The organism is Moraxella sp. VT-16-12 (assembly GCF_002224245.2).
GTDB lineage: Bacteria > Pseudomonadota > Gammaproteobacteria > Pseudomonadales > Moraxellaceae > Moraxella.
This window is the reverse complement of sequence record NZ_NKHK02000004.1, coordinates 173,015-230,685: the sequence shown is the minus strand read 5'-3', so window position 1 is coordinate 230,685 and position 57,671 is coordinate 173,015. Positions and strand designations below refer to the sequence as shown.

The window sequence follows — 57,671 nt, the reverse complement described above, 5'->3', positions numbered from 1 at the left end:
CACACCCCTTATTTGATAAGCGATGGCGGTTTATTGAGATTAACACAATTATCCTATTGATAAATTGTATAATTTTAGTTAATTTTTATCCGTATTTTGTATTAATATAAATGACTAATTGGTCATTTTATATAATAAATGCCATATATGAATTAAAATGTTTGTTATTTAATCAATTTGTAAAATTTTAATTAAATATGGATTATTTTTTAATCAAATAATCAATGATTACAGGTGCATGGTCGCTAAACCACTCATCTTTATACACCCACGCTCCAACAGTACGCTCTTTCCAATCGGGTGAGCAGGCTTGATAGTCAATCCGCCAACCGACATTTTTGGCACGAGCTTGACCACGATTTGACCACCACGAATAAATCTCGCTGTCATGACGCACCACCCGAAAACTGTCCACATAGCCAAGCTCATCATAAATATGGTCAAGCCATGCTCGTTCGTGGGGCAAACAGCCTGACGCTTTTTGGTTGCCTGACCAGTTTTTGATGTCTATGCGTTTATGGACAATATTATAATCACCACAAACGATGATGGATTTTTGTTCATCTCGCCAACGCTTTAAAATGGCTTTATACTCATTCAAAAACAAATCCTTACGAGCTTGGGCGTCATCGCCTGATGAACCTGATGGCAAATACAAAGATGCAATATGCACAGGCGTATCTACGCCCCAATCGCTCAAATCAAACCGTCCCATCGTAAAACGCCCTTGGCTATCCGCCAGCTCAAAGCCCAGCCCATCGCTAGGCACAAAGGGCAGACGACTATAAACGGCTGTGCCTGCATAGCCCGCTTTTTGAGCAGGGAACAGATGAGCCTGCCAGCCTGCTGGTTTAAACTGGTCTGTCCACTGCTCATGAGTCAGCCGTGTCTCTTGCATACAAATCACGTCCGCTTCGCTTTTGGCGATCCACTCAAACAGCCCCTTTTTGGCGGACGCTCGCAGCCCATTGACATTGATGGAAACAACACGCAAAACGTGGGCGGCTTGGTGGGTGGATTTTGATGGGATAAGGTCGTTGGGCTTGATGGTGTGGCTGGTCATGACGGTTTTTCCAAAATGAAGTTTAAAAGACAACTGTAACGCAACTAAATGGGGATTTGCCAATCATTTTAAATGACAACAAACCAGCAAACAGATAAATCGCTTAACAAAATCCATTTTGTGTATTATCATAAAGATTTTATCATGCCTTTTTCACACCTATTTAACCACCCTGTTCGCCTACTCGCTCCGATGGAAGGCTTAACCGACCCCTTGATGAGACGGATTTTAACGCAAATCGCTCATGATTTAGGCTCACCTTATGATTGGTCAGTCAGTGAATTTATCCGTGTTACCCATTATCCTTTGCCTGCTCATGTGTTTTATAAATATGTGCCAGAGCTACACACTGATGGCAAGACAGACAGTGGCACGCCCATTCATGTTCAGCTACTGGGTAATAACCCTGAGACGATGGCTCAAAGTGCCACTGTGGCGTGCCATCTTGGAGCAAAAGCCATTGATTTAAATTTTGGTTGCCCTGCCAAAACGGTCAATAACCACAAAGGCGGCTCGGTACTACTGGATGAACCTGACACGCTGTATCAGATTATCAGTGCGGTGCGACACGCTGTACCCGCCCACATTCCTGTCTCTGCCAAAATCCGCTTAGGCTATAACGACACCAATAAAATGCACGACATCGGACAAGCGGTCAAAGCTGGCGGAGCAAGCTGGCTGACCATTCACGCGCGTACCAAAGCCCAAGGCTACAAACCGCCTGCGTATTGGGATAAAATCGCCCCCTTTACCACGCTTGGTCTGCCTATCATTGCCAATGGCGAAATCTGGAACGCCACGCACGCCCACGACTGCACCAGACAAGCAAACACGCCCCACCTAATGCTCGGACGTGGTGCGGTTACTCGTCCTGATTTGATTGCCACTTTGGACAACCCTACCAACACCCTATCTTGGCAAGCACTCATTTGCCATCAGATTGCCTTTTTAAACGACGCCACCGACAACCAACATGGGCTGATTGGTCGCTACAAACAGTGGCTAGGCATGCTCACCAAGGGCTATACAGAAGCTGATAAGCTGTGGAATATAGTCAAAAAACAGAAAGACAAAACGCACATCATCAGCTTGTTACAAGACGCTTTGACGCACTGAAAGGTTGTGTTTTTAACAATATTAATGTTCAATTTACAAAAAAACAGTTGCTTTTATTGCTGAAAATCGCTTGTTCAAACTCTGTCAATGCTCCTAAACGTAAAGCGGCGGCAGTAGCTAAATAGCTTTTTTGCCGTTGCTTTTGGGCTTGAATATAATTAGTGATTTGGGTTTGAGTTTCTAAGCTTAAAACAGGTAGGGTCAATGTTTCCAAAAATGTTTTTGGCACTCGTTGTTGACCTGAAGAACCTGTAAAGTACTGAGTTGCAATTTTTCTTAGGTGTTTAGTACGCAAAAGTAAGTGTAATAAATAAATAGAAAAATCATTGTTTCTTGCTCGTAAAACATGAAATTCAGTTGAACCAAATCCAAAACCATTTTCCAAATTAGTTGCCACCGCAGATTTTCCATTTTCCATACACGGTGTAATTTTTGCCCAAATCAAATCATTCTCTTTAAATTTGGTATAGTTAGGTTTTAATGTTTTTTTGTCGTGAACAGAAATTTCTCCATAAATATCAGAAATATTTGCCATCGGAATAAAGCTAATGATTTGATTTTTTGGAATTTGCGTAGTAGGGTTAATTTCAAAAAAGGTTGTTATCGGTTCATTTTTGAATTGATTAGATTTGAAAATAGTTTCAGCAGTAATTGCATTTTGACTGGTAACTCCCCACAAATTCAAGTCCCTAAAATTCACAAACCGTAATTTTCCTATTTGGGCTTTTGGAGTTTGTTGAATTTCAATTCCAAGCTGTTCAAACAGATAGTGCTCAATGTCATTATCTATTTGATTGGCTTGTTTCCCCAATTCATCAGCTTTTGTTATTTTGTCTTGATAAGCTTGGACTAATGCTTCTTGAGTATTGATATCAGGCAGGGGGATTTGCATTTTGACTAAATTATCAAAACTCAAATTTTGTCGAACTGAACCTGTTGTATTATCCCTAATAATTCGGTTATAAAAATTAGTTTTAAAAACTAAAAACAAATATTCAGGCAGTAATGTAGCCTGACAACTAAACACGACATAGGCAGGGCTAATGTATTGATGTTGATGTTTTGCGGTTTTTAATCCGATTGAGCCTACATTAATACGATAGGGGTTGTAGGCAATAAACCCTGTTTCCATTTTTTTATATGGCTGCTTGATTTCTTTTCCTTTTGATACATAGGCATCAAAAATTCCTACTTTATTATCCACGCCCAAAATTGCAAAATCTTCGTCAGGAAAGTCAAATGGTTTGATTTTGTTATTTTGTTCAATTAAATGCTCTGACAAAAATTCAATTTTGAATTGTGATTTCAATAAATTAGTATTAAGGTATTGCTTTACATTCCAATTGTTTAATTGAGAAAAATCCACAAAACGCAAAAATTTCATTTCCATTATTCCACCCCTTGCTGAACTTCATATAAAGTGCGGTCTAATCTGCCATTATTTTCTGTATATTTATAGTGGCAAGCGGTGTGATTTTCCCAAATATTTGCAGATTTGCGATATTGTGTGAACTCATCTTTTAATGCAGGCAAATCGTTTTCAATGGCAACGCCTTTGCTGTCAATTCCTGCCTTTTCTACTTCAGCAAGCGGAATTGGATAATCAAATTTTTCTTTGATTAACTGGCGGATTTCATCTTGAATTTGGATTTCTAGCTGTTTGAGTTGCTCTTTCGCTTGTTTTTTTTCTTCTTTTAATTGGACCTGTTGTTCTTTCTGTTCTGCTTTTTGTTCAAGTGTGGCTTTAGGTGGTAATTTGTCTAATTTTTTATCCACAATCGCTTGCAATTTAGCTTTTTGATTTGCGTATTTTTGCGTTATTTCAGCAGTAGCGTTGTCTTTGGCTTGGTTATATGCTTGCTCTTCGCTTTCGGTAAAGCGTTTTAAAAAAACAAGGCTGGGTTTCACGGTTGCACCTGATGCAATAAAGACATCTTGTGGAATAGAGGTTATCAAAATAATTTTTGCTTTGCTTTCAAAATATTGACGAACTTTTTGTAACTCACCATTATTTAGCACACCTTCTGGCAAAACAATGCCCATACGCCCGCCTTTGCGTAATAGTTTTAGACAACGCTCAATAAACATCACTTCGGTTAAAGTACTGTATTTGCTTATATCGTATTTATCTACAATTGCTTTTTTTTCTTTAATTTCTTGTTCTCTCTTTATAGCTAAATAACTATAAATAGGAAAACCTTTGGAAAAATCAATACTCTCCCCCTGTTTTATTTGTTTTTTAAAATATTCATCATTTTCTTTAACTAAGATCAATTTTTCTTCATCAATCGTATTAAGTTTAACAAGGTATTTTTCTCTCCAATTTTTATAATATGGTTTATTTTTTAAACTATCTTCAATAGTTAATTTCAAGTCTTTAGCAACTCGTGAACCAAATGGCGGATTAGTTAAAATGACATCAAAACGCTCTTCAAAAATACCATTAATATCTAATAAGCCATCATTGTGGTGTACACCACCATGTCCATCGCCGTGCATAATCATATTCATTTTGGATACACGAGCCATTCTCGGATTTGCATCTGTTCCATAGATACAGTTATGCGAAAGTTGAAAAATTCGGCTGTCTGTATTATCCAAGTTCAATTCATTATTAAGCTGGGTAAATAAATCATCTACTTGCTTTTCAATGCGTTCTTTTTCACTATCGCTGGCATTTTCGTATTGTTCGTTGAAATGTTGGATTTTGATATTTTCTTTTTCGTTTTCAATGGATTGCTTGATACTTTCCCGTATATATTCAAAGGCGTTAATCAAAAATCCGCCTGAACCACAACATGGGTCACATACTCGTTCGCCCTCTTGTGGGTCTAAAATTTCAGTCATAAATTCCACAATGGTGCGTGGTGTGAAAAATTGCCCTAACTCACCCCTAAATGTTGTGCCTAAAAATTTCTCAAAAGCGATGCCTTTTACGTCGTCAGACGTTTTGGATAAGTTGTAAACTTGTAATTTTTCAACAATGGCAAGAAAACTTTCACGGCGGATTTTAATCACATCATCTTCTGCGAAAAGAGCATCTTTCGAATATTTTTCTTTGGTTTGGCGGAAAATAATTTGAACATAATCGGTCTTTTTGTCATCACCTTGTAAATAAGGACGGACGTTGTCATCGTAAGTTTTTTCTTGGTTTTCAAATTCTGTTTTTGAGAAAATTTTGGTTTTGTTGTTGCGGTTATCGCGTTCAAAAACAATTTTGGTAAATAAAATTTTACTGATTTCATCAAATGCCGCTTCTGGCGATAGCTTATCATTGTTGCGGATAATATTGTGGCATTGATGCAACAGTTTGGCAAATTCATCACGCTCAAAAACCTTTTCTTCATTTAGGATTTTTTCAATAGACTGTTGGTTACCTAGTTGTTTGGCTTTGGGCAAATCAGACAATTCTTTACCAAGGTGTTTGGGTAATTTGTCTTTAAAAACTTGGAAATAGCGTGTTTCTTTGTTGTTGTGGGTTACGAAAAAATCTGCCCCAGCCCAAGTTGCGTAATTTAACCCTTGATAGTAGTCTTCAGGTTGAATGGTTACATTGTCAGATTTGCATTCAACGACAATAGCAGCATGTTCGTTGTCATTTTTGGCTTGCTCACTTTTCCAAATAACAATATCCGCTCTTGCACGTCCTGTGCCACGAGATGAATTAGTTAAACTTAATTCTTGTGCCATTTGCCCCAGTGAATAACCATAATCATTTACCAAAGTGCAAACAAATTGTTGGCGAATTTGTTCTTCAGGAGTATAAGCCAACCATTTACTCTTTAATGGGGAAAAAATTTGATTTGATTTTTCATCAAATTGATATTCAAGTTTAGACATCCCAAGCCTCCAAAAATAAGTTAATTTACACAAGCAAAGCAAGGTATTGGTATTGAGCTACATCTACCGAGCAAGCTAAGCGTAGGATTATATGGACAAGTTCAGCAAAATAGCTTTTATTTTCTCCAACACACCTTTAGAGAAATTGATGAAATTGCAATAAATCCAATAATTGTTCAAATATTTGATTATCATACCTTTATTCTGATAAATAATCATATCTTTTCCTTCACTGTGGTAGCTATTAATATTTAGATATCGAATACTCTAACCCCACACTTACCATGCAGAATAGGGTATGACTTAACTCATATCTAGCAATAATTTCTTGATATAGCCTTAAAGAAAAAGGGTTAATAATAAAAAACATAATATTTTTCAGTTTTATTATTTGATACCTTCTGCAAACCTTTAAAAAAACAGATTTACTAGACTGCTGATTTTGCAATGGTTCTACAGCCCTTAAAAAGACAATCAAAAGATTGTCTTTAAATAACACCATCGCATCCGCTAGGTCAGTATTTGACTTAACACTTCAATCAATCTGGCGTTTTGTTCGTCTGTACCCACCGTAATCCGCAAATACTCCTTAATGCGTGGTTTATCCCAATGACGAACAATCACGCCTTGTTCACGCAGTTTTTCAAAAATCTCTTGGGTGGATAGCGTGGCGTGATTAGGTTTGGCAAACACAAAATTGGCACTTGATGGCAACACCTCAAAGCCCAACGCCACAAGGCTTGACACCAGCTCTTTACGCAGATTGATGACCGCCAAACGCTTTTCTTGAAAATAGGCTTCATCCAAAATACTGGCGGTTGCCCCTTTTTGTGCCAAACGGTCAAGCGGATAGCTGTTAAAGCTGTTTTTGTAAGTGGATAATGCCGCAATCAAATGGGCACTGCCAAACGCCATGCCCACTCGCAAACCCGCCAGAGCACGAGACTTTGAAAAGGTTTGAGTAACCAGCACGTTATCAAACTCATGGATTAAAGCAATGGCAGACGCTGTTTTGTCATCGGCATAATCAATATACGCTTCATCAACCACAATCACCGAATTGGGATGTTCTTTGGCTAATTTGGCGATTTTGTCCACACCTAACAACACCCCTGTTGGTGCGTTGGGATTGGGTAAAATAATGCCCCCTGACGGCATGCGATAATCATCGGTATCAATGCTAAAATCGTCTTTTAGGGCAATCAGCTGTGTTTGAATCTCAAAGGTCTGAGCATAAACTGGATAAAAACTATAACTGATGTCTGGCATAAGTAGCGGACGCTCTTTGGCAAAAAAGCACGCAAAAATAAACGCCAGCACTTCATCAGAGCCATTTCCCACAAACACCTGCGAGCGGTCAAGCCCATGATACTGAGCCAAAGTCTGACACAGCTCATCAGATTCAGGGTCAGGGTATAGTCTTAGCGTTTGACCATCTGCCAACACTGACTGCATGGCTTGGACAGCTTTTGGGCTTGGGGGAAAGGGGTTTTCGTTGGTGTTTAGCTTGCATAGATTGTCCGCTTTGGGCTGTTCACCTGCCACATAAGGGGTCAGTTTGCGGATTTTGGCACTCCATAGGCGAGTGTCTGGCTTGGTAGTCATCATCTCTCCAAAATATTATTGTTATTTTAAGACCACTTTATCGTATCGGTATCTGGCGGACAAAGCATGAGCATCCAAGTTTTCTTGTACTGCCAAAATGTCTGCCGTTTTTGCCAAAGGTCTTGCCCCATCAGACGTACAATAGATGAGCGATGTTTTTTTGGTAAAATCATACACTCCAAGTGGCGAGCTAAACCTTGCTGTGCCTGATGTTGGCAACACATGGTTACTACCTGCACAATAGTCGCCGATGGCTTCTGGGGTGTATCTTCCCAAAAAGATTGCCCCTGCATGGCGTACATATTGCTCCACTTGTTCAGGGTTATCCAATGACAGCTCCAAATGCTCAGGGGCGACTTGATTGATAACAGCAATGCCTTCGGCTCGGTCTTTGACCAAAATCAACGCCCCACGACTGGCAAGAGCCTGTTTTGCGATGTCTGCTTTTGGTAAAACCGCCAAGGCATTATCAATGGCATCTTTGACCGCTTGCAACTGCTTGGGGCAAGTAGTAACAAAAATCGCCTGAGCGATGGTGTCATGCTCCGCTTGCGACAATAAATCCATCGCGAGCCAATCAGCATTATCATCAGGCTCACCTTCGGCATAGACCAGCACTTCTGATGGCCCTGCTATCATGTCAATGCCCACTTGCCCAAACACCGCTCGTTTGGTGGCAGCGACGTATTTGTTGCCGGGCCCTGTGATTTTATCCACCGCAGGTATGCTTTCGGTGCCATAAGCCAATGCCGCCACTGCCTGAGCCCCACCGATGGTAATCACGCTGTCCACACCTGCCAGATGTGCCGCTGCCAGCACTAAAGGATTGAGCTCACCACTTGGGGCAGGGACAACCATGGTAATGTGTCCGACACCTGCGACTTTGGCAGGTATGGCGTTCATCAAAACGCTGGATGGATAGCTTGCCAATCCCCCCGGCACATAAATACCCACACGGTCAAGGGGTGTTACTTTTTGCCCCAAAATATTACCCAAATGGTCGGTAAAACGAAAGCCATCTTCTTTTTGGTATTCATGAAAAGCAAAAATACGTTTGGCAGCGTATTCTAAGGCATGTTTGACATCATCAGTCAAACCATCAAATGCCGCTTTTAGTTTATCAGCACTGACAAACAGCTCATCCATGCTGACAGCTGGGTGCTTATCAAACTGTTGGGTGTAGGATAGCACCGCCTTGTCGCCATCAGCTCGCACTGTGGCAATGATGTCATTGACTGTGGCAATCAGCGTGCTGTCAGTTACCGTTTCAAAGGCAAGCAAGGCGTTTAGTTGCTCGTTAAAATTATCGTCTTGGCTGTTTAAAATTTTGATGGTTGGCATAGAGCTACTCTTAAAATGAACATAATTGTATGATGTCATCAATGACCATGACCACTTGATGGTTGCTGATGGGCGTTAGGGCAAGTTCTGTGTGGTATTGGCCATAAATCTTATGGGCGACTTGTACAAAGGGCGGATTGTCAAAATGGGGCAATACATAAAAATCCACCACACCCAAGCCTGCCGTATCTGTCAAAAGTGGGGCTTTTTGTTTGTCGTCCATCTGTGCCACATACTCAATGTCAAAGGCGGTAATGATACTGCCTGCCGATGTGCCGACATAAGGCTTGCCGTCATTGATGGCTTGTATGAGAAGTTTATCAAGTCCTGTGTGTTTGAGCATGGATAATAAATAAAAGGTGTTACCACCACCAACAAACACACAATCGCTGCTGGTGATTTTTTGGCAAAGCGTGTTAAAATCCATCGCTGATAAATCCAGCTCATCAACCACCATGCCCAAATCCATAAACGCCTGTCTGTCGTCGTCCATGAACTTGGTGTATTCTTCAACATCGCAAGCGGTGGGAATAAAGGCAACGGTTTTACCTTGGCAATCAGGCAAAAATTTATCAAGCCCAACCGCCACATCAGCAAAAGATGCGGTCAAAAACAGGCGTTTGTGTGGTTTGCTTGTCATTGATTACCCCAATTTTCTTTAAATGATACATCTAACAAGGAATACAGCTTGCGATGCAAAGCATACACATAGGCACTGACACACTCGCCTGTCTGGGTGGTTGCCGTGATACGTTCACGCTGATACGCCACCCCTTCAAAAGCATCCAATCTCTCCCAATGCAAAGGTAAGTCATCAGAACCAAACAGCCACCCTTGCACCGTTTGTGTTGTCTGATTTATAAACACCAAAGCAGGATAACCCCCTGTCAAACCAAAGCCATCAACGTCCATCACACCCTTGACAAAAGCTCGTCGCCAAGTGCCTGTGATGGGGGTCATGATGTGATGGTTACATTCATCAGGGGCAAGTGTGCCATAAACAAACAAATACTGCATGGGCTTAGTGTTGCACTGCCTTTTCTAAAATCTCCAAAATGGGACTAAGCTGGGCAAGTTTACGTTTATAGCTGACAGGATTGGCAATCAGCCGTGATGACACTTGACAAATCTCGTCCAAAGGTTCAAGTCCATTGGCTCGCAAGGTGTTGCCTGTATCCACCACATCCACAATCAAATCGCCCAGCCCCACCAAAGGAGCAAGCTCCATAGAGCCATACAGTTTAATCACATCTACCTGCTCACCACGAGACGCAAAATAATTGCGTGCCACATTGGCGTATTTGGTGGCGATACGCAGACGGCGATTGGGCAAGGTTTTACCCACCACACCTGCGGTCATCAGTCGGCATTTGGCAATGTTTAAATCAATCAGCTCATACACATGAGCGTCATACTCCATCAATACGTCTTTGCCCGCCACGCCAATGTCCGCCGCCCCATGCTCCACATAGGTTGGCACATCAGACGCTCGCAAAATCAGCAGTCGCACATCATCATGCGTGGTAGGAAAAATGAGCTTACGAGAGCGGTTGATGTCTTCAAGCGGAGCAATGTCTGCTTTGGCAAACAAAGGCAGTGTCTCATCTAAAATCCGCCCCTTAGATAGAGCGATGGTTAAGCCGTTAAAGGTGGTGTTCATGGCGTTTGTCATTTTATTCAAGTTATTTTAATGGTTCAAATAATGGCGATTTACCAGCTTTTTTATCAAAAGTGATGGTGCTTAAACAACCATTAGCACGAGCAACATAACCTATCAACAAATCAGAAACATCAAAAGTATTTTGAGTGGCATTTGCTAGACAATCAAAGACTGCTTGATCATGCTCAACACACAAAACATCCAGTTTAAGTATCTCAAGCATTGCTTGAAGCATAACATCTCGTGGCAATTGATACGAATAAGACAACACCCATTCTAACTCCATAACCACCACAACTGGCACAAACAGTTTTTCTTGATTTTGTCTGGCATGACAAAATAGCTCAAAAACTTTTTGAGCTTGGCTTGGTGTGTCATTCATGATAAATCGTACCAAAATATTGGTATCAATTACTCTCATGAGTTGCCCACTTTTCTTTTAATGCACATCCGACCATGTGGTTAATTTCATCATCGGTTTTTGGCAATGGATTTTTGGCATATTTGGCGTATTTACCCATCAAAGATTCAATATCAGAAACATCCATCTTGGCATTTGCTCTGTCTGACTTTTTAAATAGTTCTTTTAAATAATCAGACATGACATCGTGAATGCTAATACCGTGTGTTTTTTCAAAATCCCGAATGTCTTGCTCGCTGATATTTGGTAAATCCAAAGTTAATACGGTCATGACTGCTCTACTTTAATCCTTAATCCGCTCAATATTTACGCCTAAGGCTTTGAGTTTATTTTCCACATCATCATACCCACGATCAATATGATAAATGCGGTCAATGACACTCTCACCTTCGGCACACGCTGCCGCCATCACCAGCGACATGGACGCTCGCAAATCGGTCGCCATCACAGGGGCGGGGGTAAAGCTGTCCACACCCACCACCACGGCGGTATGTCCATCCACTTTGATATTGGCTCCAAGGCGTTGTAGCTCTGGCACGTGCATAAAGCGATTTTCAAAAATATTTTCAATGATGGTGCTGGTGCCGTCCGCCAGACAACACACTGCCATCAGTTGAGCTTGCATGTCAGTAGGAAAACCGGGGTGTACTTGGGTGCGAATGTCCACCGCTTTGGGGCGACCTTTCATCACCGCTCTAATCCAGTCATCGCCTGTGGTGATGGTTGCTCCCATCGCTTCAAATTTTTTTAAAACAGGGTGCAAAAACTCCGCTGAGGTGTTTTTGGTCAGCACATCGCCTTCGCTCATCAAAGCCCCTGCCAAATATGAGCCTGTCTCAATACGGTCAGCAATCACGCTGTATTCGCAGCCATGCAGCTGCTCTACTCCTTCTATGGTCATGGTTGGCGTGCCAATGCCGTCAATTTTTGCACCCATTTTCACGAGCATATTTGCCAAGTCCACCACTTCTGGCTCAGTGGCACAGTTTTCTAAACGAGTTGTGCCACGAGCAAGTGTTGCCGCCATGATGACGTTTTCGGTACCACCAACCGTTACCATATCAAAACTAAAATCACAGCCAATCAAACGTCCGCCTGCTGGGGCTTGGGCTTTGACATAGCCATTTTCAACAGTGATGGTCGCTCCCATCGCTTCAAAGGCTTTTAAGTGCTGATCCACAGGGCGTGAACCGATAGAGCAGCCCCCCGGCAAAGACACTTCGGCTTCTCCAAAGCGACCAAGCAACGCCCCCAGTACAAGGATAGACGCTCGCATGGTGCGTACCAGCTCATAAGGAGCATAATAATTGGCAACATGGCGAGCGTCAGCAATCACCGTATTGCCTTCTTTTTTGATGTCCACGCCCATGCCCTTGATGAGCTTGATGAGCGTGTCGGTGTCTTTTAGGGTGGGAACGTTATGCAGCACCGTCTCATCGCTAGGCAACAGCATGGCAGCAAGTAGTGGCAAAGCGGCGTTTTTGGAGCCAGAGATACTTACTTCTCCTGCAATGCGACTTTTGCCAATGATTTTAAATTTATCCATAAAAATTTATCCTTCAATTAGCCTTGTTTTTTGCTTCATATTCATCAGAAGTGAGTGCATGAATGGTCAAAGCGTGCATTTGTCCGCTTTGGATAAAGGGATTGACAATGGCATAGACTGACTGCTGACGCTGCACAAGACGCTTACCTGCAAAGCTGTCATCAACAATGAGCACTTCAAATTTATTGCCTTGATTGACAGCTTGTATGTGGGCGTTGGTAAAATGGGGGCGTAATAAAGCAATTAGGTCATCTGCGTTCATGATTTTCTCACAAATTTTATTCAAAACAGACCCATTATACCAAAACCATCTAATGATAAGTAGGGTATATTAAAAAATCATCACGCAATTTTATTGGATTTATATTTAAGATTTTGATTTATAATAATTTTTAAAAAAATAGCCCATCACCGATGAGCCATTGAAAGTCAATTATGGATTGGTGGTGTTGTTGTACAAACGCACATAGTCCGACACAGGTGTCTCATCTAAGCGAACAATGGGGGCTTTATCGCCGATTGGGGCTTTATTTTCTGTTACCATCTGCCCATATGCCGTATTTGTTGCACGCTCATAAGAAACATCATCACTGCCTTGCACAGCACCATCATCTAACAAAGTTGCCAACAAAACAAGTTTTTGAATGCCCATTGTAGCATTGATGGCATCTACAATGCTGTTTTGCTGAGTGGGGCTGACATGACCCATCAAATAAACCACATCACTACGCAACGCAAGTTTATATTGCGGACTGGTTGCCGTACGATTGGCGATAATCTTGGCACGGATTTTGGACTTTAAAAAGTTCTCGTGTGTGGTATGGCTTGGGCTTTTTGGGCTGGGGAGAATTTGCAAATAATTATGAACTTGACTAACTTCTCGCATTGATTTTGCCATGTTTTCAATGTTATTTTTAATCGCTTCGCTTGGCACTTCACCCGTTAATAACACTTCTCCACGAAAACTGTCCACAATCACACGCAAAGTGCGGTCGTCCATATTTTCAAGCCCTGCCACATTTGGCAAATTTTTGATGATATTATGCTCAATGCCTTCATCTATCATGCGTTCAGGTAAAGTACGATTTAAAGCAGATACACCATAATTAACCGCATTGGTCGTAGGTGCTGTGGTACAGGCGGTTACCATACCAAGGACAGCCGCACTTGCTGTCATCACCGAAAGTGTCTTCATGTTTAATCTACCAAATTAAAAAATTAAGTATTTTTAATTTGGCAAAAATCATGCCACCCAAAACGCCCCTTGCACCCAATCAACACCTATTGTCTGCCGTTCATCTATTTCAAATGCCACAACATCAAAACGGCACGCCAAACTTTCATAAATTTCATGGTTTTGCAAAAAATGCCATGCTGTATTGATGATGCGTTTTTGTTTTTTTGGGGTAATGGTTTCTATGGCTTTGGCAAATTGGCTGTGTTTTCGGGCTTTGACTTCCACAAAAACGAGCGTTTGTTGATAACTGCCGTCTTTTTGAGCAACTTGTTGCAAAGCAATGATGTCAATTTCACCAATATGGTGGGCGGTGTAGTTAGTAGCAATGATGGTCAAGTTTTGTGCTGTCAAAAATTGGCAGGCGTGCTGCTCAAAATCAGCACCCCGTTTACGGGCGGTCGTCATGATTTTTCCTTTTAAAATGGGAGATTTTTGGCTAAAATATGATGTTATTTTGGAGCGGTCATGAAACTTAAAATCCTAGCCATTGGACAAAAAATGCCAACATGGGTAGAAACAGGCTTTAAAGAATACCACAAACGCATACAGCCCATGATGAATACTGACATCATAGAGCTGCCCCCTGCCAAACGCAGTAAAAACCCATCATCCGCCCAGATTGATCACTATAAAAACCAAGAAGGCACCGCAATACTGACCACACGCCAAAAAGAACGTCTTTGGGTGTTAGATGTCAAAGGTAAAATGCTCTCCACCGAAGCATTGGCAGATAAATTACAAAATGCCATGACAGATGGCACAGACATCGCTTTGGTCATCGGTGGGGCTGATGGTGTCTCAGCAGAAGTTTTGGCACAAGCAGACTTTAAATGGTCGCTGTCAGATTTGACCTTGCCCCACCCACTTGTGCGTGTGGTACTCATGGAGCAGTTGTATCGGGCGATGAGCATCATTCATCATCACCCTTATCATCGTGGCGAATGAGTGCTTATTTCATCTTGGATAAATCTAGTTTTGGGTCAAGCTGACACACCAAATAAGTCCCTATCGCCACCAGCGTGGTGGTTGTAATGCCCAGCTTGACCACAGGACTGACATCAAACAAACTAAGTAGCAGTCCCCCAAAAATCCCCACACTAAACTGAAACGCCCCTTGCATGGCAGATGCCATTCCTGCCCGATGTTTTTGAAAAGCTAGGGCGATTGCACCTGCATTTGGCTGAGTTAGACCAAGACCTGCAATACACAAAAACAACGCCCCATAAACCCACCAAAAACCCCCACCAAACAAGCCCAGCAACAGTAAGCTGATGGCAAAAGTCAGCTGCATAAATGCCCCAAAGCGAAGCAGTTGCACCAGACGAAACCGCTTGGTCAAAAACTGATTTACTTGCGTTAAAGCAACAAAACCAAAGGCGTTTGCTCCAAAAGCGGTGGCAAAATTTTCTTTGGACAAACCAAAATGCACCATAAACAGCTCACTAGATATGGACAAATAAATAAAAAATGCCCCTTGCAACAGCCCGCCTGCCAATGCTGGTATGATGAAAGTTTTATCCTTTAATAACTCACCATAGCTGGCAAAGGTGGTGCTGATGGGCTTGGTATTGCGATTGTTGGGGCTGAGTGTTTCTTTTAAAAACAGTTTGGTTAAAATGATGTTTAGCACCCCGTAGCTTGCCAAAAACCAAAATAAAACACGCCAATCAGCAAATGCCAACATGAACGTGCCTAGCGTGGGGGCTAATATGGGAGCAACACCCATCACCAATATCATCAAACTAAACGCCCGAGCTGACTGCACAGGGGTCAGCACATCACGAATGCACGCTCTGGTTACCACGGCGGTTACACACGCCCCAAGTGCCTGCACCACCCTTGCCACAAACAGCACATACTCATGAGTGGTGGTCGCACAAACCACAGAAGCGACAATAAAAATCGTCATGCCCAGATACATCGGTAGCACTCGCCCCACTCTGTCGCTAAATGGCCCATAAAAAAGCTGACCAAATACCAAACCGATAAAATAAAACGGCACAGATTTTGAGATTTGGCTGACTGATATGCCAAAATCTTCTGCCATCTCAGGCAAAGCAGGCAAATACATATCAATCGCCAAAGGACCAATGGCAATCATCACCCCCATCATCATAATCCACAAAACAGGTAAGGGGGCTTGGCGGTCTGTGTGAGTCTGTGTCATGGTGCTGGCTATCTTGGCAAAAGCGTTATTGTAGCACAGTTTGGATAACTGCGATATTTTGGTGGTGATTTTGGTGCACCAAAGTCAGCCATCTGGATAACACGCCCATCATACCAATAAAAATAACGGCACAACCAATCCAGCCACACAAACCATCAGCCACAACACAAGATTATCACCCACTCACCGCAACACAACAAAATACCCCCACGCATAAACCGTTAATATCATCCCAGACACCATCACTGCCATCAGCTGACCGCCAAACATCGCCGTCATCAGCATACTTAGCACACCATACGCCACCGCCCACGCATAAGCAGGATATGTGCCATAGTTATCTTGGGCGTAAGCAAATACCAATAATATCAATAACTGTAACATTGCTCACCCCTGATGGTTCAAGCTATCCAATCCATTCATCAAGCACGACACTCTCCAAATTATCCAACGCATCAATCAAATCACGATAAAATGGTCTGATACTGATAAATTGACCATCAGAAACGTCATCCATGCCATCTCTGCACGCCCTTTCAAAGTTTTCAGAAGCTTGGCGTAAACGTGGCACACCAGTATAACGAGACGCTCCCACCAAACGATGAGCAATATCAGCAAGCTGTTTTCGGTCTCTGTCTGCCCATGCTTTTTCTAAGGCGTGTTTTTCGCCATTAGCGGTTTCTATTACCATCAGCAGCAGTGTCTTTGCCAGCTCAGGTTTACCGCCTGCTCTTTGTTGAGCGTCCGCCCAATCTATGTCTTTTAAAACAGGCAACACATCAACTGATTTGTCATCTGATGGCACAGCAGGCGTGGCATTTTGGGATAATGCGTCATTGTCTAACCACGTCTGTAAAATTTGCACCAATTGAGCCAATGAAACAGGTTTGCTGACATAATCATTCATACCCAAAGACACCAGTCGCTCTTTTTCATCCGCCAAACCATGTGCTGTCAAAGCAATGATTGGCACTGGTGGGATTTGGTGGTCAGCTTGGATTTTACGAATTTGTAACGTGGCATCTAGTCCTGACATATGGGGCATTTGAATGTCCATAAACACCAAGTCTATGGGCAAAATCTCCCCCATCGTGGCTTTGGTCATGACATCAATGGCATCAAACCCACTGCTTGCTTGCACCACGTCCACCCCAAGCTCAGACAGCAATGCATCTAACACCAATAAATTTGATGGATAATCATCTACCGCCAGTACTCGCTTGCCATCAAAGCGTTTTTTGTCGTTGATGGTTTCTTGGTCATGTTCATTGCACAATAAAGCAAACAACTGGCGTTTGTTCATTGGCTCGTATAATGCCTGAGCTTGGCATTCGCTTAGCAAGGCGTTATCCATGCCAACTTGGTAACCATAAGTCGCCAAATGCCCCTGATAACGCAGACGGATTTGCCGAAGCACCGCCCCCACATCGTCCAAAGACGCATCTTGCCCAAAATAATCCACAATCACCCAATCAAAACCATGATTGTCCTTGTCCAACTGCTCCAACAAATCAGCAAATCCAATGGCAAAATACAAACTTGCCTGCGTGCCTGCCAAAGCAGATTTAAGCATTTTACGAGTGGGGGCATGGTTTATCCACACCAAAATATTTAAAGGCACATCTAAACACTCAGGCATTGCAGGCTCTGCCATCTCATCGTTGGTGCCTGTGGGTATCTCAAACCAAAATGTCGCTCCATTTTTGGCTTTGTTGTGGGTGGCATTATCCCAACAACCAATATTTCCGCCCATCTTTTTGACCAGCTCACGACTGATGACCAGCCCAAGACCTGTCCCCCCATATCGGCGTGTTACTGACAAATCCCCTTGGCTAAAACTTTCAAACAAATGACGGCTATCAATATCACTGATGCCCTTGCCCGTATCTTCTATGCTGATATGCACAAAACCATCTTTATCTGCCAAACCGATTTTGACCACCACGCCACCTGTATCGGTAAACTTGATGGCATTACCCACCAGATTGGTCAAAATTTGCTTTACTCTTAGGCTGTCGCCCATCATGCGATTTGGCACATCATTATAAATCAGCACACATAAACGAAGCTGCTTTTCAAAGGCAGATGGCGACAGCATATCCACCACGTCATAAATGACAGCATATAAGTCAAATTCATGATTTTCTAGGATAAGTTTGCCAGCGTCTATCTTTGAAAAATCCAACACGTCATTCACCAAAGCCAAAAGATGAGCCGATGATTTTTTGATGGTTTGTATATAAAGTATTTGCTGACTGCTTAGCCCTTCTTGACGAGATAATAAGTTGATAAAACCATCAATGCTGTTGAGTGGTGTGCGTAGCTCGTGGCTAATATTTGCCAAAAAGTCAGATTTGGCTCGGCTGATGCCCATTGCACTTTTATGGGCCTGCTCCATGATGGCGTTTCGCTCTTCCATTTCATCTAAGGAATGTTGCAAGTCTCGCTCGGTTTCTTCGGTGTGCATTTTTAGCTCATCAAAACTGCCTTGCAATCGCCGTGTCGCTTGCACCAAATCCCGATACAGCAAAGTAAATTCGCCATTGGTCGTGGCTTTAATGGGTGATGACAGATTGGTTACATCTAGGTTTTGCAAATAGATACGCATCTCATAAAGTGGCGTTATCCAGCGTTTAGAATACGCACTTAAAATCAGTAGTAACAGTAGTAGCGTGGTCAATCCTGTCATGCCCAATGCCAATAACACCTGATAATAATTCACCGTCAAAGGGCTGTTGTCCATCTCCACAATTAACCAAAATGACCGCCCTTCTACCATCATTGGTATGCCATACGCCCTACCAAGTTTGGTGTCTTGTTGCCACAAATCTTTACCTGTGGGTCGTGGTTTTTCTTCTTGTTTTAAGGCGGTGTCTATCAACAGCTTATCGCCATCATCTAGCACCACCACACGACGTATCCAGCTTTCATCAGATTCTGCATACCCAAATATGCTAAAAATAGAAGCCTTTTGTAGGCTCATGCTAGGCAGTTTGGGCAACTGTAAGTCATCAGCACTTTTTTGCCCTGTGCTAATATCAGTCAATAAAGGTCGCAACAGTGCTTCATAATGCACCAAATATGCCCGAGCGATGGCATTTCGCTCCGACAAAATAGCATGACGCACTTCACTAAATACCAACACGCCCCCCACGCCTGCCAAAATCAAAATCGGCAAAAACACCAATGCCACAAGCTGTCCATAAGCACTTTTAAAATTCAATAAAAACTTGGTCATCTTCATCACAAAACTCACCTGTTGCATTGTGTTATAATAATAGCATTTTTTTATAAGATTAGGATTTTTATGAATGATTTTTCTGTCAGCACCTTGGCTGATACTGTGGGCAATACCCCCCTTGTCAAACTGACTCGCCTAGCTGATGATGTCAATGCAGATATTTTTGCCAAATTAGAAGGCAACAACCCAGCAGGCTCAGTCAAAGACCGCCCTGCCTTTAACATGATAAAGCAGGCTCAAAAAAGAGGGCTGATTAAACAAGGTGATACGCTGATAGAAGCCACCAGTGGCAATACAGGCATCGCTCTTGCGATGGTGTCCGCGATGATGGGCTATCAGATGACACTCATCATGCCTGCCAACTCCACCCAAGAGCGTAAAGACGCCATGCGTGCTTATGGGGCAACATTGATAGAAGTGGAAAATATGGAAACCGCTCGTGATTTGGCTTTGCAAATGCAAGCAAATGGCGATGGTGTGGTGCTTGACCAATTTAATAACGATGACAACTGGCAAGCCCACTACAAAACCACTGCCCCTGAAATTTGGCAACAAACCAATGGGAAAATCACCCATTTTGTCAGCAGTATGGGGACGACAGGGACGATTATGGGCGTGTCAAGATTTTTAAAAGAACAAAACCCCAACATTCAAATCATCGGTCTGCAACCATCAAACGGCTCAGCCATCGCAGGCATTCGCAGATGGACACCTGACTACCTGCCCAAGATTTTTGATAAAACATGGGTAGATGTCATTATGGACATAGACCAACGTGATGCTGAAAACTACATGCGTCAGCTTGCCAAACATGAAGGGATTTTTTGTGGGGTGTCTAGTGGTGGGGCAGGTTTTGCTTCTTATCAAATCGCCAAAACCATCAAACAAAGCGACCCTAAGGCACAGATTGTCTTTATTGTGTGTGATAGGGGTGATAGATATTTATCCACAGGATTGTTTGGCGTATAAAAAGGCGTGTCAAAACACGCCAAAGCCTAATTGTCTTCCCCATCATCAAATGACGAGTCATCAAAGTGGGTGAAAGTTTGGTTTAAATATTTATCCTTAATGACACCTTTAAGCTTAGATTTTGGTATGTCAATCACCACATAACCCATCACATAAGGACCAATCTGATAAGGCGAATACCAAAAGGTCATGCCATCAGGAGTAAATACAAAGTTATCATTTAGATAAAACTCCCAAGACTGCAAATGCTCACGCACTTCTTCGTCCGTCATGGCAGGTGCTTTATCAACATCTGATTTAAGATACTCAATAAAATGGCGTTTGGCAATTTGGGTCAGCGTTGATTTTTTGGCAGGCGTGGTGATGACATCATCTAAGCTAAGCTGTTTTTTATCTTGCAAATCAAACACATATAGGCTTTTGCCATAATGCCCATGAGCACCAAAACTGTATCCATAAAAATCACGAGCAAACTGAGCGGTAACTGCTGATGTGCTGATGTGGCTTAATTCATCTATGTTTTCGTACGCACCAAAGTGAGCATCTTTTGGGTTAGCAAATCTTTCTTCTAAATCACTGATGATGTCAGAAAGGTCTTCTTGAAAACTTGGCAGGGAGCTTTGTTCGTTTAATCTCTCATCTATCCATGACACGCCTGTTTTTGACAGCTCAATACTCACATCAATACAAGCGGTTTTTGGGTCAGTATCTAGCTCATCTAAATCCCAGCCTTCTTGGGTATAATAGGCAATACGTTCTTTGATGACCGCTTGACACAGCTTTTCAATATGTTTGGGTGTCTGATAACGATATTCGCTTTTGTTGAATTGTATGTCAGCATGAACAATACTGGTCATTGTAGCAAGCGATAATACTGCCAAAGATTTAAAAACCGCATTCATAAAAACTCCTAAAACCGCTTAATATTATTTTATTGTAGCACATTTAAAGGCACATCTCATGCCACATGTTTGGTTTTATTGTTTTTAAATAAATCAAGTACGTCTTTTAATAGAGCATTTTCTTTTTGCAACTGTTTGATGATTTCATCTTTGAAGGCAAGGCTTAATTTCAACTTTTCATTTTCTTGGGCAAGCTTATTGATATAGCTTTCCCTTGGTAACCAAAACATACCATTACCATCATCAGATATCAGTTCCACTATATCAATATCTAAAATCTGAGCAATCTGCTTGGCACGATCTACATTTAATTTGGTTTTGCCCAACTCTATTTTTGAATAAGCCTGTAATGATATACCAAGGGATTCTGCCATACTGTCTTGGGAAAGTTTTTTTTGAGTGCGAATGACTCGGATTTTGTCTTGGATTTTCATATATCAACTTTTAGTAGAGTTTTTCAACAAATGGTTGCTGGTTATTTGGATAAAATTTAACTATAATTGTAAATATATCAACACAAATATGCAACCTTTTTTATTTTATAAGGAAAAACCATGAGTTTTGACAAAGAATTTCAAACCGTTATTGATACCATCCAAAATGACCCAACCATCAGTGATACTGATAAAACCAAATTTTTCCAAAACATCAATCGCTTAAAAAACACCAAAATCAACCTAATGATTGCAGGTGGCACAGGTGTGGGCAAATCCTCCACCATAAATGCGCTTTTTGGCATGGAAAAAGCCAAAGTCGGCACAGGCTCTGACCCTGAAACGATGGATATTAAAAATTATGAGCTTGGCAATGTAATTTTATGGGATTCGCCCGGACTTGGTGATGGCAAAGAAGCAGATGAACGTCATGCCAAAGCCATCATCAAAAAATTAGCTGAAAAAGACAGCAATGGTGATTTGCTGATTGATATGGTACTGGTGATTTTGGACGGTGGCAGTCGTGATTTGGGCACGTCGTATGAGCTGATTAATAACGTGATCATCCCCAATCTTGGCAAGGATAAAAGTCGACTTTTGGTAGCAATCAACAAAGCAGATAATGCCATGAGTGGGCGACATTGGGATTATGAAAAAAGTGAGCCAATGCCCAAACTCATAGAATTTTTAGATGGTAAAGTTAATTCCACCAAAGCACGTATCAAAGAAGCCACAGGTGTTAATGTGGATGTGATTTATTATTCAGCAGGCTTTACTGATGACGAGACTCATAAACAAGAACAGCCTTATAATTTATCTAAACTACTTGCCTTCATCCTGCGTCATACCAAAAAAGAAAAACGCATTGTTGTGGCAAGTCAAATCAACGAAGATGCCAAAATGTGGGAGAAAAGCGATAATTTAGAAAATTATCAACAAGAAATCAACAAATCATTCTTTCAATCTTTTGTGGATAACGTCAGCGATGGTATCAGCAGTGGAGCAGATATTGGTGGCAAAATCGGTAGTGTGTTTGGTAGCGTTGGTAAAGCGGTTGGCTCCGTGATTGGTGGTGTAATAGGTGCAGCAGGTGGTTTCTTTAAATCTTTCTTTGGATGATAATCATGTTTGATGAAGTCTATGATATCTTACAACAAGCACGTGCATTGCGTTTGGAAAATGCAATAAATAAGAATGGACTGCTTAGACCCTTAGATGTTGCTCTTGTGGGGGCGACTGGGGTAGGGAAAAGCTCCACTTTAAACGCCTTATTTGGCTCAAATGTGGCAAAAGTAGGTACAGGATACGAACCTGAAACGCAGTTTGTCAGTGAATACCGTGTCAATAATGTGTTTCGTCTGCATGATAGTGCAGGTTTTGGCGATGGCAAAGAAGCAGATGAACGCCATGCCAAAAATCTGATAAATTTACTTAAAAAAACGTGTCATGTCGCAGATGAAGAGTATTTTTTTGTGGATTTAGCAATCGTGATTTTAGATGGTGGCAGTCGTGATTTGGGGACAACATATCAGCTTTTAACCAATATTGTCTTGCCAAACATTGAGGCAGACCGTGTGCTTGTTGCCATTAATCAAGCAGACATGGCAATGAGTGGTCGGCATTGGGATTATGAAAAAGGTGAGCCAACGCCAAGACTGTTGGAATTTTTAAAAGAAAAAGCACGCTCCACCAAAGCACGCATCAAAGAAGCCACAGACATGACCATTCCAAAACCTGTTTATTATAGTGCTGAGCATGGCTATAATATAGATAAATTGTTTAAATTCATTATCAAGAATCTACCAGAAAATCGGCGGTACATCAAACGCTAACAAACCATTAAAAACCGCTTGACAATCCAAGCGGTTTTGACAATCTTATGCTTTTTTATTACTTTCAAGCTCTCTTAAATCCTTACGCAAAATCTTGCCCACGTTAGACTTAGGTAGCTCACCGATAAACTCTATGTACTTAGGACGTTTATAGCCTGTCAGGTTTTCTTTTGCCCACGCCTTAATCTCTTGTTCGGTCAGGCTGTCATCTTTTTTAACAATAAACGCCTTGACCAGCTCGCCACTGTGCTCATCAGGCACACCAATCACGCCACATTCTAGCACCTTGGGGTGGGCGGTAATGACTTCTTCTACTTCATTGGGGTAAACGTTAAAGCCTGACACCAAGACCATGTCTTTTTTTCTGTCCACGATTTTGACAAAACCTTTTTCATCCATCACACCAATATCGCCCGTCTTAAAATAACCGTCAGCCGTCATGGTCTTGGCGGTTTCATCATCTCTTTTCCAGTAGCCTTTCATGACCTGCGGACCTTTGATGGCAATCTCGCCTGCTTCGCCTAATGCCACTGGTTTGCCATCATCGTCTATCAAAATCACGTCTGTATCAGGAAACGGTATGCCAATTTTACCAGTATAGCTTCCGGGGGGATTTAAGGTTGCCACAGGTGATGTCTCGGATAGACCATAACCTTCTATAATGTAGTTGCCCGTCAGCTCTTCCCAAGCCTTTGCCGTGCTAGGCAATACCGACATACCCCCACCTAATGACAGTCGCAAGTTGGTGTGGTCAAGTGCCTTAAAGCCTTCATGATTGGTCAAGACATTAAACAGAGTATTGACTGCAGGGAAAAAGACAGGACGATATTTATTAAAATCTTTGGTCAAGGCATTAAAGTCTTTGGCATTGACAATGAGCAATAAACTAAATCCCATTTTTAAGCCAAGCATGGACACCGTAAAAGAAAAAATATGATACAACGGCAAGGCGGTAGCAATGTATTTGCCCGTCAAATCTTCTTGGGGTGGGAACACCTGATGCACAAAGGTCATGCACTGCTCCACATTCACAATCAGATTTTTATGGGTGAGCATTGCGCCTTTTGCCACGCCTGTCGTACCGCCTGTGTATTGCAGCACTGCCACATCATCAAGACTCACATTAGGGCGAACATAACTGCTCACAGGCACAGCATTTAAAGCGTCCTTAAAGGTGATGTGATTGGGAATATTCCACGTTGGTACCATTTTTTTGACATGACGCACCACAAAATTGACTAACCACCCTTTAAGCCCCATCATCTCACCGATACTGGCGACGATGATGTGTTTGACTTGACCTTTGTTTTGTACCTTTTCAAAAGTATTGGCAAAATTTTCTATAATAAACAATGCCTTAGCTTCACTGTCGTTAAGCTGATGTTCTAGCTCATGAGCGGTATAAAGCGGATTGACATTCACCAACACCATGCCTGCCCGCACGATACCCATCATGGCAATGGGGTATTGCAACACATTTGGCATCATCACCGCCACTTTGTCGCCCTTGACCAGTCCGATGGATTGCAAATAAGCAGCAATCTGACGGCTGTACATATCAAGCTCACGATAAGTGATGGATTTATCCATGCTGGTAAAGGCGATTTTGTCGCCATGTTTTTTAAAATTTTCTTCAAAACTGTCTAATAATGATGTTACTCCATCAGGGATAGTAACGTGTGGGTCAAGCCTATATTCTTGGTAGGTTTTTAGCCAAGGTCTATCTTGTGGAACAATGAAGCCAGTCATTTTTTCTCCTTTTGAGAACAGATGTATTAACAAATGTATTATAAAATACACTATTTTTGATAATTTGCCAAATAAAAACTTCCTAACACAACGTTTCACTCAAACAATCTGGTTGGCACAATACACGCCTTATAATGATGGGTTTTATGGCAAATTGCGGACAACAAAACACCTTTGATATTTTATTTATCATCAAAAACAACAAATCATAAAGACGACTGTTATTGAACTGATGACAGATGATTAGATGATGATTTAACACCTGATGATGGCGTGGTGATTGTGGGCAGACATGATAATCAGCAAAAATTTGATGGCTGTGGGTGCTTTTGACTGCCACACCCACAAAACCCAAGCTCAGTTTAGATGCTACTCAACCAAATTTAAGCCAAGTGCTTTATGATTGTAACAACTTTGCCATATGACCAACAAGCTCAATGGCGATGGTGTCTTTACTGGCTTTGGCAAGCACTTGTTTATCCTTGGCGTATTTGTCAGCAAAAAATACCGTCATGGCATTGTCATCACTGCCAAAACCAATGGTTTTATCTGACACATCATTCACCGCTATCATGTCTAAGTTTTTGGCGATGAGCTTGCCTTTGGCGTAGTTGTCAGTATCGGTGGTCTCAGCAGCAAAGCCCACCATCAATGCACTGGGAAAAGTTTGACTCATGGTTGCTAAAATATCAGGGTTTTTAACCAACTCCAAAGTCAAACCATCTTGATTGCTTGTTTTTTTGATTTTGTGGGGGGCGACATGAGCCACCTTATAATCCGCCACCGCCGCAGTTGCGATAAATATCGTGTCAGCATCATCCATCATCACACTTGTGCATACAGCAAGCATCTCATCGGCTGTCCCTACTGTGATGCGTGTTGCCCCTGTTGGTGTGGGCAGATTGACGCCCTTGCCTGCCACAATGGTTACGTCCGCTCCTGCATTTAGGCAAGCACGAGCCAAGGCAAAACCCATTTTACCTGTAGAATGATTGGACAAAAATCGCACAGGGTCTATCGGTTCGGCAGTTGCTCCGGCGGTGATGATGACTTTTTTGTGATGTAAAATTTGGGGGGAGTTTGTGCGACTTAAAAAAGCCAAAATCCGCTCGCATAAATTTTCAGGTTCAGGCAAACGCCCAGCTCCCACATCGCCACACGCCTGCTCGCCACTGTCAGGAGCTAATATTGTGTAGCCAAAACGTTGCAGTTTGCTCAAATTATCCTGTACAATGCCATGAGCAAACATTGCTTGATTCATGGCAGGTGCGATGAGAATGGGTGCGGTTGTCGCAAGGGCGACAGTGGTTACCAAGTTATCCGCCAAGCCATTTGCCAGTTTAGCAATCGTATTGGCAGAACAAGGAGCCATCACTACCACGTCCGCCCATTTGGCAAGCTCAATGTGCCCCATGCCTTTTTCGGCGTGTTCATCAAGCAAGGCGGTATGCACTTCATGACCTGTTAGAGCTTGCAGGGTTAAAGGCGTGATAAACTGACACGCACCATCAGTCATCATGACACGCACCACACAGCCTTGTTTCATCAAAAGGCGAGCCAGTACGGCAGATTTATAAGCAGAGATACCACCTGTGATGGCAAGTAGGATTTTTGGGCTGTTCATAGTGTTGTTAAAAAATAAAAGGCATTATAACCGATAATGTCTTTATTTATGAAAAATTTTATCCCCACACCAATTTTATCACCATCGCAAAACACACAAATACAATCACAGGTCGGATAAATTTTGTGCCACCTTTAACCACCATATGACTGCCCAAATATGCTCCGATGATTTGCCCTGCCATCATCACAAAACCAACCACCCACACCACCTGACCACCCAAAATAAAGAAAATCAGTGAAGCGATGTTGGTTGCAAAGTTAAGCAGTTTTGCTCGTGCTGTCGCTTGTACAAACTCACGCCCACGAAACATCACTTGTGATAAACTAAAAAACGTCCCCGTTGCAGGACCAAAATAGCCATCATACATACCAATCAGCGGAGCAATGCTGTACTGGTACATCTTTTGGCTCATGCGTGGCGTACTTTCTAATTTGCCTAAGTTGGGACTAAATAACGTATAAACCCCCACCAAACCAATCACAAAGGGCAATGCCTTTTGTAAAAGCTCTGGGGGCGAGATTTGTACCGATACCGTGCCAACTGCTGAACCGACAAACGCCATGATTAGGGCAATTTTCATCATTTTGGGGTGGATTAGCCCTTTTTTTATCATCATCAGACTGGCTGAAAATGACCCCAAACAGGCTTGCAGTTTATTGGTGGCAAGTGCTGACACAGGATTCATGCCCGTTAAAAGCAATGCAGGTATGGTCAAAAGTCCACCGCCACCTGCCATCGCATCAATAAATCCAGCACACAATGCCACAAAAAACAACAAGGCAATCAGCTCAATACCAAGCGTCATGATGATTTCCCAATCCATTTAATCGCCCAAATTCTACCACAAATCCCATTTACACAAAAATCAACAAAAACCCTTTAACCCCATTAGTTTTTGTGATATATTTTTAAAGTTCGTTAAAAGAAACTTATCATAAGAGCCATTTATTACAGAGAAAATAACCATGCCAATGAGCCGTGTCAAAGCCTTTTTTGAGTTGGAAGCTGCTGGTGGGATTGTTCTTGCCTTTGCTGCTTTGCTTGCGATGATTGTCGCAAACTCCCCTTTATATGACCTATATAACGCCTTTATCCACGCCCCTGTGGTGTTACAAATTGGTAATTTTGAGATTGCCAAAGACGCTCACCATTGGATAAATGATGGTTTGATGGCGATATTTTTCTTTTTGGTGGGCTTAGAGCTAAAACGTGAAGCACTCATTGGTGAGTTATCTGATGTCAAACAAATCATTTTACCCGCCTTGTGTGCTGTTGGTGGCATGATGGCACCTGCTTTGGTGTATTTTGGACTTAATCACGGTGATGCCGAAGCCATGAAAGGCTGGGCAATCCCCACTGCCACCGACATCGCTTTTGCCATTGGTGTGCTAAGCCTGCTTGGCAACAAAGTCCCCAACGCCCTAAAAGTATTTTTGGTGTCCATCGCCATTTTTGATGACTTGGGGGCGATTATCATCATTGCTTTGTTTTACACATCCGAGCTGTCGCTTGTGTCGCTTGGTGTGGCGGCGATTTGTTTGCCATTTTTGTTTTTATTAAACCGCCTAAATGTCGTGCGTTTAACGCCCTACATTCTCATTGGTGCAATTTTATGGGCAGCAATGCTAAAATCAGGGGTTCATGCTACATTGGCAGGCGTGCTGTTGGCGTTTTTTATCCCACTTCGCAACAACAAAGACCCTGAACATTCTCCCCTAGAAGAACTTGAACACGATTTGCACAATACCGTGGCTTTTGGGATTTTGCCCTTGTTTGCCTTTGCTAATGCGGGGATTTCTTTGGCTGGCACAAGCACAAACGAGCTGATGCATGGCGTGCCTTTGGGGATTATGCTTGGTCTATTTATTGGCAAGCAAATCGGTGTCATGCTCCCTGTCATCATCGCAACAAAAACACGCCTAGCCGCTCTGCCTAATGGCACTAACCTAAAACAAATCTATGGCGTATCCATGCTGTGTGGCATTGGTTTTACCATGAGTTTATTTATCTCAGGGCTTGCCTTTGGTGGCATTCCTGATGATTATGACCCACGTTTGGGGATTATTTTAGGGTCGCTTGTCTCTGGGATTGCAGGTTATCTGCTCTTACGAACAGCCATCAAAGACGCAAATCACCCCACTTTTGCCAAAAACGATGAAATGTATCTTGGCACAGGTAACACAGATTAGCATCATCATACATTCCAACCAAAAATCCGCCCTTTTGTCTTAAAAGTGGCGGATTTTATTGAATGGTCAATCAAGTTGGGGTACACTTTAAAGACAACACCAAAAAAAGGACACCCCATGAATTTTAATACCGTTAAAGACATGGCAAGTCAGCTTGACCATCAAGACAAACTCAAACTTGCTTCCTTGCTCATCCAAATGGCACTATCAGACCACCAAACCCAAGCCAAACCAAGCCAAACTGCTGTCTCTGGGGACTATCAATACTGCCTTGAACGAGTGCTAAAAAGTCGCCCCAACCGCCTGCCCGCCCTAGAAAACTACCTAGAAGCCATATTAAGTTTTAAAGGTGCTAATACTGCTGATATTAATGGCATTATCAAAGAATTACAGCTTTATAAAGCCATTCGCCTAGATGGCGAAACGGTGGTTTATTTGATGGACTGACCCACCAGCCATAACATTTGCTCAGATTTACAAAATACGAAAGGACGTGTTTTTCTCATATCTTTGCCAGTACAAAATAAGTGACATATTATTTCCAAAACATTGCTCAATCATAAAAATATGTTATCAAGCACAAATACGTCCTGCATTCTAAGGTAAAATAACTCATCACCAGTAAATTTGGGGATTGTCATGAGATATTTGCTCTTGTTGTCTGTTTTGTTGATGTCGGCTTGTGCCACCACACGCACCCTAAATGTCAAAGACTGCACAACGGCTGATTGGCAAGCGGTTGGTTATCAAGACGGCATTCGTGGGGCAAGCAGTCAGGTCATCTTACACCACACCCAAACTTGCCAAGGTCAAGCTACACCAAATCGCCAACTTTGGGAAACAGGTCGCCAGCAAGGTCTGGCTGAATACTGCACTCCTGCCAATGCTTATGATTTGGGACGCATGGGTCGCACCTTGACAGGCGTGTGTGAGCATAACTTAGATGAGCTACACCGTGCCAACATGATGGGGTTACAACAATACGAAATGAGCGAACGCATTAATCGTTTGCACTATGGCTATGGTGGCTGGGGCTATCTTGACCCTTGGTTTATGCCTTGGTGGTGGTGATACCAAGTTTTTTTGTGTTGATAATCAGCCGACATTGATACGCCTGACAGCCAGCTTCTATCAAGCCTGTCAGTTTTGGGGCAGGTTTTTCTAATAACACCGCCTGCATGAGCGTTTTGCCATCCGTGCCATAAATGGCGGTGGCTAGGGCATGGACTTTTTGGGCGTGGTTTTGGCTTTGCTCTTTAAATGCCACATCATCTTTGGGGCTGGCATGATACCACACCACTTCCATCACATCCTGCCCCATCACAACATACAAAGGGGCTTCATGATGGGCAGTATAGCGATAACAAGTGGCAGGGTTGCCATAAAAATCCATCGCATCATCAGCAGTTGCCACGCCCAAATGTGCCATGAGTGTCTTTGTTTCACGGCTTTTGGGGGAGATTGCCCAGCTTGACACATCATACACCACAGGCTCGGCAACAAAAGGCTCATTTTTGGCAGGCTTGGCATGAGATGGCACATCATTAGACATCATACGCCACACGCCCCAGAGTGCCACAGCCACCACAAACAGCCCCAAAAGTTTGATGATTTTTTTCATTATTATGCTCATTTTGCTATCAAAATGTCATTTTACCACTAAAATTCACCACTTAGAACACAAAAAATTATGCATCATTTTATCGTCATCGGCAATCCGATTAGCCATTCAAAAAGTCCTGCCATTCACACCGCTTTTGCTCAAAGTGTGGGACTAAATATCAGTTATCAGCGTCAGTTTTGCCCCAATGATTTTGACAGTTTTAAGGCAGTGATAGAAGCGTTTTTTTGTGGCGGCGGTGTTGGTGCAAACATCACCCTGCCTTTTAAAGAGATGGCATTTGACATCTGCCAAACCCACGGCTTGCTTAGCCACCACGCACGCTCGGCAGGTGCGGTAAACACACTCATGCTCAAAGATGGCAAACTGTTTGGTGATAATACAGACGGTCGTGGACTGGTGGCGGATTTAAACGCACATGATATTGATTTACAAGGCAAAAAAGTTGCCATACTGGGAGCAGGTGGGGCCACTCGTGGGGCAATTTTACCGCTACTAGAAAGTGGGGCTGATATTTTTGTCTATAATCGCACACCAGATAAAGCCAAACAGCTTGCCACAGATTTTCATCATCAAATCAGCCCTTATCCCCTAAGCGACCTATCAGGACATTTTGATGTCATCATCAATGCCACCTCTGCCACCACCACAGGACAAACCCTTGATTTGGGCAGTGTCTCGTCCGATGTCGCCTATGACATGATGTATGGCAAACCGTCCGCCTTTTTAAATCATTTTAAAAACGCCCAGCAAATTGATGGCTTTGGCATGCTCATCAATCAAGCCAAACTCAGCTTTGAGCTGTGGACAGCAAAGCAGATTGATTTGACACAAGAAAATTTGATAAAATCTTTAATCAAAATCAGACAATGATAAGCAATGTTGTGTTTTTAAACTTAGTGTTTTGAATTGGAGATGATGATGTTAAAACCCATCTTAATGGCAGGGCTACTTGGTGTGAATTTGTCAGCATGGGCAGTGGACTGGACGCCCTACTTAAAAAGCATGCAAAACGAATGCGATTTTTCCATCATTAACGTACCCACAAAAACACTTGGCGATGGCAACAAGACCAACATTCCAAAAAGTTTACAACCAAGCATTGTCAGCTATGCACACACCGATGAAAAAACGGACGTACGTTTAAAAAATGCCACCGCATTTGGACAACCCATCACTCGTGTTGTTACCGGATATCTAAACGGCGACACTTTTTTCTTGACAGTGCATTTTGCCAATGCCAATTTTACCCAAATCAAACCGCAATTTAGCATAGACGTTGATGGCAAAAGCTATGTTGTTGGCACAAAACAAGCATGGGGCGTTACTTATACAGAAACAGACCAAATAGATGAAGATGGCGAGCCTGTCATAGATACTTCTTATACACCCATCTCCCAACAGCAAAAACAGCAAGTTCAACGTCATCTTAGCAACGATGGTCAAGCCGCTTTTGATGCCTTGCTTGAAATCCATGAAAATGGTTGGCGATATGACACCGGAAAAGTATTTACATCTCTCAGCTTTGATGGCAAAAACAACAGCCTAAGTTGCCATCAGTCAATCTAACATCACGACATAGTGATAAAAAAACGGCTCTTGTGGTCGTTTTTTGTGTTTATTTATAATTATTTGTTTGCTATTGATATATAATTTATGAAAAATAGTTTTTAATCTTATCAAATGAGTCAAAATTAAGGTATAGTAGGAACATCACTCACCTCCAACAAAAGGAAATTTGTATGCTAAGCTATAAAGCTCCCATCAGAGATTTGCGTTTTTTATTTAATGAAGTCCTAAACTACCCCAAACACTACGGCGAACTAGACAGTGGCAAAAATGCCGACCCTGAAACGGTCAATATGATACTAGAAGGCTTTGGCGACTTTGCCGAAAACGTGCTGTCCCCCCTATACCAAACAGGCGACCAACAAGGCTGTACTTATAAAGATGGTAAAGTAACCACGCCTGATGGTTTTAAAGAAGCCTATGAGCAGTTTGTGGCAGGTGGTTGGCAGGGTATCAGCTATCCTGATGAATATGGCGGCATGGGTCTGCCAATGTCCTTAAACCTTGCCAAATCAGAGATGATGGGTTCGGCAAACTGGGCGTGGGCGATGTACCCCGGTCTGACCATTGGTTCGGTAAACACCATTTTACAATATGGCACAGCCGAACAAAAAACAACCTATCTGCCCAAACTTGTGAGCGGTGAGTGGAGTGGCACCATGTGTCTGACCGAAGCAGGTTGTGGTACTGACCTCAATCAAATGAAAACCTCCGCCACGCCCAAAGGTGATGGCAGTTACCTCATCAATGGCACAAAGATTTTTATCAGTGCCGGCGAACACGACTTGACGGATAACATCGTTCATATTGTGCTTGCTCGCCTGCCTGATGCCCCTGCTGGCACAAAGGGCATATCACTATTTATCGTACCAAAATTTTTGGTCAATGATGATGGCAGCTTGGGCGAACGCAACGGCGTAAACTGTGGCTCTATTGAGCATAAAATGGGCATTAACGCGTCTGCCACTTGTGTGCTAAACTTTGATGATGCGGTGGGATTTTTGATTGGTGAGCCAAACAAAGGTCTAAAAGCGATGTTTACCTACATGAACACCGCTCGCATTGGCACAGGTATGCAAGGCTTATCACACATGGATTTAGCATACCAAAATTCTCTGCCTTATGCCAAAGAACGCCGTTCTATGAGAGCGTTATCCGGCACAAAAGAGCCTAATCACCCTGCTGATGCCATCATTCATCATGCCGATGTTCGCCGTCTGCTTTTGACCCAAAAAGCCTTTTTGGAAGGGGCAAGAAGCATGGTTTATCACACCGCTCGCTATGCTGATAAACTCAGTGAAGCCGTCATCAAAGGCGACCAACAAGCGATAGAGCATTGGGATGATAAAATGGGCTTTTTTACCCCAGTATTAAAAGGTTTTTTAACTGAGCTTAGCATTGAGTCGGTCAAAAACGCCCAACAAATCTTTGGCGGTCATGGCTACATTAAAGAATGGGGCATGGAACAAATCGCCAGAGACGCTCGCATCAGCACGCTGTATGAAGGCACAACAGGCGTACAAGCCTTAGATTTATTAGGTCGCAAAGTCCTACTGCAAAGTCGTGGTAAGGTGGTGCGTGATTATACCGCAGGGATTATGAAATGGTGTGGTGATTATGCTCTTGATAAAAATATGCGTAAATACGTCTGGGCTTTAACCAAACTATGTGCCGAATGGAACGCCCTAACTTTACGTTTGGGCATCACTGCTCGCCGTAAAAACAAAGACATCATTTCATCAGCGTGTGATGATTACCTGATGTATTCAGGCTACATCATGATGGCATATCATTGGGCAAGAATGGCAGCCGTTGCCTTTGATAAGATGAAAAATGGTGGCAATGAACCACATGAGTTTTATCTTGCCAAAACCCAAACAGCAGAGTTTTATTTTGCCAAAATCCTGCCACGTACCCAAGGACTTGCTGAGAGCATGACCGCTCCTAGTGAAGTAATGACCGATATGGCAATTGAAAATTTTATCATTGATTAACGTTCTAAAACCACCCATCTTTGGGTGGTTTTTTTATATCTTGTAATAAAAACCATGACAACCCTTAGCACACTTGAACTGATGATGGTGCTACTACCCATCATTTTTATGCTACATGACTTTGAAGAAATCATCATGTTTCGCTTATGGCTAAGGCACAATCATAACGAATTACAAAGACGTTTTCCCTACTTTGAAGCATTTTTAACAAGACATCATATTTTTGATTACACCACCGCCACTTTTAGTATCGCCATCGCTCATGAATTTTTGTTGATTTCGCTAGTGTGTTATCTTGCCATCTATCTACAAATGCCCCACTGGTGGCTGATGACTTTTGCAGGTTTTTTTGTGCATTTGCTCATTCATGTGGCACAGTGGCTGATTTATGGCAAATACATTCCCGCCATCATCACCACACTACTGGCACTGCCTTACTGTGTCTATACTCTTTATGAATTTATCAATGCCAATTTGCTCACACCCAGTCAGCTATTTTTATGGGCAGTCATTGGCATTGTCTTAATGACATTTAGTATACCTTTGGCGTTTTTTTGGGCAAATATTTTTCATCACCGCACTCACTCATAAGTACAAAACATCCGCCCATGTCAGTCCATATTTTGCCAAATATTTAACAAACGGTCGCTGTCGTTGGGGCTGTTTTTATCTTGGTGCGACACATCAAAAAAAGCACTTGCCCCACACAAAAACCGTCATAATGGCGGTTTTTGTCATATTAGACGGTCAGGGACACACCAATCATCGCCATTTGCTTTTAAGTCAGTGTCTTTTAAGCTAAAATAGCACATAAATACAAGCCCCAAGCGAGACACCATGACCCAAGTGATAGCCCAACTTGAAGCCATCTACAAAAAACCCTTAGACGACATGGACGAAGAAGAGCTTTTGACTGCCGTAGAAGCATGGGACGATGAAGATAATTTTTTACCCATCATCAATTTGATGGACGAGCTACCCATTTACTATCGCAGTCCGCTACTGCTGATGGAACAAGCTCGGGCGTGTATTAATTTATATTGGCAAAACAAAACTGCCGATAACATTCCCTATCTGCACAAGGCTTTACAGATTTATAAAGACGTAGAGCCATTTATCGCACCTGATGAAAAACAGTGGCATTATCACGTTGGCTATGTGTATTTTTATCTTAATGACCCCATCAATGCCCAAAAACATCTAAGCTACTCCCAAGATTATAAAGATGAGCATGAACTGCTTGCCAAAATTAATCATGCCCTAACCAAAAACATCAGCACCCACGAAGCTGACTTAGGTGGACAAGGTGGCATAGAGTATGTGCTAGAAGATTTTTTTAACACCCTTGGTCATCATGCTCCCAAAGTGCAACTTAGTTTTAATCCGCCTGCCAGCGAAGATGAGATTAACGCTTTTGAAGCACGTCTTGGGCTAAATTTGCCTGATAATTTTCGCACTTTGTATCGCATTTTTAATGGTCAAAAGTTTGGCGTACGTTTTTCCAATAAAAACACCTTGCACCGCTTTTTAAACCTAGAAGAGATAGAAATGGTCAAACAGCAATACATCAAAAAGCTGTGCCAAGAATATGGTGATGACTGGCAAAACATTCGTCTGCCACGCACCAATGTGGTGTTTGGCGACCACATCAAAAATCGCTTATATCATCACGCTTGGCTACCGATTGCCATGAGCGAAGAAGACCCAGACAACCTAGATGAGATGAGTCTTTTATGCTTAGATTTAGACCCAAACACCGAAGGTCAAATCGGACAACCAATTGCCGTGCATTTTGATGAACTCCCTGAATTTTATCATGTATTGTCTTGTTATCCTAGTTTGCAGTCTTTGTTTTATCAGCTTGTTCATGATATGGACAGCGACCGCCTTATCTATGATGAAGAAGCTTTGTGCTTAATAGAAAAAGACCCCACGCCCACCAAACAAAAAAGCGACACCTATTTTTATACCCACGCAGAAAAACAAGCCTTGGAGCGGTATATCACCGACACTTTTGGAGCAATAGATGACGTGTTTCACGAAATCATCTCGGTGGACATAGAATGTAGTATTTATGTCATCAAACCCACCGATGCCCAACCTTATTACACACTCATCACAGGGGGCATGGGTGCTTACCAGATGAACACACCAGACATCAACACCCCAAGTCGTGCCGAACTCATCATCAGAGTGCCTGTGGACTGGGATTTGACCAGCAATAAAGAAAAAGACTACTGGCCGATACGTTGGTTAAAAAACCTTGCTCGTCAGCCTTTGCACCAAGACAGTCATCTTGCTAGCGGTCATACCCTAACCACCTACACGCTGGCAGATACCAACTTTGAAGGATTGTTGCTTTTGGAAGCGGATAATCAATACGACAACATCGCCTGCACCATGCTCTCTGATGATAAATTTATCCTGTTTTATCAGCTTATCCCACTTTATCGCCAAGAACTGCAATACAAACTAGACCACGGATTGATGTCGCTCATGCAAAAACTAGAACAAGCAGGCATACCCTATCCGCCTGTTGTGGACAGCCATCGCCCAAATGTTTGTGCTGATTACCAACCAAAAGATGAGACCCTATCGGTATTTGATGGATTATTTTGGACATTTGACCACGTGGTTTATGATGAACTAAGCGACTTTTATGAAGCGGTGTACAATCGCAACAACGAGCTTGACAATCCACTTTTGCAGTTTGACCCTTTGCAGATATTATTTGACAACAGTTGCGTGTATGTCATGTATGAGGCGTATCTTGAATTTGGTGAGGATTTACATGAGCATGAATTTTTGGAAAATCCCCACATTTTAACCAACAAATACGATGACCACCCACAAGCCGTCTCCATCATCAGCAAAATATGTAGCGACACAAACGGTCAGATGGGTGCGTTAGAACTGCTACATAAAGTACATAACAGTCTTGCAAATAAACGCATTGGCGAGCGGGTGTTTTTTGAAGGGTTTTATAAAATCGGTGTCATCAATGATGATGACGAAGACGTGCCTGTCTTGACGATTTTATTGGGCAGTTAAGCCAAATGAAGTGGTGCGTGGCAGGCTTTCACGCCCCAAAATTCTCACCACACGACCATTTTCAAAAAAGATACTCATGTATTGACTGGCGTTTTTTACGTTGGGTTTTTTGGCTTTTTTGCCATCTGTGCCTGCGGTGTAGTCATACAAATAATCAAAGCGGTCAGGGTTTAGGGTATCACGCAATGCAGGACTGCCAAGCAGATATAGAACTTGGTCAGCAGTCATGCCAACTTTGATTTGATTGGCTTGGGCTGCGGTAATGGGCGTGCCTTGGGGCAAATCAATGGTGTAAACACGAAACACCGAGCAACCCGCCAGCACCGTCATGCTCGCCAATAAGGGCAATGATTTTATTAAAGATTTCATAAGCATTTTTCCAAAAAATTTTTTCCATATTAAAACACAAGTAGCCAAATATGCAAGTGTCTTTTTATCCATTGTGATGATTTAAATTTTAAATTTGGCTTTTTTGATGATAATGGGGTGTAAAATTAATAAAATTGTGGTAAATTAGGGAGATATTTTTAAACAATAATAGGTATCATCATGTCCTTTACTAATAAAGATTTACGCAAAGTCGGTCTCAAAGTTACCCTACCTCGCATCAAAATCCTAGAACTTTTAGAAAATGCTGAACATCACCACATGAGTGCCGAAGATGTCTATAAAGCCCTTGCCAACCAAGGTGAAGATGTGGGACTTGCCACAGTGTATCGTGTTTTGACGCAGTTTGAACAAGCAGGCATCGTAGAGCGTCATAACTTTGAAAATAACCTGTCTGTATTTGAGATTGTTCAAGATGAACATCATGACCATCTGGTGTGTGATGTGTGCGGCAAGATTGAAGAGTTTCACAATGCCACCATTGAAGCAGAGCAACACAAAGTCGCTGACGAATACGGCTTTAAACTGTCAGCTCACTCTTTGGTGCTGTATGGGGTATGTAGCAACGAAGACTGCCAAAAAACCCTAGAAAAAGACAAAGACAAAACCCAAAAATAACACACCATCAAAGACTGGCAATGCCAGTCTTTTTTATCAATGATAGTCCGCCATATCAATGGAGAGTTTGTCCGCCCCCTCATCAAGGTTGCCTTTTTTGGCGTGCTTACTTTGCAACTTGATTTGCAAGCGTAAATCGTTGGGGCTGTCAGCGTGTTTGATGGCATCTGCATAGGTGATTTGCTCTGTTTCATACAAATCAAATAGCGCTTGGTCAAAAGTCTGCATACCAATATCTCGTGAGCGTTTCATGACAGGCTTAATCTCATGAATCTCACCTTTGCGGATATAATCAGCAATAAGCTGTGTGCCTAGCAAAATCTCAATAGCAGCACGGCGACCTTTGCCATCTGGGGTGGGTATCAACATCTGAGCGATGATGGCTCTTAGATTTAGTGATAAATCCATAAAAAGCTGTCCGTGTCTGTCCGCTTCAAAAAAGTGGATAATACGGTCAATGGCTTGGTTGGCGTTGTTGGCGTGCAAAGTGGCAAACACCAAATGCCCCGTTTCGGCATACTGAATGGCATAGCTCATCACCTCACGGTTACGAATCTCACCAATCAAAATCACGTCAGGGGCTTGACGCAGGGTATTTTTTAGCCCTTCTTCAAAAGAAAAAGTATCAATCCCAACCTCACGCTGAGTAACAATACAGCCTTTATGCTCATGCACATACTCAATGGGGTCTTCAATGGTGATGATATGTCCACGAGAATGCTCATTACGATAGCCCATCATCGCCGCCAGCGTGGTAGATTTACCTGTACCTGTCGCCCCTACCAGTAGAATAATGCCACGCTTTTTCATGGCAAGCTCATTTAAGATGGGGGGCAGTTTTAGGTCTTCTGTGGTGGGGATATGCGTTTCAATCTTACGCAACACCATACCTGCCTTATCTCGCTGAATGAACGCTGACACACGAAAACGAGCGGTTTCATGACGGTCAGAGATGGCAAACTGACATTCATGTGTATTTAAAAACTCATCTTTTTGCTTATCGGTCATAATCCCTGTAACTAACGCCATCGTTTGTTCGGCAGTTAAAGGGGTTTTACCCATTGGCAAAATCGTGCCATGCACCTTTAATGAAGGTGGCACGCCTTCGGTGATGAACAAGTCAGAGCCATTTTTGGCAATCATCACCTGTAATAATTTATCAAAATCCATAGATTACTCTTTTAAATTTTTATTTTTTCAATTAAAAAAATGACTCTGGCTGTTTGGCATACACACGAGCCGTCTCTTTGGTGATGGTGCGAGTTGCCACCAGATTTTTTAGGGTTTGGTCAAGCGTAATCATGCCTTCACCTGCCCCTGTCTGAATGGCAGAATACATCTGGGCGACTTTATTTTCACGAATCAGGTTACGAATGGCGGGTGTGCCAATCATAATCTCATGAGCTGCCACACGCCCACCGCCCACTCGTTTAAGCAGAGCCTGAGAAATGACCGCTTGCAAAGATTCAGAAAGCATGGCCCGAATCATGTCTTTTTCGGCGGCAGGAAACACATCAATCACACGGTCAATGGTCTTAGCAGCAGAGTTGGTATGTAGCGTACCAAACACCAAATGCCCTGTTTCTGCCGCCGTCAAAGCAAGGCGAATGGTCTCCAAATCTCGCATCTCACCCACCAAAATCACGTCAGGGTCTTCACGCAATGCTGAACGCAAAGCCGCTTCAAAACCCAAGGTATCACGGTGAACTTCACGTTGGTTAATCAGTGATTTTTTGGATTCGTGGACAAATTCAATGGGGTCTTCAATGGTGAGAATGTGTTCTTTGCGAGTTTCGTTGATGTAGTTAATCATCGCTGCCAGCGTGGTGGATTTACCTGAGCCTGTTGGGCCTGTTACCAGCACCACGCCACGCTTAAAATCAGAAACTTTTTTAAAGACAGGGCCCATGCCCAAATCATCCATCGTCAATACCTTAGATGGAATGGTACGAAATACCGCCCCTGCCCCACGGTTTTGGTTAAACGCATTGACACGAAAACGAGCAAGGTTTGGAATCTCAAAAGAAAAGTCAGTTTCCAAAAATTCTTCGTAATCAGCACGCTGTTTATCATTCATGATGTCATAAATCAGCTTATGCACGGTAGAATGGTCCATCTCAGGGGTGTTGATACGCACCACTTCACCATCTACACGAATGACAGGTGGCATACCTGCCGACAAGTGCAAGTCAGATGCTTTATTTTTGACCACAAAACGGAGCAAATCTTCAATGCTAGGACTTGACATAATACTACCTTTTATCTTTTTTAAATACCACTTATTAAACCACGCTCACGCCGATGAGACAAGCCATTTTGTGCCAAAGTTTATGCCATTGATGGTAATTTTTGCTAAAATATGTTGTTTGATTGTAATCACAAGGATAAGCCATGACCAACGACTCATTATTGGCACACTATCACGCCACCAAAGACAAACTTGACGCCCACAACGCCACTTACCACGCTCACGCCACACTCATCGCCGTCTCAAAAACCCACCCAGACCAAGCCATCAGAGAGCTTGTGTCTGTTGGTCAGCGTGATTTTGGTGAAAATTATCTGCAAGAAGCACTCGCCAAAATGGCAAAACTGTCGGATTTGCCCATCATTTGGCACTATATTGGGCACATTCAACGCAACAAAACCAAAGACATTGCCACGCATTTTGATTGGGTGCAGACGGTAGAACGCACCATCATCGCTGAACGTCTGAACAATCAACGCCCTGATGGCTTGCCCCCTTTAAACGTGTTGATACAAATCAACATAGATGATGAAGATAGCAAATCAGGCTGTCAGCCCCATGAAGTTGATAAGTTGGTGGCATGTATATTAAATCTGCCAAAACTGTCTTTGCGGGGCTTGATGATTATTCCTAGCAAAGATGGCACGGATGCTTTTGCTTGCACCAAAGCGATGTTTGATGAGCTAAAATCCAAGTATGATTTGCCAAATTTTGACACGCTGTCTATGGGCATGAGTGGCGACATGGAGCAAGCGGTCGCTTGTGGCTCAACCATGGTGCGAGTAGGGACAAACATCTTTGGACAACGCCCCTACGCACATTCACCACTTAACAGCGTATCACAGCCCTAGCACAATCAGGCTATAAGGACGCCTTGGCATTTTTTAGCATACCATCAATCAACAACAACGCTTCATCACGCTCGGTGGTGTAGTAGTCTTCGTTGTTTTGTAGAGTGCTGATTTGGTCATACATTTCAAGACAAGTCAGCACAAGCAGCTCTTCATTGCTTGGCAGTTTGCCCTTGATACTTTGGCGGATACTGCGTAATTTTTCATTGATGTATGCTGCTGCCATCTCCAAATGACGCACTTCACCGACAGGACAAACAATGCGGTGATGTGTGCCTGCAATACTAACATCCACAGGCACCACGTCAGGCTTGGCTTTTGGGGGAGCGGCAGGCTTGGGGTTCATCACAGGCTCGTTTTGTGGCGGGGCAGTCTTTTGGGACTGTGTGGCAGAGTCAGCAATATCATTGATGGGATGTTCATCAGTGGCATTACTGGTGTTTGTGTCGCTTAACGTTTGATTTTGTGTGTGGTTGTTGGTGTTTTGAACGACTTGACTTGGTGTTTGGCGGTCTTGTTCTGGGGCGGTCTGCTGGGGAGCTTGGGGTTTGGGGTTTGGGGTTTCATCTTGTGTCATGTTGTGTGCAGAAGGGCGATTCATTTTTATGTTAAGTTTTTTACTGGCTTCAAAAGCTTCTAAGGGATTCATTTTGTCTCCAATTATTCTGTAATGATAAAAACCAATCCAACGATTTAGTCGGCACGGTCAATCTTAGCCAGCCAATTTTGAATCACTTCGGCACGACTGATGGCAAGAGAATTTTTTTCGGTCAGCTCAGTGTTTTGTATGAGCAAAGCTTGGTTTTGTTCATGCAGCTCGGTATTTTCTTTTTCAAGATTGGTATTGGCGGCGGTCAAAGTCGCAATGGCTTCTTTGGCGGTTTTTAGCTCTGCTTGTAATGCGTGAAGTTGATGGGCGGTGGTGTCTTGTGAGACTTTATTTTTTAGGCTAATAAGTTCGGTAGCGGTAATGTGATAGCGTTCTTTTAGCTCAGCGATGGTTTGTTCAAGCAATTTTAGTTGGGTAATCATACAATATTCCTGATGGCAACACAATCAATCAACTTGTTTGCCAATTTATTTGGGGACTAACTCTAAAATACATGGTTAGGGCATATCTGCTGGGCTGTTTGCCACTTGTATGAATAATTTGAAACACATCATAAATGGTTGGTCATGACAAGTGAAGCAATACCACGCAAGGCTGATACGCCCTAATATCATAGCATGATTTTTGGGTTTTTTCTGTCAATTTTTTTAAAAAATCCCTTGATTTTCCGATAAATGCAAGCATTTAGAAACTTTTTAGACAAAAGAGTAAAACAGAAGATGAGCGATTTTTTATCAGGCTGGCAAGATTGGCAAACGGCGTTTCAAGACTGGCATGATGTCTCCATCAGCGAACTGCACGGACTGATGAGTGCCATCATGACCGCCTGCCAACCCACCGACACAGATGGTTGGACATTGATTTTACAAGAGCTAAGTTTTGATGTGCCAAATTTAGAGGCACTCACTTTGCTAAGCGAATATGCCGAAGATGTGAGCTTTATGCTCAAAGATAACGATGACGCTTATGGTTATGAGCCACTTGTGCCTGATGATGAGCATGAACTTTCTGAACGCTTTTTGGCATTAAAAGACTGGGCAGGTGGCTTTATCACAGGGCTTGGCGTGGCAGAAGTGGCATTATCCGCTGATGAAAACGAACAAGTCGCCGACCTTGCCAAAATCGCCAGTATCCGACCTGATGAAAATGACGAATTTGATGGCGATGAAGAAGGGTATTTGCATTTGTTTGAATTTGCTCGCATGGTGCCTGTGCTGTTGTTTCGCAAAAATCGCAAAAATATCAAAGAACTCTCCATCATCAAAGGCTTATCGCCCGAGCGACTGACCGCCCAAGAACACCAACAAGAAAAACAGCTTCCCCCTGTGTTTGATGTCATGCAAAAACAATGATTTTTATAAAAAAGTTTGTTTTTTGACCAAAAATTCATCGGTTAATGGCAAACTTTATCTTTTAAATCATTTAAAAACAGATAAAACCAAACCAACTAAAATGGCATATCATCACCCGTTATGTGCTCTGGCTCTGGTTCTGGCTGAAATGTTGGCATGACTTTAATGGTGATGTTTGGGGTGGGACGATAATTTGGCTGATATGTCTTTGTGTGGCCATCAACAGTCAGCTCATAATGATGATAGCGATTATCAGGAGCACATCTTAACACATCTTGGACTTGGGGCAGCTCATAAAAACCTTGATACAACCCACGCACACCAAATTTGGCAATGGCATCTTTTTGGCGTACGACCAGCTCATTCAACAGCTCGGTACTCATGCTGACCTGACACCACTCCAATGACAGTTGTTTTTGTAGTGCTACAAACGGCGATGTGGGACTTTTGCACAAAATATCTTTTAGCTGGTCATCTGTCAGCTCATTCATACGAATAATCCGCCCTATCCGCCCTGACAGCTCATCAGGCAACCCATACTCAGACAATCCCACCAAATTCATCGGTGTGGCGGTTTTGTGTGGTGTGGCGGTAAAACCAATGGGTGCGTTATCTTGGTGCATGCCAAAACTGCCACCCAAGATAAACATCATGTGATGGGTGGGTATGCCCTTGTCATCTTTGACCGGAAAATCGCTGCTGCCTTCTATGATGGTTAAAAGCTCAGTCGCTAACGCCCTATGCCAATCTCGCACGCTGTTTGTGCCTTCCAAAAACAGCTTATCAAACTCATCAAAAAACACCACACTAAATTGTGCAAGGCGTTCATTTTTCGCTTGGCTTAAAAGCATCTCACCAATGTCCGCCAGCGTCATGCCCTTAAAGCCACTATTGCTCATGTGGGTGGCGTTAATCACCAAAAAATTTACGCCCGTCATCTGACACAAAGTCTTTATCAAATGCGTTTTGCCACTGCCTGTTTTGCCTGTGATAAATAGTGGGGCTTTGTTGATGGTGGGTGGGGCTGTCAGCTTGGTTTGTTCAAAGTGGTTTTTTTGTTGTATGGCTTGTTTGTGGTCGTGTTTTAGGTGAAATTTTTGCAGTCGCAGATGATAATACAATGGCACGCACAATGCCATGAGTGGCTCATCTTGATACAAAATGGCGTGGCGTGCTTGCTCAAATAGCTCATCAGGAGACTTAAACTCACTCACCCCAAAATCTCCACAAGCTCGCCTTCCACCAAATGCATGCTGATGGCATGGGTGATTTTGACATTGACAAATTTGCCTAGTAGCTCATCACCTCCATTAAAAATCACCGAACGGGTGTTATCCGCTGTGCCGTGTAGATAACCTTCACGGCGGTTGGCACGCTCCTCCACCAGCACGCGGACAACTTGACCAACCATAGAGCGAGTTTTGGCAAAAGTAGATGCTTTGATGACTTCCTGAAACATCGCAAGGCGAGCCTTTTTGGTTTCAAAGCTGACATTATCAGGCAAATCAGACGCTGGTGTGCCGGGACGTTTTGAATAAATGAAACTGTATGAATGGTCAAAATCAAGCTCTTTGGCAAGGTTTAAGGTATCAGCAAAATCTTGGTCGCTTTCATTGGGAAAACCGATAATAAAATCACTAGACAAATGCAAATCAGGACGAATGGCTCGCAGTTTGGCGATTTGAGTGGTATAAACATCAATGGTGTGGTTACGTTTCATCGCCGCCAAAATCGCGTTTGAGCCACTTTGTACAGGCAGGTGCAAATGCGACACCAGTTTTGGAATGTGTTTGTAGGCTTCAATAATGTCATCAGTAAACTCCAAGGGGTGGCTTGTAGTGTAGCGAATCCTTTCAATGCCCTCAATGTGCGACACATAATAAAGCAGCTCACTAAAACGACAAATGGTGCCATCATCTTTTTGACCACGATAGCCATTGACGTTTTGACCAAGTAGGTTAATCTCACGCACGCCCTGCTCTGCCAGACTGTCAATCTCCGCTAGCACATCGTCCAAGGGGCGAGACAGCTCCTCACCGCGGGTATAAGGCACCACACAAAACGAGCAGTATTTAGAACAGCCCTCCATGATGGACACAAAGGCTTTGTAACCTTCTACTTTTGGCTCTGGCAAAAAGTCAAATTTTTCAATGCTTGGAAAAGACACATCCACCACACCAATGCGATTTTTGGGCGTGGGAGCGTCCACTAATTTGGCTTGTTTGGTGGTGGATTCGTACAGCTCTGGCAGACGATGCAAAGTCTGCGGCCCAAACACCATGTCCACATAAGGGGCTCGTTTTTGGATGTTATCGCCTTCTTGGCTAGCAACACAGCCACCCACACCAATGACCAAATTGGGATTTTTTTCTTTAAGTTTACGCCAGCGACCCAGCTCACTAAACACCTTCTCTTGGGCTTTTTCACGGATTGAGCAGGTGTTCATAATCAGCACATCAGCTTCGTTAATGTCGCGGGTAACCACCATACCATGAGAGTCGCCCAGCACATCACCCATTTTTTGGCTGTCGTATTCGTTCATCTGACAGCCTTGGGTAACGATAAAGACTTTTTTGGGGTGGCTGTTTTGGCTTGGGACAGGTTCACCGATTTGATAGAGTGATTGGGCAGGGTTGGGGGCAGGTTGGGTGGTTTTTTGAAAGTCTTTGGGGTTAAAGGTTTGAGCGGTCATGGTTTTCTCCAAGGGCTTCTAAACACACAGGTGCGTTTTGGTAACTAATGGCACTAAAATCAATAAAATAACAGAGTATTATAGCATAAGTTTGTATATAAGTCTTTGATTTTTGTTATAATTACACAAAGCACCTTTTGGACTTGGTCATGACCTTAAAACAACTCATCAATCACCCTTATTGTTATCGTGCCATCTTTTTTGTGGGAGCAATTCAATTTGCTGTGTTGGGCAGTGTAAAGATTTTTAAAGCAACGCCAGACTTGATTTATGTGGCGACATATCTAAGTTTGGCAGTCATGTCATTGATAGAATGTGTGTATTTACGATTTGTCGTTACACAAAACGACATGGCAGGGCAAGGGGAGCATTTGGCAGATACCCCAGCTTTTGCCAGATATGTATGGTGGTTTGGCTGTGTGGTGGTGGTTTTGGCGATACTTTGGCGTACTTTTATATAATGATTATTTTTTAATCAAATATAAATGATGTGGCGACATGATTGACGTGGCAATTTTGCTTATTACTTGCTAAAATGCCTGAATTTTTACCAATTTCATACAACCTGCACAGCTTAGGCAAAGATAATTTGTTAAGCTAACAATATTTGTACCCCAAAAGGCTTCTTATGAAAACTTCCCCACTTTCTCATCTGTTTTACAAAACCGCCCTTGCTCTATCTTTGGCAAGCTTAGGTTTGGTGGCGTGTGCTGATTATCAATATGATACCAGTGTCTATCAGTTTATGGAAGCTGAACGCCAAAAAGCAAGCCCCAACGCCATGTATCAGTATGAGCAAAGTATGCAAGGCACGCTTTTTGCGATGTATCCGACTTATTGGCGACTGAATTATAATCTGTCTAGCCAATCGCCTGATACCGTCAATGCTTTTGTCCGCCAATATCCCAGTAATGTCATGAGCGAAAAACTGGCTGCCGACTATGCCGAAACCAAAGCTCGCCAAGGTGATTATGCCAGCGTGCGTGCCGTAGCTCACTCCATAGAAAATGCCGATGCATCCGAAGCCTGTGCCATCGGTCTTGGTTTTAATCATGCAGGGGATGCTCGTGCCTTACACCAAAAATCAGAAGTTTGGCTAAATACCAACATCAAGCAGTCTTTGTGCGACAAACTTGCCAGCGAAATGGCAAACAACCCACGCATAACTCGCACTGACCGCCAAGAACAGCTTGTTCGCATGATACGCATTGATGGTCGTCAGCTGTCTAGCCGTCAGCCTGCCACCGATAAAATCAGCGACATTGTTAATTTGGCTCGCTCTCTTGGACTGGCGATTGATTATGGCACCCTATCAAGCATCAAAGCCAACCCCAACGCCTTTTTAACGCAATTTGCCACATCGCCATACAGCGAAACCAACCAATATCTATACATCTATGCCATCAGCCAGCTAGCACATCGCTCTTATTGGCAAGCCCAGCAACAACTTAGCTTTGACATCAATGCCGATAATGCACACCCCCAAAAACTGCTCTCTGACATGGCAAAACGCTATGCGTGGCGAAGCATTGCTGTCAAACGCATGAACATGAATACCGATGATGGCTTTAATATGGAAGCGGTAACTTGGTTTAGAAATAGCCAAGGTGAACCGTTTAACTATGAAGAAGCCGAAGATTACGCCCAAGTGGCGATTTATTTTAGCCAATGGGCGGACGTGGCATTTGCCATTGAAGCGATGAGCATGGACAAACGTAGCGAACGCATTTGGCAGTACTGGCTTGCTCGTGCCTACGAACAAACTGGCAAACAAAACCAAGCTCGCCAGCTATATGGCAGTTTGGCAAACAAGCTGGACTACTATGGTCTGCTCGCCAAAGACCGCATTGGGCAACGCCTGTCCATCTCTGATATTGGTGGCAATCAACTGCCTGCCATCAGTGCAAGAGATGCCGACCGTGTCATGAAAGACGCCAATTTTGCTCGTGCTTTTATGCTCATGCAAAATAATGCCAATCCTGAACACATCCAACGTGAATGGAACTGGGCGGTACGCAACGCCACCAAGGCAGGCGACCATGCACTTATCATCGCTGCTGCCAAAAAAGCTCACGACATGGGCGTCTATAATCGCAGTATCTATGCAGCAGAATATCTGCACGACAAAAATCCAAACGCCAAAGTAAGTGCTTTATCGCACCCCACACCCCCCATTTATCAGCACAGCTTTATGAATCACAGTCGCAATGTTGGTATTGACCCTGCATGGGCATTAGGCATCACTCACAAAGAAAGCCGTTTTCAACCCAACGCCAAATCTGGTGTGGGGGCTGGTGGTTTAATGCAAATCATGCCTGCCACCGCCAACATGATTGCTCGTAAAATCGGCAGCAGTGGCAATGCCACCAATCCTGACACCAACATTCGCTATGGCACATGGTATCTGTCTGACAAAGCCCGAGAGTTTAACGGACAAATCGCCCCTGCCACCGCCGCTTATAACGCTGGCTCAAACCCTGTCAAAAAATGGCTGCCCAAACATGGCACCATCTCTGCTGACCAGTTTGTAGAAGCCATTCCCTATTTTGAGACTCGTGATTATGTCAAACAAGTGATGACCAATGCCACTATTTACAGCACACTCATGGGGCAACCCATCTCCATCACTCAGCGTATGGGCAATGTATCGCCATCGTGGTAATTTAAGCTAAAACCGCCTAATCATGGGCGGTTTTTTGACAACCACTCGCTTTGCTTTGAGTAACCCATCAAATAAACTGGCAAAATGATTTTTATCATCAATCATAACGCCCAAAAAATCTTTGCCAATCTCCCAAAAAATATGCTAAACTAGGGTGATTTTGCAATGTTCAAATGGTTTTGAAATTGTAAAATTACCCCAATTTTCTCCCATTTTTAAGGATAAATCATGAGCAAACAACCCGTTCGTGTTGCCGTAACTGGTGCGGCTGGTCAAATCGGTTACAGCCTACTGTTTCGTATTGCATCAGGTGAGATGCTTGGCAAAGACCAACCTGTGATTTTACAACTACTAGAAATCCCTAACGAAAAAGCACAACAAGCCCTACAAGGCGTTATCATGGAGCTTGATGACTGTGCATTCCCACTGCTTGTGGACGTGATTGGCACAGATGACCCAAATGTGGCATTTAAAGACGCTGACTATGCCCTACTTGTGGGTGCTCGTCCCCGTGGACCTGGTATGGAGCGTGCTGACCTGCTTCAAGAAAACGCCAAAATCTTTACCGTTCAAGGCAAAGCCCTAAATGATGTGGCTAGCCGTGATGTCAAAGTCCTAGTGGTCGGTAACCCAGCAAACACCAACGCCTACATCGCCATGAAGTCAGCCCCTGATTTGCCTGCCAAAAACTTCACTGCGATGCTTCGCCTTGACCACAACCGTGCTTTGACCCAAGTTGCCAAAAAGACTGGCAAAGCCGTCAAAGACATCAAAAACTTGACCGTTTGGGGTAACCACAGCCCAACCATGTACGCTGACTATCGCTTTGCCACCATTGATGGCGAGTCTGTTAAAGAGATGATTAACGACCAAGAATGGAACGCCAACGTGTTCTTGCCCACCGTAGGCAAACGTGGTGCTGCCATCATTGAAGCGCGTGGCTTGTCATCAGCCGCTTCTGCTGCTAACGCTGCCATTGACCACATGCGTGATTGGGCACTTGGCTCAAACGGCGAATGGGTAACCATGGGCATCCCATCTGATGGCTCTTATGGCATTCCAGAAGGCGTGATGTTTGGTTTCCCTGTTACCACCGAAAACGGCGAATACACCATTGTTCAAGGCTTAGAGATTGATGAGTTTAGCCAAGAGCGTATCAACATTACGCTAAATGAACTTGAAGAAGAGCGTGCAGCGATTGCTCATTTGCTCTAAGGTTATTATAACCAAAAACACTCCTATCGCATTAGGGGTGTTTTTTTATCCTTAAATCACAATAAAAAGTTTTAAAAATTAAAAAAATAATTCATTTTATTTATTATTGATAAATTATCTTTATCATGAGCGATGCTAGCATTTGGTGTTTACAAAAGTTGCGTATTAATTTTATAGTTTGACAACAATAATGATATAAAATACATCATTCATTCCCCAACTTTTGTTACAATCAACACAACACCAACCAAGGAGCACTTATGCTAGGCGATACCGATTACACCATGAATGATTTATTTGCTCAACTTGGGCTTGATAGCTCTGACGAAGCGATTGAAACGTTTATCCAAAACAACCAACTACCTGAAAATACCAGCCTAAAAGAAGCCCCGTTTTTGGATGAACAACAAAAAATGTTTATCTGTGAAGAGTGGAAACGTGATGCTGTTTGGTCGCTGGTGATAGATGAGCTAAACGCCCGTTTGCACGAAAGCTGATAAAAATCCTTGGATTTTAATCCTTTTATTATCCGCACCCACCAAAACCTATCGTACCTTGACCGCATCAAGCTATTGATGATGGTGGCAATGACGGTGGGTCATTTGGCATGGGCATTTGTGCCAACCGATACTCTACTGTCAGAGCTGTTGCACTTTTTTGGGCGATTGACCATACCATTGGCGTGTTTTTTGGTGGTGATAGGATTTAGGCTAAGTCGCAACATAACAGGCTATGCTCGCCGTTTATTTGGCTTTGGCTTATTAGCTCAGCTGCCTTTTGCAGTTTATATATACCCACTGATGGGCGATGATGGATTGTTGGCAAATCCTTGGCTAATTTTTTATTATGGCAACGTGCTGTTTACGCTTGGATTTGGGCTACTTACTCTTATCATCTTAACGCACCTTCACCGCACACGCAGTTATTTTTATGGCTGTGTTTGTTTTGCCTTACTTGCTTTATTATCCACTTGGTCAGATTGGGGTATGTTGGTGATTTTTTGGGTGGGGGCAATTTATTATGCTGGGGCGATGGGCTTTTTGGTGATGACTTTGCTGCTGTTTGGTTTGTCTTTTGCTGGTCAAAATCACCCCATCATCACACAGTATATCGCCCCACTTAACACCAAAAGCCTGATGGATTATGGCGTGTTTTTAAGCGTACCAATCATGTTGTGGTATGAGCAAAATCAACACAAATCACCCACGCATTATCGGCTACCTAGACTGCTGTTTTATTGGTATTATGTGGGGCATTTGGTGGTGATAAGTGTGCTGGTGTTTTTTATCAAACACACCTAAGATGACAGCTTTTTAATGGTGGCTTTGGTTTTTGCTTTACGGCGACTCATGGGGTCATCAGACAAAGCACGATAAATCTCCACCCTATCCCCATCAACCAAGGGCGTATCAGTGCGTTTTTTGACACTATAAATCCCAACATACCATGCCTTATGATTGGGTGTGGCATCAGCATTTTTGGTCAGCCACTCATCAAAATCACCAAGCTCAACCAATGATAACACACCGCTTTGCCTGATGGCTTGTGCCAAGGTTGTGCTTTGTGATACCGTCATTTCTTGATAAAAAGGCTCACCCACACTTGGGGCATAAGCAACACTAATGGTTATTTGAGCCACTCTATCACCCAACCCATCATTGCCAATACTACCGCCAATGGCACAACCAAACGCACCAAAATTCGCCAAATGTTATAACGCCCTTCTGTTTTAAAATTGAAAGTTTTGCGTAAATGGCTGATTTTCATGCCAAATCCTGAAAAAACGGACAATACCACTACTGCCACCAAGCTGACCATAACAAGCATCATCAGCACCACTTTGGCAGGAATGGCACTCAGCAGCAACACGCCCACCACCGTCGTGCCAGCCCCCATCATCAGCCCAAAACGCCCCATCAGCTCACGCATGGCATAATGCACCAAAAATCCTGCCACCAGTAGCACGCCCAAACTAGACACCAAAAATGATGTCGGCGTTACAAAAGCACTACTCACCAAAAGAGCAAATGACCCAAAAACAATCTGAGTCAGCCAAATTGGTAGAATAAAACCTGCCAATGATTTTTTATTTTCATAAATAATGCGGCTAGATTGACCGCCACCAAACCAATACAAACCTGTTCCCACACCCACCGAAATGAGTGCCAGTGAGACCGCTTTTGCCCATTCGCCAAAGCCAATCTTGGTCATGGCAGGCACGCTGATTTCACTACCTAAGCCCCCATCAAACAACGAAATGAGTGAGCCTATCAGCACAAGCACCAACCCCACAGGCAAAAGACGAGACTTTAACACACTTAAAATCAGCACCACCACCATCAGCCCCATGCTCAGCCCAAAACTTGGCACGGATAAATCTAGCTGTGGTAAATGTTGTATGACGCCTGCACCAATATGAGCGGTCATGTCTGAGGCAATCAGTATGGCAACCAATACCGACAGCCCTGCAAATATTCGCCAAATCAGCTTGGCATCTGCTTCTCGGGTAAGTTTTTGCATGCCTGTCCACACACCATCACCACTACGAGCAGACAGTGCTGACTCAGCAAATAAAATCGGCAAACCCACCACCGTCATCGCCACCAGCCACAACAGCCAAAAATCCAACTCATGAGCCATGCTCGGAGCGATTTGTCTGACAAACAACAACGGCAACGCACACGCCACCAAAAAAACAGTATAACGATGAAACATGATTTTATCCATACAATGACTTTAAGCGTCTGTACTTATCTTTTATCTGTCATATCATAACAAACTGACGATATGAATGTAATGACTGGTATTGTAACACACCTAACGACAAAAAACCCCAATACAGGGGCTTTTTGGGTGTCTGTGGCTTAGTGAACTGCGGTCAAAAACTCTGACAAAATCTTAATGTCTTTATCAGACAGTTTGGCAGCAACCATTTGCATCATGCCTTTTTCACCTTTTTTGGCACTGTCATTGGTACGCACTTGTTCGGCAAGCAAACCTTCATCTTCACGACCTGCGGCACGGAACAGTTTAAGTTGTGTGGCAAGATAAGTGGCGTGCTGACCACCCAAACGGGGGAATGTCGCCCACTCATTACCTGCCCCTTTGGGGTCATGACAGCCTGCACAAGGAATGATACCACGAGTTTTATCACCACCTAGGTAGAGCTTTTGGGCAGCAGCAGCAGTCGCTTTATTACCATAACCTGGCATCCAAGGAGCTTGCTCAGCATAATATCCTGCAACATTCGCCAAATCTTGCTGAGTTAATCCAACAAGCTGAGCTTCCATGATGCCGTTTTTTCTTGCCCCTGTTTTAAAATCCACAAGCTGTTTGTAGAGATATTTGACATTTTGACCGCCTAAATTAGGCTGAGCTGGGGCGACCGACACACCATTTGCACCATGACAAGCGGCACAGTTGGCTTCTACAATCGCTTTACCTGCTTGCACATCATAAGCAGGAACGGTGGCTGACATGGCAGATAAGCTGGCAAAACCAAAACCTGTGGCAAGGACAACTTTAAATAAAGTATGGGCTAAAAGGGATTTTGCAGGTTTCATAACAATTTCCTACTAACTACTGGGGCAACCCCCAAGTCTTGGGTTTTGTTGAAATGAGTGTCCGAAAAAAGCAACGAACTTCAAAAAATTTTAAAAAATACGCCTTATTATAGCAAGATTTTTTTAAATTTGCCTATAAAAAATGTGGTTTTAGTAACATTTTTTAAAACAAAGATAAAATTTGTACGATTTTGGATAAACCGATTCACTCTTAGACTTGATGATGTCATCGCATTTGCTTTGGGCAGATACCACCACCAGCCCAAAAAACATTCATTATTTTTTATTTTTATCAGTCTGGCAAACACACATTTATCGCTATTTTTGCCCTTTCATGATACACTATTTTTCAATCATCAACACCTTTAACACCCATGAACACCGCCGAGTATCTTAAACACATCCGCCAAACCAGCTTTGCCTTATCCGCCCCCACCCTTGCTTTGTGTCCGCCCGATACAGGCTTTGAAGTGGCATTTGCAGGACGCTCCAACGCTGGCAAATCATCCGCCATCAACACCATCACCCACCAAAAACAGCTTGCCCGCTCGTCCAAAACCCCCGGACGCACACAAATGATTAACTTTTTTCATGTGGGCAGTGAGCAAAGTCGCCTTGTGGATTTGCCAGGTTATGGCTACGCCCAAGTGCCAGAAGCGATGAAAATCAAATGGCAAAAAGAACTAGAAAACTATCTGGTCAATCGCCAAAGCCTTGTGGGGCTGGTGCTTTTGACCGACATTCGCCATCCCTTAAAATATTTTGATGAACAAATGCTCCACTGGGCAAAAGACGGCAAACTGCCTGTACACGTTTTATTAACCAAGGCAGATAAATTAAAGCGTGGGGCTCAAAAAACTACCCTTTTGACGGTTAAAAAACAACTGCAAGCCCTTGATTTGCCATTTTCTATCCAGCTATTTTCGGCACTTGATAAGCAGGGAATTGATGAATTGGCAGACGTGCTGGGCGACTGGCTGCATCTACAAGAAACCACCCAATCCACCCACACAACCGAGCAAATGGACGACAGCCATGACAGCTAACTTATCCCAAGGCACGCTTTATGTGGTTGCCACGCCGATTGGCAATCTGTCCGACATCACCACTCGTGCCATTGATACCCTAAAATCGGTGGACATCATCGCCTGTGAAGACACACGCACCAGTGCTAAGCTGCTACAATTTTTTAACATCACCACCCCCACCACTGCCTATCATGAACATAATGCTGACACACAGACCGCAAAACTGGTTGAAACGTTAAAAAGTGGCAAAAACATCGCCTTGATTTCGGATGCTGGCACACCACTTATCTCTGACCCTGGGTTTCGCCTTGTCAAAGCTTGTCATGATAACGATATCACCACTGTACCCATCGTTGGGGCGTGTGCTGTGATTGGGGCGTTGTCGGTAGCGGGTCTGCCCAGTGATAAGTTTAGCTTTGTGGGTTTTTTGCCTGCCAAACAGCACGGCAGAATTGAAACTTTAAAAAGCCATCAAAACAGCCGTGAAACCTTGATTTTTTATGAAGCACCGCACCGCATTGGCGAATGTTTGTCTGACATGGTCGCTGTGTTTGGGGCAGAGCGTGAAGCGACACTTTGCCGAGAGCTGACCAAGACTTTTGAGACGATTAAAAAGCTGCCACTGGGCGAATTGTCCGCCTTTGTCAAAAACGACCCCAACCAACAACGTGGCGAGATGGTGCTGGTGGTGGCAGGCAATACCAACAAACAAGTCAGCACCGATTATGACACGTGGCTACTTGCCATCGCCAAAGAGCTACCGCCCAAAAAAGCAAGTGCGATTGTCGCTGACGTTTTGGGGCTTAAAAAAAGCGTGGTGTATGACAGACTGCTGATGCTACAAAAGTAACAAATATGATGAATGACACATTAACTAAATTATTAGAGCAGTTATCCAAAAATCCTAATGATGATGAATTACTTGGAAAATTAGGGATTTATTATACGCACAATCCAAATGGCGATAAAGAGTTATATTATTTTAAACAAGCATATCATAGCAATCCAAGCATTAAAAATACCATCAATTATGCCTATTGTTTGTCTTATGAATATGGAGAAATAGAAAAAGCACTTGATATCATCAACAATATTTCGTCATTAAAGATAAATCATTTTTATTATTATGCTCTTTATGCTCAACTATTATTTACATTAGAAAAACCTAACAATATAGAGCATTATCGAACAATCATTAACTGTTGCCATCAAGCATTAAAACTTTTTAATCAGTTAAGCCAAGAAGAACAAAGCAAAAAATGTGATAAAAAAGTATTTATCAAAAATAATTTAGCCATTACGCTGGCAAAAATTGGACAATTTGATGGTATTTATCATCTCTTTGATGATATATATCAGGACATCAGCAATGAAGCCTATATTGGCAATGATTGGCAATTTGACATCTTATTAAATCATGTCTATATTGCTATCGCACAAAATGACATCACAACTGCCTATCAATATTTAACCCAAATTGAACAATTAGGCATCTATGACAACATAGACATCGCCCAAGCATACGCCAACATCAATGACCATCAAAAATGTATGGCACTCATTAAAGATGAAATAGATAATATTCATATTAGTTGGGATATGATTTGGTATGAGATTTTTAAAGAAAATCCAGATATTTGGAAAAACAAAATCCAACAAGAGTTATATGGTGATATGATTTGGCTTAAAGAAGAAACCACTTCTTTAAAATTAAGTCAAGATGAAAAAGAAAAACAAACCTTGATGGATAACATTCAATTTCATCAACAAAATATTGATTATTTTAAGCGATTATTAAAGCAAGGAAAACCAGATTTACCAAACCGCAAACCAACCGATAATTTGCGTTATCTATATGGCTGTTATATAATTGGCTGCCAAATACATGATAATTGATTTGATCATTAACCATACGAGATTAAAAATGTCCAATTTAAAAACCACACTCACCGAAGCGGTTAAAACCGCCATGAAAGCCAAAGAGATGGAGCAGGTCAAACTACTTCGTAACGTCCAAGCTGCCATCAAACAAATTGAAATTGACAACCAAACCAGTCTTGATGACAAAGGCGTGTTGGCACTGCTACAAAAACAAATCAAACAACGCCAAGAATCTTTATCCATTTATACCGCCAATGGTCGTGATGATTTGGCTCAAAAAGAGCAGTTTGAAATTGAAGTGATTAGCCAGTTTTTGCCCGCCCAACTGTCTGATGACAAACTGCAAGAGATTATCACTGCCACCATCAGCGAACTTAATGCAGATGGCATGAAAGACATGGGACGAGTGATGAACGCTGTCAAAGAAAAAACCACCGGTCAAGCTGACCCTGCCGTTATCTCTGGTTTGGTCAAAAAGGCATTGGCATGAGCTCAAAGGCTCTGCACAATCGCAGTCATTTTGCTTTTGCTTCTGATAACTATTCAGGCGTTCATCCTACCATCATGGACGCCATCATCACTGCCAATGGCGGGCATCAAACCGCCTATGGTGATGACATATACAGTCGCAAACTTGATGAGCTGATTGCCGAGTGTTTTGGTCAGCAAGCCACAAACTATCCTGTCTTTAATGGCACAGGAGCGAACATCATTGCCCTGTCAGCACTCACACCCAGACATGGAGCGGTGATTTGTACCACCAACGCCCACATTTATAATGACGAAAGCAACGCCCCTGCCTATGTGGCAGGCTTGCGACTGTTGCCAGTCAAGACAGCAGACGGCAAACTCACCCCAGCACACATCAAAAGCATCTGCCAAAGCAATCAAGGCAATCCCCACGCACCCCAGCCCACCACCGTTTATCTCAGTCAAGTTACCGAGCTTGGGACGTGCTACACTTTGGACGAACTTATCGCCATCACCACTACCGCCAAATCATTTGGGTTATATACCTATCTTGATGGGGCAAGGCTTGCCAATGCCTGTGCGTATCTGGGGTGCAACTTGTCTGACATTGCCGCCACTGGCATAGACATACTCACACTGGGTGGCACAAAAAACGGCCTGATGATGGGAGAGTGTTTGGTGGTGCTAAACCCCGCCTTTGATGGCATCATGCCTTATTTGCGTAAAAACCATTTGCAGTTAGCCAGCAAACACCGTTTTATCTCGGCTCAGTTTGTGGCATGGCTGACTGATGGTTTGTGGCTCACATTGGCACGCCATAGCAACCAGATGGCACAGTATTTATACCAAAAAATCAAACAGTTAGATGGCATTAAATTTACCCAACCTGTGCAGTCTAATGCTGTATTTTTAAGTCTAC

Annotated in this window: 59 protein-coding genes (1 of these 59 cut by a window edge); 26 read left to right on the top strand and 33 right to left on the bottom strand. The window is 43.0% G+C overall.

What is annotated here, in order from left to right; translation table 11 throughout:
- Positions 1-202: 202 nt before the first annotated feature.
- A complete protein-coding gene (locus tag CEW93_RS05425; RefSeq protein ID WP_089538927.1) occupies positions 203-1,063 on the bottom strand; it encodes an exodeoxyribonuclease III in 861 nt (286 codons plus the stop codon).
- A 144-nt stretch (positions 1,064-1,207) separates the two neighbouring features.
- Between CEW93_RS05425 and CEW93_RS05420 the strand changes: the two genes are divergently transcribed.
- A complete protein-coding gene (locus tag CEW93_RS05420) occupies positions 1,208-2,179 on the top strand; it encodes a tRNA-dihydrouridine synthase (protein ID WP_089538935.1) in 972 nt (323 codons plus the stop codon).
- 28 nt (positions 2,180-2,207) lie between these two features.
- Here the strand turns inward: CEW93_RS05420 and CEW93_RS05415 are convergent, their stop codons facing one another.
- The 13 genes from CEW93_RS05415 to CEW93_RS05355 all read right to left on the bottom strand — a co-directional run bounded on the left by CEW93_RS05415 (position 2,208) and on the right by CEW93_RS05355 (position 14,234).
- Positions 2,208-3,569, bottom strand: coding sequence for a restriction endonuclease subunit S (locus CEW93_RS05415; protein ID WP_089538926.1), 1,362 nt, complete (start codon positions 3,567-3,569; stop codon positions 2,208-2,210).
- Positions 3,569-6,019 (bottom strand): N-6 DNA methylase, encoded by a 2,451-nt coding sequence (locus CEW93_RS05410; RefSeq protein ID WP_089538925.1) that lies wholly within the window; start codon positions 6,017-6,019, stop codon positions 3,569-3,571. Before CEW93_RS05410 ends, CEW93_RS05415 begins: the two co-directional genes overlap by 1 nt.
- Positions 6,020-6,529: 510 nt before the next feature.
- The gene (gene hisC, locus CEW93_RS05405) at positions 6,530-7,627 is read right to left on the bottom strand and encodes a histidinol-phosphate transaminase (RefSeq protein ID WP_089538923.1); all 1,098 of its coding nucleotides are present in this window, start codon (positions 7,625-7,627) and stop codon (positions 6,530-6,532) included.
- A gap of 18 nt (positions 7,628-7,645) precedes the next feature.
- On the bottom strand, positions 7,646-8,965 hold the full coding sequence (hisD, locus tag CEW93_RS05400; protein ID WP_089538922.1) for a histidinol dehydrogenase: 1,320 nt from the start codon (positions 8,963-8,965) through the stop codon (positions 7,646-7,648).
- Positions 8,966-8,975: 10 nt separating this feature from the next.
- A complete protein-coding gene (locus CEW93_RS05395; RefSeq protein ID WP_089538921.1) occupies positions 8,976-9,605 on the bottom strand; it encodes a Type 1 glutamine amidotransferase-like domain-containing protein in 630 nt (209 codons plus the stop codon).
- Complete coding sequence (locus tag CEW93_RS05390; protein ID WP_089538920.1) at positions 9,602-9,982, bottom strand: gamma-glutamylcyclotransferase family protein; 381 nt, start codon at positions 9,980-9,982, stop codon at positions 9,602-9,604. Before CEW93_RS05390 ends, CEW93_RS05395 begins: the two co-directional genes overlap by 4 nt.
- Before the next feature lie 4 nt (positions 9,983-9,986).
- Positions 9,987-10,625: an ATP phosphoribosyltransferase gene (gene hisG / locus CEW93_RS05385; RefSeq protein ID WP_089538919.1), complete on the bottom strand. Its 639-nt coding sequence runs from the start codon at positions 10,623-10,625 to the stop codon at positions 9,987-9,989.
- Positions 10,626-10,647: 22 nt separating this feature from the next.
- Positions 10,648-11,046 (bottom strand): PIN domain-containing protein, encoded by a 399-nt coding sequence (locus CEW93_RS05380; protein ID WP_089538918.1) that lies wholly within the window; start codon positions 11,044-11,046, stop codon positions 10,648-10,650.
- Complete coding sequence (locus CEW93_RS05375) at positions 11,033-11,317, bottom strand: hypothetical protein (RefSeq protein ID WP_089538917.1); 285 nt, start codon at positions 11,315-11,317, stop codon at positions 11,033-11,035. The genes CEW93_RS05380 and CEW93_RS05375 overlap by 14 nt, the downstream gene beginning before the upstream one ends.
- A gap of 12 nt (positions 11,318-11,329) precedes the next feature.
- Positions 11,330-12,592, bottom strand: coding sequence for a UDP-N-acetylglucosamine 1-carboxyvinyltransferase (gene murA / locus CEW93_RS05370; RefSeq protein WP_089538916.1), 1,263 nt, complete (start codon positions 12,590-12,592; stop codon positions 11,330-11,332).
- A gap of 13 nt (positions 12,593-12,605) precedes the next feature.
- Positions 12,606-12,854: a BolA family protein gene (locus tag CEW93_RS05365; RefSeq protein WP_089538915.1), complete on the bottom strand. Its 249-nt coding sequence runs from the start codon at positions 12,852-12,854 to the stop codon at positions 12,606-12,608.
- 171 nt (positions 12,855-13,025) lie between these two features.
- Complete coding sequence (locus CEW93_RS05360; RefSeq protein WP_089538914.1) at positions 13,026-13,787, bottom strand: BON domain-containing protein; 762 nt, start codon at positions 13,785-13,787, stop codon at positions 13,026-13,028.
- Positions 13,788-13,835: 48 nt separating this feature from the next.
- Entirely contained in the window at positions 13,836-14,234 is a 399-nt protein-coding gene (locus tag CEW93_RS05355; RefSeq protein WP_089538913.1) for a YraN family protein, read from the bottom strand.
- A 60-nt stretch (positions 14,235-14,294) separates the two neighbouring features.
- Between CEW93_RS05355 and rlmH the strand changes: the two genes are divergently transcribed.
- The gene (gene rlmH / locus CEW93_RS05350) at positions 14,295-14,774 is read left to right on the top strand and encodes a 23S rRNA (pseudouridine(1915)-N(3))-methyltransferase RlmH (RefSeq protein ID WP_089538912.1); all 480 of its coding nucleotides are present in this window, start codon (positions 14,295-14,297) and stop codon (positions 14,772-14,774) included.
- A gap of 4 nt (positions 14,775-14,778) precedes the next feature.
- Here the strand turns inward: rlmH and CEW93_RS05345 are convergent, their stop codons facing one another.
- The 3 genes from CEW93_RS05345 to CEW93_RS05335 form a co-directional block, all read right to left on the bottom strand.
- Positions 14,779-15,996 (bottom strand): multidrug effflux MFS transporter, encoded by a 1,218-nt coding sequence (locus CEW93_RS05345; protein ID WP_089538911.1) that lies wholly within the window; start codon positions 15,994-15,996, stop codon positions 14,779-14,781.
- Positions 15,997-16,179: 183 nt separating this feature from the next.
- Entirely contained in the window at positions 16,180-16,380 is a 201-nt protein-coding gene (locus CEW93_RS05340; protein ID WP_089538910.1) for a hypothetical protein, read from the bottom strand.
- 22 nt (positions 16,381-16,402) lie between these two features.
- Positions 16,403-19,234: an ATP-binding protein gene (locus tag CEW93_RS05335; protein ID WP_089538909.1), complete on the bottom strand. Its 2,832-nt coding sequence runs from the start codon at positions 19,232-19,234 to the stop codon at positions 16,403-16,405.
- Between the two features lie 69 nt (positions 19,235-19,303).
- On the opposite strand from CEW93_RS05335, the gene cysM reads away from it, so the two are divergent.
- On the top strand, positions 19,304-20,206 hold the full coding sequence (gene cysM / locus CEW93_RS05330) for a cysteine synthase CysM (protein ID WP_089538908.1): 903 nt from the start codon (positions 19,304-19,306) through the stop codon (positions 20,204-20,206).
- Positions 20,207-20,232: 26 nt separating this feature from the next.
- Here cysM and CEW93_RS05325 read toward each other — a convergent pair whose 3' ends face one another.
- Together CEW93_RS05325 and CEW93_RS05320 are read right to left on the bottom strand one after the other, a co-directional pair.
- Complete coding sequence (locus CEW93_RS05325; RefSeq protein ID WP_089538907.1) at positions 20,233-21,108, bottom strand: RsiV family protein; 876 nt, start codon at positions 21,106-21,108, stop codon at positions 20,233-20,235.
- Between the two features lie 56 nt (positions 21,109-21,164).
- Positions 21,165-21,542 carry a helix-turn-helix domain-containing protein gene (locus tag CEW93_RS05320; protein ID WP_089538906.1) on the bottom strand — a complete coding sequence of 126 codons (378 nt, stop codon included), beginning with the start codon at positions 21,540-21,542 and terminating at the stop codon, positions 21,165-21,167.
- A gap of 120 nt (positions 21,543-21,662) precedes the next feature.
- Between CEW93_RS05320 and CEW93_RS05315 the strand changes: the two genes are divergently transcribed.
- Positions 21,663-22,661, top strand: coding sequence for a GTPase family protein (locus CEW93_RS05315; protein WP_089538905.1), 999 nt, complete (start codon positions 21,663-21,665; stop codon positions 22,659-22,661).
- 5 nt (positions 22,662-22,666) lie between these two features.
- Complete coding sequence (locus CEW93_RS05310) at positions 22,667-23,374, top strand: GTPase family protein (RefSeq protein ID WP_089538934.1); 708 nt, start codon at positions 22,667-22,669, stop codon at positions 23,372-23,374.
- Positions 23,375-23,419: 45 nt separating this feature from the next.
- On the opposite strand, the gene CEW93_RS05305 is transcribed toward CEW93_RS05310, so the two are convergent.
- From CEW93_RS05305 to CEW93_RS05295, 3 genes are all read right to left on the bottom strand, one after another.
- Positions 23,420-25,123: an AMP-binding protein gene (locus tag CEW93_RS05305; RefSeq protein WP_089538904.1), complete on the bottom strand. Its 1,704-nt coding sequence runs from the start codon at positions 25,121-25,123 to the stop codon at positions 23,420-23,422.
- 397 nt (positions 25,124-25,520) lie between these two features.
- The gene (gene coaBC, locus CEW93_RS05300; RefSeq protein ID WP_089538903.1) at positions 25,521-26,747 is read right to left on the bottom strand and encodes a bifunctional phosphopantothenoylcysteine decarboxylase/phosphopantothenate--cysteine ligase CoaBC; all 1,227 of its coding nucleotides are present in this window, start codon (positions 26,745-26,747) and stop codon (positions 25,521-25,523) included.
- 58 nt (positions 26,748-26,805) lie between these two features.
- Entirely contained in the window at positions 26,806-27,573 is a 768-nt protein-coding gene (locus CEW93_RS05295) for a TSUP family transporter (RefSeq protein ID WP_255503956.1), read from the bottom strand.
- A 142-nt stretch (positions 27,574-27,715) separates the two neighbouring features.
- On the opposite strand from CEW93_RS05295, the gene nhaA reads away from it, so the two are divergent.
- From nhaA to CEW93_RS05280, 3 genes are all read left to right on the top strand, one after another.
- On the top strand, positions 27,716-28,939 hold the full coding sequence (gene nhaA, locus CEW93_RS05290; protein ID WP_089538902.1) for a Na+/H+ antiporter NhaA: 1,224 nt from the start codon (positions 27,716-27,718) through the stop codon (positions 28,937-28,939).
- Between the two features lie 117 nt (positions 28,940-29,056).
- Complete coding sequence (locus CEW93_RS05285; RefSeq protein WP_089538901.1) at positions 29,057-29,386, top strand: hypothetical protein; 330 nt, start codon at positions 29,057-29,059, stop codon at positions 29,384-29,386.
- Positions 29,387-29,578: 192 nt separating this feature from the next.
- On the top strand, positions 29,579-30,010 hold the full coding sequence (locus CEW93_RS05280) for a DUF2799 domain-containing protein (protein WP_089538900.1): 432 nt from the start codon (positions 29,579-29,581) through the stop codon (positions 30,008-30,010).
- Here CEW93_RS05280 and CEW93_RS05275 read toward each other — a convergent pair.
- On the bottom strand, positions 29,991-30,560 hold the full coding sequence (locus CEW93_RS05275) for a hypothetical protein (RefSeq protein ID WP_089538899.1): 570 nt from the start codon (positions 30,558-30,560) through the stop codon (positions 29,991-29,993). The two genes, CEW93_RS05280 and CEW93_RS05275, sit on opposite strands and share 20 nt — an antisense overlap.
- A gap of 66 nt (positions 30,561-30,626) precedes the next feature.
- On the opposite strand from CEW93_RS05275, the gene aroE reads away from it, so the two are divergent.
- From aroE to CEW93_RS05250, 5 genes are all read left to right on the top strand, one after another.
- On the top strand, positions 30,627-31,433 hold the full coding sequence (gene aroE, locus CEW93_RS05270) for a shikimate dehydrogenase (RefSeq protein ID WP_186727903.1): 807 nt from the start codon (positions 30,627-30,629) through the stop codon (positions 31,431-31,433).
- Between the two features lie 48 nt (positions 31,434-31,481).
- Positions 31,482-32,129 carry a hypothetical protein gene (locus CEW93_RS05265; protein WP_089538897.1) on the top strand — a complete coding sequence of 216 codons (648 nt, stop codon included), beginning with the start codon at positions 31,482-31,484 and terminating at the stop codon, positions 32,127-32,129.
- Positions 32,130-32,302: 173 nt separating this feature from the next.
- Positions 32,303-34,123 carry an acyl-CoA dehydrogenase C-terminal domain-containing protein gene (locus CEW93_RS05260; protein ID WP_089538896.1) on the top strand — a complete coding sequence of 607 codons (1,821 nt, stop codon included), beginning with the start codon at positions 32,303-32,305 and terminating at the stop codon, positions 34,121-34,123.
- Positions 34,124-34,177: 54 nt separating this feature from the next.
- On the top strand, positions 34,178-34,714 hold the full coding sequence (locus CEW93_RS05255; protein ID WP_222432722.1) for an HXXEE domain-containing protein: 537 nt from the start codon (positions 34,178-34,180) through the stop codon (positions 34,712-34,714).
- A gap of 246 nt (positions 34,715-34,960) precedes the next feature.
- Positions 34,961-37,174 carry a suppressor of fused domain protein gene (locus tag CEW93_RS05250; protein ID WP_089538895.1) on the top strand — a complete coding sequence of 738 codons (2,214 nt, stop codon included), beginning with the start codon at positions 34,961-34,963 and terminating at the stop codon, positions 37,172-37,174.
- Here CEW93_RS05250 and CEW93_RS05245 read toward each other — a convergent pair.
- Positions 37,160-37,549, bottom strand: a complete 390-nt coding sequence (locus CEW93_RS05245) for an outer membrane protein assembly factor BamE (RefSeq protein WP_370511936.1) — start codon at positions 37,547-37,549, stop codon at positions 37,160-37,162. The genes CEW93_RS05250 and CEW93_RS05245 overlap by 15 nt on opposite strands.
- A 174-nt stretch (positions 37,550-37,723) precedes the next feature.
- Here CEW93_RS05245 and fur point away from each other — a divergent pair, with 174 nt between their 5' ends.
- The gene (gene fur / locus CEW93_RS05240; RefSeq protein WP_089538893.1) at positions 37,724-38,179 is read left to right on the top strand and encodes a ferric iron uptake transcriptional regulator; all 456 of its coding nucleotides are present in this window, start codon (positions 37,724-37,726) and stop codon (positions 38,177-38,179) included.
- Positions 38,180-38,215: 36 nt separating this feature from the next.
- Here fur and CEW93_RS05235 read toward each other — a convergent pair whose 3' ends face one another.
- A complete protein-coding gene (locus tag CEW93_RS05235) occupies positions 38,216-39,349 on the bottom strand; it encodes a PilT/PilU family type 4a pilus ATPase (RefSeq protein ID WP_089538892.1) in 1,134 nt (377 codons plus the stop codon).
- A gap of 31 nt (positions 39,350-39,380) precedes the next feature.
- Positions 39,381-40,427, bottom strand: coding sequence for a type IV pilus twitching motility protein PilT (locus CEW93_RS05230; RefSeq protein ID WP_089538891.1), 1,047 nt, complete (start codon positions 40,425-40,427; stop codon positions 39,381-39,383).
- A gap of 143 nt (positions 40,428-40,570) precedes the next feature.
- Between CEW93_RS05230 and CEW93_RS05225 the strand changes: the two genes are divergently transcribed.
- On the top strand, positions 40,571-41,278 hold the full coding sequence (locus tag CEW93_RS05225) for a YggS family pyridoxal phosphate-dependent enzyme (protein ID WP_089538890.1): 708 nt from the start codon (positions 40,571-40,573) through the stop codon (positions 41,276-41,278).
- 10 nt (positions 41,279-41,288) lie between these two features.
- Here CEW93_RS05225 and CEW93_RS05220 read toward each other — a convergent pair whose 3' ends face one another.
- Positions 41,289-41,927, bottom strand: a complete 639-nt coding sequence (locus tag CEW93_RS05220) for a cell division protein ZapA (protein ID WP_089538889.1) — start codon at positions 41,925-41,927, stop codon at positions 41,289-41,291.
- A 44-nt stretch (positions 41,928-41,971) separates the two neighbouring features.
- Complete coding sequence (locus CEW93_RS05215; RefSeq protein WP_089538888.1) at positions 41,972-42,310, bottom strand: hypothetical protein; 339 nt, start codon at positions 42,308-42,310, stop codon at positions 41,972-41,974.
- Positions 42,311-42,607: 297 nt separating this feature from the next.
- Here CEW93_RS05215 and CEW93_RS05210 point away from each other — a divergent pair, with 297 nt between their 5' ends.
- A complete protein-coding gene (locus tag CEW93_RS05210) occupies positions 42,608-43,240 on the top strand; it encodes a UPF0149 family protein (protein WP_089538887.1) in 633 nt (210 codons plus the stop codon).
- Between the two features lie 95 nt (positions 43,241-43,335).
- Here the strand turns inward: CEW93_RS05210 and CEW93_RS05205 are convergent, their stop codons facing one another.
- Both CEW93_RS05205 and miaB read right to left on the bottom strand, forming a co-directional pair.
- Positions 43,336-44,454: an AAA family ATPase gene (locus CEW93_RS05205; protein ID WP_089538886.1), complete on the bottom strand. Its 1,119-nt coding sequence runs from the start codon at positions 44,452-44,454 to the stop codon at positions 43,336-43,338.
- Positions 44,451-45,932, bottom strand: coding sequence for a tRNA (N6-isopentenyl adenosine(37)-C2)-methylthiotransferase MiaB (gene miaB, locus CEW93_RS05200; RefSeq protein ID WP_089538885.1), 1,482 nt, complete (start codon positions 45,930-45,932; stop codon positions 44,451-44,453). The genes CEW93_RS05205 and miaB overlap by 4 nt, the downstream gene beginning before the upstream one ends.
- 149 nt (positions 45,933-46,081) lie before the next feature.
- Here miaB and CEW93_RS05195 point away from each other — a divergent pair, with 149 nt between their 5' ends.
- The 5 genes from CEW93_RS05195 to CEW93_RS05175 all read left to right on the top strand — a co-directional run bounded on the left by CEW93_RS05195 (position 46,082) and on the right by CEW93_RS05175 (position 51,110).
- Positions 46,082-46,393, top strand: coding sequence for a hypothetical protein (locus CEW93_RS05195; RefSeq protein ID WP_089538884.1), 312 nt, complete (start codon positions 46,082-46,084; stop codon positions 46,391-46,393).
- Positions 46,394-46,560: 167 nt separating this feature from the next.
- Positions 46,561-48,594: a lytic transglycosylase domain-containing protein gene (locus CEW93_RS05190; protein ID WP_089538883.1), complete on the top strand. Its 2,034-nt coding sequence runs from the start codon at positions 46,561-46,563 to the stop codon at positions 48,592-48,594.
- Positions 48,595-48,822: 228 nt separating this feature from the next.
- Positions 48,823-49,809, top strand: a complete 987-nt coding sequence (locus CEW93_RS05185; protein ID WP_089538882.1) for a malate dehydrogenase — start codon at positions 48,823-48,825, stop codon at positions 49,807-49,809.
- A gap of 260 nt (positions 49,810-50,069) precedes the next feature.
- Positions 50,070-50,306, top strand: coding sequence for a DUF2789 family protein (locus CEW93_RS05180; RefSeq protein WP_089538881.1), 237 nt, complete (start codon positions 50,070-50,072; stop codon positions 50,304-50,306).
- A 9-nt stretch (positions 50,307-50,315) separates the two neighbouring features.
- Positions 50,316-51,110: a TraX family protein gene (locus CEW93_RS05175; RefSeq protein ID WP_089538880.1), complete on the top strand. Its 795-nt coding sequence runs from the start codon at positions 50,316-50,318 to the stop codon at positions 51,108-51,110.
- On the opposite strand, the gene CEW93_RS05170 is transcribed toward CEW93_RS05175, so the two are convergent.
- From CEW93_RS05170 to CEW93_RS05160, 3 genes are all read right to left on the bottom strand, one after another.
- A complete protein-coding gene (locus CEW93_RS05170; RefSeq protein ID WP_186727899.1) occupies positions 51,107-51,448 on the bottom strand; it encodes an RnfH family protein in 342 nt (113 codons plus the stop codon). The genes CEW93_RS05175 and CEW93_RS05170 overlap by 4 nt on opposite strands.
- Entirely contained in the window at positions 51,436-52,524 is a 1,089-nt protein-coding gene (locus tag CEW93_RS05165) for a hypothetical protein (protein ID WP_089538878.1), read from the bottom strand. Before CEW93_RS05165 ends, CEW93_RS05170 begins: the two co-directional genes overlap by 13 nt.
- A 149-nt stretch (positions 52,525-52,673) precedes the next feature.
- A complete protein-coding gene (locus CEW93_RS05160; protein ID WP_089538877.1) occupies positions 52,674-53,372 on the bottom strand; it encodes a cytochrome c in 699 nt (232 codons plus the stop codon).
- A gap of 374 nt (positions 53,373-53,746) precedes the next feature.
- On the opposite strand from CEW93_RS05160, the gene yihA reads away from it, so the two are divergent.
- The 5 genes in view from yihA to CEW93_RS05135 are tightly spaced (at most 28 nt apart) and all read left to right on the top strand, a layout consistent with a single transcriptional unit that may run on beyond the window.
- Complete coding sequence (gene yihA, locus CEW93_RS05155) at positions 53,747-54,418, top strand: ribosome biogenesis GTP-binding protein YihA/YsxC (protein WP_089538875.1); 672 nt, start codon at positions 53,747-53,749, stop codon at positions 54,416-54,418.
- Positions 54,408-55,250 carry a 16S rRNA (cytidine(1402)-2'-O)-methyltransferase gene (rsmI, locus tag CEW93_RS05150; protein WP_089538874.1) on the top strand — a complete coding sequence of 281 codons (843 nt, stop codon included), beginning with the start codon at positions 54,408-54,410 and terminating at the stop codon, positions 55,248-55,250. Before yihA ends, rsmI begins: the two co-directional genes overlap by 11 nt.
- 8 nt (positions 55,251-55,258) lie before the next feature.
- Positions 55,259-56,296 carry a hypothetical protein gene (locus CEW93_RS05145; protein ID WP_089538873.1) on the top strand — a complete coding sequence of 346 codons (1,038 nt, stop codon included), beginning with the start codon at positions 55,259-55,261 and terminating at the stop codon, positions 56,294-56,296.
- Between the two features lie 28 nt (positions 56,297-56,324).
- Positions 56,325-56,771, top strand: coding sequence for a GatB/YqeY domain-containing protein (locus CEW93_RS05140; protein WP_089538931.1), 447 nt, complete (start codon positions 56,325-56,327; stop codon positions 56,769-56,771).
- Positions 56,768-57,671: the 5' portion of a low specificity L-threonine aldolase gene (locus CEW93_RS05135; protein WP_089538872.1), read on the top strand. The gene runs 149 nt beyond the window's last position; only the first 904 of its 1,053 coding nucleotides appear in the window; its start codon is at positions 56,768-56,770; its stop codon lies beyond the right edge, outside the window. Before CEW93_RS05140 ends, CEW93_RS05135 begins: the two co-directional genes overlap by 4 nt.

Coding starts and splice junctions, on each gene's coding strand:
- hisG (WP_089538919.1), bottom strand. CDS start 10,625: ATGAACACCACCTTTAACGGCTTAACCATCGCTCTATCTAAGGGGCGG.
- CEW93_RS05250 (WP_089538895.1), top strand. CDS start 34,961: ATGACCCAAGTGATAGCCCAACTTGAAGCCATCTACAAAAAACCCTTA.
- CEW93_RS05355 (WP_089538913.1), bottom strand. CDS start 14,234: ATGACGACCGCCCGTAAACGGGGTGCTGATTTTGAGCAGCACGCCTGC.
- CEW93_RS05190 (WP_089538883.1), top strand. CDS start 46,561: ATGAAAACTTCCCCACTTTCTCATCTGTTTTACAAAACCGCCCTTGCT.
- CEW93_RS05415 (WP_089538926.1), bottom strand. CDS start 3,569: ATGGAAATGAAATTTTTGCGTTTTGTGGATTTTTCTCAATTAAACAAT.
- CEW93_RS05235 (WP_089538892.1), bottom strand. CDS start 39,349: ATGGATTTTGATAAATTATTACAGGTGATGATTGCCAAAAATGGCTCT.
- CEW93_RS05265 (WP_089538897.1), top strand. CDS start 31,482: ATGTTAAAACCCATCTTAATGGCAGGGCTACTTGGTGTGAATTTGTCA.
- CEW93_RS05180 (WP_089538881.1), top strand. CDS start 50,070: ATGCTAGGCGATACCGATTACACCATGAATGATTTATTTGCTCAACTT.
- CEW93_RS05395 (WP_089538921.1), bottom strand. CDS start 9,605: ATGACAAGCAAACCACACAAACGCCTGTTTTTGACCGCATCTTTTGCT.
- yihA (WP_089538875.1), top strand. CDS start 53,747: ATGAACACCGCCGAGTATCTTAAACACATCCGCCAAACCAGCTTTGCC.
- CEW93_RS05220 (WP_089538889.1), bottom strand. CDS start 41,927: ATGAATCCCTTAGAAGCTTTTGAAGCCAGTAAAAAACTTAACATAAAA.
- CEW93_RS05210 (WP_089538887.1), top strand. CDS start 42,608: ATGAGCGATTTTTTATCAGGCTGGCAAGATTGGCAAACGGCGTTTCAA.
- nhaA (WP_089538902.1), top strand. CDS start 27,716: ATGCCAATGAGCCGTGTCAAAGCCTTTTTTGAGTTGGAAGCTGCTGGT.
- CEW93_RS05215 (WP_089538888.1), bottom strand. CDS start 42,310: ATGATTACCCAACTAAAATTGCTTGAACAAACCATCGCTGAGCTAAAA.
- CEW93_RS05345 (WP_089538911.1), bottom strand. CDS start 15,996: ATGACACAGACTCACACAGACCGCCAAGCCCCCTTACCTGTTTTGTGG.
- CEW93_RS05160 (WP_089538877.1), bottom strand. CDS start 53,372: ATGAAACCTGCAAAATCCCTTTTAGCCCATACTTTATTTAAAGTTGTC.
- CEW93_RS05425 (WP_089538927.1), bottom strand. CDS start 1,063: ATGACCAGCCACACCATCAAGCCCAACGACCTTATCCCATCAAAATCC.
- CEW93_RS05245 (WP_370511936.1), bottom strand. CDS start 37,549: ATGCTTATGAAATCTTTAATAAAATCATTGCCCTTATTGGCGAGCATG.
- cysM (WP_089538908.1), top strand. CDS start 19,304: ATGAATGATTTTTCTGTCAGCACCTTGGCTGATACTGTGGGCAATACC.
- CEW93_RS05295 (WP_255503956.1), bottom strand. CDS start 27,573: ATGGATTGGGAAATCATCATGACGCTTGGTATTGAGCTGATTGCCTTG.
- CEW93_RS05285 (WP_089538901.1), top strand. CDS start 29,057: ATGAATTTTAATACCGTTAAAGACATGGCAAGTCAGCTTGACCATCAA.
- CEW93_RS05260 (WP_089538896.1), top strand. CDS start 32,303: ATGCTAAGCTATAAAGCTCCCATCAGAGATTTGCGTTTTTTATTTAAT.
- CEW93_RS05230 (WP_089538891.1), bottom strand. CDS start 40,427: ATGTCAAGTCCTAGCATTGAAGATTTGCTCCGTTTTGTGGTCAAAAAT.
- CEW93_RS05185 (WP_089538882.1), top strand. CDS start 48,823: ATGAGCAAACAACCCGTTCGTGTTGCCGTAACTGGTGCGGCTGGTCAA.
- CEW93_RS05165 (WP_089538878.1), bottom strand. CDS start 52,524: ATGTTTCATCGTTATACTGTTTTTTTGGTGGCGTGTGCGTTGCCGTTG.
- CEW93_RS05410 (WP_089538925.1), bottom strand. CDS start 6,019: ATGTCTAAACTTGAATATCAATTTGATGAAAAATCAAATCAAATTTTT.
- CEW93_RS05305 (WP_089538904.1), bottom strand. CDS start 25,123: ATGACTGGCTTCATTGTTCCACAAGATAGACCTTGGCTAAAAACCTAC.
- hisC (WP_089538923.1), bottom strand. CDS start 7,627: ATGATGACTACCAAGCCAGACACTCGCCTATGGAGTGCCAAAATCCGC.
- CEW93_RS05255 (WP_222432722.1), top strand. CDS start 34,178: ATGACAACCCTTAGCACACTTGAACTGATGATGGTGCTACTACCCATC.
- coaBC (WP_089538903.1), bottom strand. CDS start 26,747: ATGAACAGCCCAAAAATCCTACTTGCCATCACAGGTGGTATCTCTGCT.
- fur (WP_089538893.1), top strand. CDS start 37,724: ATGTCCTTTACTAATAAAGATTTACGCAAAGTCGGTCTCAAAGTTACC.
- CEW93_RS05380 (WP_089538918.1), bottom strand. CDS start 11,046: ATGAGAGTAATTGATACCAATATTTTGGTACGATTTATCATGAATGAC.
- CEW93_RS05275 (WP_089538899.1), bottom strand. CDS start 30,560: ATGAAAAAAATCATCAAACTTTTGGGGCTGTTTGTGGTGGCTGTGGCA.
- CEW93_RS05315 (WP_089538905.1), top strand. CDS start 21,663: ATGAGTTTTGACAAAGAATTTCAAACCGTTATTGATACCATCCAAAAT.
- CEW93_RS05310 (WP_089538934.1), top strand. CDS start 22,667: ATGTTTGATGAAGTCTATGATATCTTACAACAAGCACGTGCATTGCGT.
- CEW93_RS05325 (WP_089538907.1), bottom strand. CDS start 21,108: ATGAATGCGGTTTTTAAATCTTTGGCAGTATTATCGCTTGCTACAATG.
- CEW93_RS05280 (WP_089538900.1), top strand. CDS start 29,579: ATGAGATATTTGCTCTTGTTGTCTGTTTTGTTGATGTCGGCTTGTGCC.
- rsmI (WP_089538874.1), top strand. CDS start 54,408: ATGACAGCTAACTTATCCCAAGGCACGCTTTATGTGGTTGCCACGCCG.
- CEW93_RS05335 (WP_089538909.1), bottom strand. CDS start 19,234: ATGACCAAGTTTTTATTGAATTTTAAAAGTGCTTATGGACAGCTTGTG.
- CEW93_RS05140 (WP_089538931.1), top strand. CDS start 56,325: ATGTCCAATTTAAAAACCACACTCACCGAAGCGGTTAAAACCGCCATG.
- CEW93_RS05420 (WP_089538935.1), top strand. CDS start 1,208: ATGCCTTTTTCACACCTATTTAACCACCCTGTTCGCCTACTCGCTCCG.
- miaB (WP_089538885.1), bottom strand. CDS start 45,932: ATGACCGCTCAAACCTTTAACCCCAAAGACTTTCAAAAAACCACCCAA.
- CEW93_RS05390 (WP_089538920.1), bottom strand. CDS start 9,982: ATGCAGTATTTGTTTGTTTATGGCACACTTGCCCCTGATGAATGTAAC.
- CEW93_RS05365 (WP_089538915.1), bottom strand. CDS start 12,854: ATGAACGCAGATGACCTAATTGCTTTATTACGCCCCCATTTTACCAAC.
- CEW93_RS05360 (WP_089538914.1), bottom strand. CDS start 13,787: ATGAAGACACTTTCGGTGATGACAGCAAGTGCGGCTGTCCTTGGTATG.
- rlmH (WP_089538912.1), top strand. CDS start 14,295: ATGAAACTTAAAATCCTAGCCATTGGACAAAAAATGCCAACATGGGTA.
- CEW93_RS05225 (WP_089538890.1), top strand. CDS start 40,571: ATGACCAACGACTCATTATTGGCACACTATCACGCCACCAAAGACAAA.
- CEW93_RS05145 (WP_089538873.1), top strand. CDS start 55,259: ATGAATGACACATTAACTAAATTATTAGAGCAGTTATCCAAAAATCCT.
- CEW93_RS05320 (WP_089538906.1), bottom strand. CDS start 21,542: ATGAAAATCCAAGACAAAATCCGAGTCATTCGCACTCAAAAAAAACTT.
- murA (WP_089538916.1), bottom strand. CDS start 12,592: ATGGATAAATTTAAAATCATTGGCAAAAGTCGCATTGCAGGAGAAGTA.
- CEW93_RS05195 (WP_089538884.1), top strand. CDS start 46,082: ATGACCTTAAAACAACTCATCAATCACCCTTATTGTTATCGTGCCATC.
- CEW93_RS05375 (WP_089538917.1), bottom strand. CDS start 11,317: ATGACCGTATTAACTTTGGATTTACCAAATATCAGCGAGCAAGACATT.
- hisD (WP_089538922.1), bottom strand. CDS start 8,965: ATGCCAACCATCAAAATTTTAAACAGCCAAGACGATAATTTTAACGAG.
- CEW93_RS05340 (WP_089538910.1), bottom strand. CDS start 16,380: ATGTTACAGTTATTGATATTATTGGTATTTGCTTACGCCCAAGATAAC.